The sequence below is a fragment of the Streptomyces sp. NPDC020747 genome, from assembly GCF_044334695.1.
In the GTDB taxonomy this organism is placed as follows: Bacteria; Actinomycetota; Actinomycetes; order Streptomycetales; family Streptomycetaceae; genus Streptomyces.
The window spans coordinates 1-57,671 of sequence record NZ_JBIRTJ010000012.1; the positions used below are offsets into that span (position 1 = coordinate 1).

At 70.2% G+C, this 57,671-nt stretch carries 40 protein-coding genes and 2 pseudogenes; 22 read left to right on the forward strand and 20 right to left on the reverse strand.

The features are described from left to right. Window positions 1-107 precede the first annotated feature (107 nt). From ACH4YP_RS28865 to ACH4YP_RS28875, 3 genes and pseudogenes are all read left to right on the forward strand, one after another. Window positions 108-299: pseudogene (locus ACH4YP_RS28865) on the forward strand (ketoacyl-ACP synthase III); the annotation flags it as partial. Beyond that, window positions 300-770: a 3-oxoacyl-ACP synthase III family protein gene (locus ACH4YP_RS28870; RefSeq protein WP_398493806.1), complete on the forward strand. Its 471-nt coding sequence runs from the start codon at window positions 300-302 to the stop codon at window positions 768-770. 31 nt (window positions 771-801) lie between these two features. Then, window positions 802-1,539 carry an SDR family oxidoreductase gene (locus ACH4YP_RS28875; RefSeq protein WP_398493424.1) on the forward strand — a complete coding sequence of 246 codons (738 nt, stop codon included), beginning with the start codon at window positions 802-804 and terminating at the stop codon, window positions 1,537-1,539. Window positions 1,540-1,589: 50 nt separating this feature from the next. Here the strand turns inward: ACH4YP_RS28875 and ACH4YP_RS28880 are convergent, their stop codons facing one another. Continuing rightward, the gene (locus ACH4YP_RS28880; RefSeq protein ID WP_398493426.1) at window positions 1,590-3,158 is read right to left on the reverse strand and encodes an MFS transporter; all 1,569 of its coding nucleotides are present in this window, start codon (window positions 3,156-3,158) and stop codon (window positions 1,590-1,592) included. A 147-nt stretch (window positions 3,159-3,305) separates the two neighbouring features. Between ACH4YP_RS28880 and ACH4YP_RS28885 the strand changes: the two genes are divergently transcribed. After that, a complete protein-coding gene (locus tag ACH4YP_RS28885; RefSeq protein WP_398493428.1) occupies window positions 3,306-3,752 on the forward strand; it encodes a nuclear transport factor 2 family protein in 447 nt (148 codons plus the stop codon). A 57-nt stretch (window positions 3,753-3,809) separates the two neighbouring features. On the opposite strand, the gene ACH4YP_RS28890 is transcribed toward ACH4YP_RS28885, so the two are convergent. Next, window positions 3,810-4,463: a TetR/AcrR family transcriptional regulator gene (locus ACH4YP_RS28890; RefSeq protein WP_398493429.1), complete on the reverse strand. Its 654-nt coding sequence runs from the start codon at window positions 4,461-4,463 to the stop codon at window positions 3,810-3,812. A gap of 213 nt (window positions 4,464-4,676) precedes the next feature. Here ACH4YP_RS28890 and ACH4YP_RS28895 point away from each other — a divergent pair, with 213 nt between their 5' ends. Next, a complete protein-coding gene (locus ACH4YP_RS28895) occupies window positions 4,677-6,170 on the forward strand; it encodes an MFS transporter (protein WP_398493431.1) in 1,494 nt (497 codons plus the stop codon). A gap of 156 nt (window positions 6,171-6,326) precedes the next feature. Further along, window positions 6,327-7,130 carry a response regulator transcription factor gene (locus ACH4YP_RS28900; protein WP_398493433.1) on the forward strand — a complete coding sequence of 268 codons (804 nt, stop codon included), beginning with the start codon at window positions 6,327-6,329 and terminating at the stop codon, window positions 7,128-7,130. Between the two features lie 39 nt (window positions 7,131-7,169). On the opposite strand, the gene ACH4YP_RS28905 is transcribed toward ACH4YP_RS28900, so the two are convergent. Next, on the reverse strand, window positions 7,170-7,634 hold the full coding sequence (locus ACH4YP_RS28905; protein ID WP_398493435.1) for a serine hydrolase: 465 nt from the start codon (window positions 7,632-7,634) through the stop codon (window positions 7,170-7,172). On the opposite strand from ACH4YP_RS28905, the gene ACH4YP_RS28910 reads away from it, so the two are divergent. Then, window positions 7,564-7,827: a hypothetical protein gene (locus tag ACH4YP_RS28910; RefSeq protein ID WP_398493841.1), complete on the forward strand. Its 264-nt coding sequence runs from the start codon at window positions 7,564-7,566 to the stop codon at window positions 7,825-7,827. The two genes, ACH4YP_RS28905 and ACH4YP_RS28910, sit on opposite strands and share 71 nt — an antisense overlap. Before the next feature lie 247 nt (window positions 7,828-8,074). Further along, window positions 8,075-8,563: a hypothetical protein gene (locus tag ACH4YP_RS28915; protein WP_398493437.1), complete on the forward strand. Its 489-nt coding sequence runs from the start codon at window positions 8,075-8,077 to the stop codon at window positions 8,561-8,563. 163 nt (window positions 8,564-8,726) lie between these two features. Here the strand turns inward: ACH4YP_RS28915 and ACH4YP_RS28920 are convergent, their stop codons facing one another. The 3 genes from ACH4YP_RS28920 to ACH4YP_RS28930 all read right to left on the reverse strand — a co-directional run bounded on the left by ACH4YP_RS28920 (window position 8,727) and on the right by ACH4YP_RS28930 (window position 13,915). Then, a complete protein-coding gene (locus ACH4YP_RS28920) occupies window positions 8,727-10,400 on the reverse strand; it encodes a hypothetical protein (protein ID WP_398493439.1) in 1,674 nt (557 codons plus the stop codon). A 63-nt stretch (window positions 10,401-10,463) separates the two neighbouring features. Next, window positions 10,464-11,404, reverse strand: a protein-coding gene (locus ACH4YP_RS28925) for an IS5 family transposase (protein ID WP_398493807.1) whose coding sequence is annotated in 2 segments (ribosomal slippage) — window positions 10,464-11,011 and window positions 11,011-11,404 — 942 coding nt in all. Because the reading frame shifts where the segments join, the coding sequence is not laid out codon by codon here. Between the two features lie 207 nt (window positions 11,405-11,611). Continuing rightward, window positions 11,612-13,915 (reverse strand): M4 family metallopeptidase, encoded by a 2,304-nt coding sequence (locus ACH4YP_RS28930; protein ID WP_398493809.1) that lies wholly within the window; start codon window positions 13,913-13,915, stop codon window positions 11,612-11,614. Window positions 13,916-14,317: 402 nt separating this feature from the next. On the opposite strand from ACH4YP_RS28930, the gene ACH4YP_RS28935 reads away from it, so the two are divergent. Further along, on the forward strand, window positions 14,318-15,235 hold the full coding sequence (locus ACH4YP_RS28935) for an aromatic amino acid lyase (protein WP_398493811.1): 918 nt from the start codon (window positions 14,318-14,320) through the stop codon (window positions 15,233-15,235). Between the two features lie 42 nt (window positions 15,236-15,277). On the opposite strand, the gene ACH4YP_RS28940 is transcribed toward ACH4YP_RS28935, so the two are convergent. Beyond that, the gene (locus tag ACH4YP_RS28940; RefSeq protein ID WP_398493441.1) at window positions 15,278-15,616 is read right to left on the reverse strand and encodes a winged helix-turn-helix transcriptional regulator; all 339 of its coding nucleotides are present in this window, start codon (window positions 15,614-15,616) and stop codon (window positions 15,278-15,280) included. A gap of 127 nt (window positions 15,617-15,743) precedes the next feature. On the opposite strand from ACH4YP_RS28940, the gene ACH4YP_RS28945 reads away from it, so the two are divergent. Then, the gene (locus ACH4YP_RS28945) at window positions 15,744-16,508 is read left to right on the forward strand and encodes an SDR family oxidoreductase (protein WP_361066373.1); all 765 of its coding nucleotides are present in this window, start codon (window positions 15,744-15,746) and stop codon (window positions 16,506-16,508) included. Window positions 16,509-17,266: 758 nt separating this feature from the next. On the opposite strand, the pseudogene ACH4YP_RS28950 reads toward ACH4YP_RS28945, so the two are convergent. Further along, window positions 17,267-19,050 (reverse strand): annotated as a pseudogene (locus ACH4YP_RS28950) (reverse transcriptase domain-containing protein). Window positions 19,051-19,585: 535 nt separating this feature from the next. Further along, window positions 19,586-20,314, reverse strand: a complete 729-nt coding sequence (locus ACH4YP_RS28955) for an ISL3 family transposase (RefSeq protein ID WP_361066379.1) — start codon at window positions 20,312-20,314, stop codon at window positions 19,586-19,588. Window positions 20,315-21,127: 813 nt separating this feature from the next. Between ACH4YP_RS28955 and ACH4YP_RS28960 the strand changes: the two genes are divergently transcribed. Beyond that, window positions 21,128-33,517, forward strand: a complete 12,390-nt coding sequence (locus ACH4YP_RS28960; RefSeq protein ID WP_398493443.1) for an amino acid adenylation domain-containing protein — start codon at window positions 21,128-21,130, stop codon at window positions 33,515-33,517. A 215-nt stretch (window positions 33,518-33,732) separates the two neighbouring features. Here ACH4YP_RS28960 and ACH4YP_RS28965 read toward each other — a convergent pair whose 3' ends face one another. The 3 genes from ACH4YP_RS28965 to ACH4YP_RS28975 form a co-directional block, all read right to left on the reverse strand. Continuing rightward, window positions 33,733-34,173, reverse strand: coding sequence for a hypothetical protein (locus ACH4YP_RS28965; RefSeq protein ID WP_361069200.1), 441 nt, complete (start codon window positions 34,171-34,173; stop codon window positions 33,733-33,735). A 329-nt stretch (window positions 34,174-34,502) separates the two neighbouring features. Continuing rightward, window positions 34,503-35,240 carry a BBE domain-containing protein gene (locus ACH4YP_RS28970; RefSeq protein WP_398493446.1) on the reverse strand — a complete coding sequence of 246 codons (738 nt, stop codon included), beginning with the start codon at window positions 35,238-35,240 and terminating at the stop codon, window positions 34,503-34,505. A 50-nt stretch (window positions 35,241-35,290) separates the two neighbouring features. Beyond that, on the reverse strand, window positions 35,291-35,950 hold the full coding sequence (locus ACH4YP_RS28975) for an FAD-binding oxidoreductase (protein WP_398493448.1): 660 nt from the start codon (window positions 35,948-35,950) through the stop codon (window positions 35,291-35,293). Between the two features lie 78 nt (window positions 35,951-36,028). On the opposite strand from ACH4YP_RS28975, the gene ACH4YP_RS28980 reads away from it, so the two are divergent. Continuing rightward, window positions 36,029-36,691, forward strand: coding sequence for a TetR/AcrR family transcriptional regulator (locus ACH4YP_RS28980; protein ID WP_398493450.1), 663 nt, complete (start codon window positions 36,029-36,031; stop codon window positions 36,689-36,691). Window positions 36,692-36,724: 33 nt separating this feature from the next. Here ACH4YP_RS28980 and ACH4YP_RS28985 read toward each other — a convergent pair whose 3' ends face one another. Next, window positions 36,725-37,468, reverse strand: coding sequence for an SDR family oxidoreductase (locus ACH4YP_RS28985; protein ID WP_398493452.1), 744 nt, complete (start codon window positions 37,466-37,468; stop codon window positions 36,725-36,727). A gap of 153 nt (window positions 37,469-37,621) precedes the next feature. On the opposite strand from ACH4YP_RS28985, the gene ACH4YP_RS28990 reads away from it, so the two are divergent. Next, on the forward strand, window positions 37,622-38,461 hold the full coding sequence (locus ACH4YP_RS28990; RefSeq protein WP_398493454.1) for a helix-turn-helix transcriptional regulator: 840 nt from the start codon (window positions 37,622-37,624) through the stop codon (window positions 38,459-38,461). A gap of 5 nt (window positions 38,462-38,466) precedes the next feature. On the opposite strand, the gene ACH4YP_RS28995 is transcribed toward ACH4YP_RS28990, so the two are convergent. Together ACH4YP_RS28995 and ACH4YP_RS29000 are read right to left on the reverse strand one after the other, a co-directional pair. Further along, window positions 38,467-39,141: a response regulator transcription factor gene (locus ACH4YP_RS28995; RefSeq protein ID WP_361069213.1), complete on the reverse strand. Its 675-nt coding sequence runs from the start codon at window positions 39,139-39,141 to the stop codon at window positions 38,467-38,469. Beyond that, on the reverse strand, window positions 39,138-40,352 hold the full coding sequence (locus tag ACH4YP_RS29000) for a sensor histidine kinase (RefSeq protein WP_398493457.1): 1,215 nt from the start codon (window positions 40,350-40,352) through the stop codon (window positions 39,138-39,140). The genes ACH4YP_RS28995 and ACH4YP_RS29000 overlap by 4 nt, the downstream gene beginning before the upstream one ends. A gap of 398 nt (window positions 40,353-40,750) precedes the next feature. On the opposite strand from ACH4YP_RS29000, the gene ACH4YP_RS29005 reads away from it, so the two are divergent. Both ACH4YP_RS29005 and ACH4YP_RS29010 read left to right on the forward strand, forming a co-directional pair. Next, window positions 40,751-42,967, forward strand: coding sequence for an MMPL family transporter (locus ACH4YP_RS29005; RefSeq protein ID WP_398493459.1), 2,217 nt, complete (start codon window positions 40,751-40,753; stop codon window positions 42,965-42,967). A gap of 117 nt (window positions 42,968-43,084) precedes the next feature. Next, the gene (locus ACH4YP_RS29010) at window positions 43,085-44,284 is read left to right on the forward strand and encodes an NAD(P)/FAD-dependent oxidoreductase (RefSeq protein WP_398493461.1); all 1,200 of its coding nucleotides are present in this window, start codon (window positions 43,085-43,087) and stop codon (window positions 44,282-44,284) included. Here the strand turns inward: ACH4YP_RS29010 and ACH4YP_RS29015 are convergent. Beyond that, window positions 44,281-44,682, reverse strand: a complete 402-nt coding sequence (locus ACH4YP_RS29015; RefSeq protein ID WP_398493463.1) for a MerR family transcriptional regulator — start codon at window positions 44,680-44,682, stop codon at window positions 44,281-44,283. The genes ACH4YP_RS29010 and ACH4YP_RS29015 overlap by 4 nt on opposite strands. 418 nt (window positions 44,683-45,100) lie before the next feature. Here ACH4YP_RS29015 and ACH4YP_RS29020 point away from each other — a divergent pair, with 418 nt between their 5' ends. Then, a complete protein-coding gene (locus ACH4YP_RS29020; RefSeq protein ID WP_398493465.1) occupies window positions 45,101-46,609 on the forward strand; it encodes a SulP family inorganic anion transporter in 1,509 nt (502 codons plus the stop codon). A gap of 70 nt (window positions 46,610-46,679) precedes the next feature. On the opposite strand, the gene ACH4YP_RS29025 is transcribed toward ACH4YP_RS29020, so the two are convergent. Further along, window positions 46,680-47,348 carry a Type 1 glutamine amidotransferase-like domain-containing protein gene (locus ACH4YP_RS29025; protein WP_361069231.1) on the reverse strand — a complete coding sequence of 223 codons (669 nt, stop codon included), beginning with the start codon at window positions 47,346-47,348 and terminating at the stop codon, window positions 46,680-46,682. 158 nt (window positions 47,349-47,506) lie between these two features. Between ACH4YP_RS29025 and ACH4YP_RS29030 the strand changes: the two genes are divergently transcribed. Next, window positions 47,507-48,508 (forward strand): NAD-dependent epimerase/dehydratase family protein, encoded by a 1,002-nt coding sequence (locus ACH4YP_RS29030; protein ID WP_398493467.1) that lies wholly within the window; start codon window positions 47,507-47,509, stop codon window positions 48,506-48,508. Between the two features lie 29 nt (window positions 48,509-48,537). On the opposite strand, the gene ACH4YP_RS29035 is transcribed toward ACH4YP_RS29030, so the two are convergent. Both ACH4YP_RS29035 and ACH4YP_RS29040 read right to left on the reverse strand, forming a co-directional pair. Continuing rightward, window positions 48,538-49,650 carry a sensor histidine kinase gene (locus tag ACH4YP_RS29035; RefSeq protein ID WP_398493469.1) on the reverse strand — a complete coding sequence of 371 codons (1,113 nt, stop codon included), beginning with the start codon at window positions 49,648-49,650 and terminating at the stop codon, window positions 48,538-48,540. Between the two features lie 2 nt (window positions 49,651-49,652). Beyond that, window positions 49,653-50,405 (reverse strand): response regulator transcription factor, encoded by a 753-nt coding sequence (locus ACH4YP_RS29040; protein WP_398493812.1) that lies wholly within the window; start codon window positions 50,403-50,405, stop codon window positions 49,653-49,655. A 184-nt stretch (window positions 50,406-50,589) separates the two neighbouring features. Between ACH4YP_RS29040 and ACH4YP_RS29045 the strand changes: the two genes are divergently transcribed. From ACH4YP_RS29045 to ACH4YP_RS29055, 3 genes are read left to right on the forward strand one after another with little or no spacing between them, the layout of a single operon-like run. Next, window positions 50,590-51,312, forward strand: a complete 723-nt coding sequence (locus tag ACH4YP_RS29045; RefSeq protein ID WP_398493471.1) for a glycosyltransferase family 2 protein — start codon at window positions 50,590-50,592, stop codon at window positions 51,310-51,312. After that, complete coding sequence (locus tag ACH4YP_RS29050) at window positions 51,309-51,926, forward strand: DUF2064 domain-containing protein (RefSeq protein WP_398493473.1); 618 nt, start codon at window positions 51,309-51,311, stop codon at window positions 51,924-51,926. Before ACH4YP_RS29045 ends, ACH4YP_RS29050 begins: the two co-directional genes overlap by 4 nt. Continuing rightward, complete coding sequence (locus ACH4YP_RS29055; RefSeq protein WP_398493475.1) at window positions 51,923-52,702, forward strand: class I SAM-dependent methyltransferase; 780 nt, start codon at window positions 51,923-51,925, stop codon at window positions 52,700-52,702. Before ACH4YP_RS29050 ends, ACH4YP_RS29055 begins: the two co-directional genes overlap by 4 nt. A 316-nt stretch (window positions 52,703-53,018) precedes the next feature. On the opposite strand, the gene ACH4YP_RS29060 is transcribed toward ACH4YP_RS29055, so the two are convergent. Next, window positions 53,019-54,296 carry a molybdopterin-dependent oxidoreductase gene (locus tag ACH4YP_RS29060; RefSeq protein WP_398493476.1) on the reverse strand — a complete coding sequence of 426 codons (1,278 nt, stop codon included), beginning with the start codon at window positions 54,294-54,296 and terminating at the stop codon, window positions 53,019-53,021. Between the two features lie 113 nt (window positions 54,297-54,409). On the opposite strand from ACH4YP_RS29060, the gene ACH4YP_RS29065 reads away from it, so the two are divergent. Both ACH4YP_RS29065 and ACH4YP_RS29070 read left to right on the forward strand, forming a co-directional pair. Continuing rightward, window positions 54,410-55,891, forward strand: a complete 1,482-nt coding sequence (locus ACH4YP_RS29065) for a hypothetical protein (protein ID WP_398493478.1) — start codon at window positions 54,410-54,412, stop codon at window positions 55,889-55,891. Between the two features lie 187 nt (window positions 55,892-56,078). Then, on the forward strand, window positions 56,079-57,329 hold the full coding sequence (locus ACH4YP_RS29070; protein ID WP_398493814.1) for a lactonase family protein: 1,251 nt from the start codon (window positions 56,079-56,081) through the stop codon (window positions 57,327-57,329). The last annotated feature ends 342 nt before the right edge of the window (window positions 57,330-57,671 follow it).

Consider the following 57,671-nt stretch of genomic DNA (forward strand, 5'->3'; position numbering starts at 1 on the left):
CCTCCGCCACACCGGCCGCGACTACCACCGGCCCCTACGAGCCCTCGGCCTCACCTGACGAACCCAGACAGATCCCGATCATGCAATGACCCTGGTGTCCGGGAGCAGTATTCGCACTCGATGTCGGTGCGAAGTACGTCTCCTCCGGAGACTATCCACGCGTTGCCGTAGTACTCACGGATGTGGGATCGAAGCTCTTCGACCCGGAGGACCGCACGGTCGGTGTCATCTTCGGCGACGCGGCGGCCTGCTACATCCTGGAGCCGACGCTCCCAGGAAAGGGTATAGGAGACGTCCTCCTGCGCAGCGACCCCGATCACTACTCGTCGGTGTACGCAGCTCGCGAGTTACGCGCGGACCGGCACGGGCTGCCTAAGAAGTCCGCGTTCGGGGACAACTTCACGACCATGCGGGGAAACGAGATCAAGGAGTTCGTCCTCGGCGTCATACCTGACTTCATCCGAGAGTTCGTACTGAAGGCCGGTCTGGAACTGGACGACATCGACTTCTTCGCCCTGCACCAAGCCAACCGAAATCTGGTGCACGGAATCGTTGACGCGCTCGGCCAACCGCGCAACAAGACACTGACGAACATCGAGCGCATCGGCAACACCTCCGGTGCGTCCGTTCCTCTCGTCCTGCGGGAGGCGGTCGACTCGGGCCGGCTGCGCCCAGGCCAGCTCGCGCTGCTGACTGCGTTCGGCGGCGGACTCAACTACGGAGCCGCCCTGGTCCGTTGGTGTGGGCCCGAAGACTTCGTCATCCAATGAACGTGATCCTCACCTGGCAAGGAGACAACTCTTGCACGTCACCTATGACTTCACCGGACGGACGGTGGTCATCACCGGCGCCGGCCGTGGCATCGGCCTGGCGGCGGCCAGGTTCTTCCACAGCGCGGGAGCCGTTGTATGGCTCGTCGGCCGTGACGCGGCCCGGCTCAAGGAAGCGGCCGACAGCCTGGACGGTGCCCGTTTCGCGGAAGTCGACGTCACTCGCACACAGGAAGTCGACACTGTCGTGTCGGATGTCATCTCGGACACCGGCCGGATCGACATCCTGATCAACAATGCAGGAATTCTCCGGGACAGGATGATCTGGAACCTTACCGACGAGGACTGGGACTCGGTGCTTGCAGTGCACCTCGGAGGTCCCTTCCGCTTCATTCGTGCCAGCGTTCCGCACTTCCGTCGGCAAGGCTGGGGCCGTGTGGTGAACGTGACGTCGTACGCCGGCATGCACGGCAACGTCGGTCAGACGGCCTACTCCGCCGCGAAGTCGGGGATCATCGGTCTCACCAAGACGGCGGCGAAGGAGCTCGTGCGATTCGGTGTCACCGTCAATGCGATATCCCCCGTGGCCGAAACCCGAATGATCACGGCCCTGCCCGATGAGCAACGCGAACGACTCCAGGACATCATTCCAGCGGGATACTTCGCTCCCGCAGCCGAAATATCCTGGGCCTTGGCGTATCTCGCGTCCGATCAGGCCGGCTACGTGACAGGCACTGTGCTCCCTGTCGACGGCGGGATGTCGATCTGACTCCGGATCCTGGCCGCCGACGGGGTAGGGCCACTATCGAACGCTGTCGGTCAGCCGGGCTGCTTCTCCTGGAGGCGAATACTCTCCGCCCTGCCGGGAGCAAGGAGCAGGACGGCCACCGCACCGACCGCCACGAACGCCGCGGCAACGAGCATCGCCCGATCCAGTCCGTCGGCAAAGGCAAAGCCGGCCGCGTCAGCCACCCGGGCGCCGGCACTTCCGCCGATCCGGTCTGCGATGGCCAGCGCGGCATCAATGGAGTTACGCACCACCGCCAGCGACTCCGGAGGGATCGAGTCGCTGCGTTCACCGACACCGGAACGGTAACCACTGTTGAAAGCACTGCCGAGGATTGCGATGCCCAATGCTCCGCCCACCTCGCGGGTGACATCGTTCACAGCGGACGCCACGCCCTGCTTCGAGGCCGGAAGGGAGGCGACGATCGAGTCGGTGGCCGGGGCCAGACACATGGCGATCCCCGCACCGACGACCGACGTGCCCAACAGCACGGGAAGGTAAGTGGAGTCCTTGTCCAGAGTGGCCAGAACTCCCATACCCCCGGCCATGATCGTCATGGCCACCGTCATCACGACCCGCAGGCCCAAGCGCCGTACGAGAACGGGAGCCGCGGGCGAGACCACAGCGACAGCGACGGTCATGGGCATCAGAGCAAGGCCCGCGACCAGCGGCGAATAGCCCTTGATCCACTGCAGGTACTGCAGCATCACAAAGAAGAGGCCGAAGATCGCCACGCTCGCCATGACGATCACGACCGAACCGGCGGCGAAGGCACCGATACGGAAGAACCGGGGGTCGAGCAACGGATGTTCGACACGCAGCTCCCACAGCACGAAGGCCAACAGAGCCCCCGCACCACCGACTGCCACCACCACGACAGCGAAATCGGTCCAGCCGCGCTCGGGTCCTTCGATGATCGCGTACACGATGGCCACGAGCCCGACGACCGACAGCAGTGCGCCGACCACGTCCACGGGGGTCTCGTCCGGATCCTTCGAGGTCGGAACGACCGCGAGAACGAGCACCCCGGACACGACCGCAAGTCCGGCGCTCACCGCGAACGTCGACCTCCAGGAAAACGCCTCCAGCAAAGCGCCGGAGATCAACAGACCCATCAACGCGCCGCCTGCGGCCACCGCCGACCAGATCGCCACGGCCCCCGCCCGCTCTTCCGACGGAAAGATGGTGGTGACGATCGAGAGCGTCATCGGCATGATCATGGCCGATCCCACACCGGCCACCACCCGTAAGAGGATGAGCACGCTCGGATCGTCCACCCACATCGCCGCCGCCGACGCCGCTCCGAAGACGAGCACACCGGCCAGCAGCATGCCCTTGCGCCCGTATCGGTCACCCAGGGCTCCGGCGGGCAGCAGGAATCCGGCGAAGACGAGACCGTAGGAATTCATGATCCACAGCAGCTCGGCCTGACTGGCTCCGGTGTCTCCGGCAATGCCCGGCAGCGCCACGGTGAGACCGACGACCATGCTGACGATCATCATCAGGGCCACACACATGACGGCCAGAACAAGCCGCCGTCGCGCCAGTCCGGGCGGCGCGCTCGCCACGGGAGACGGAGTCGTCCCCTGCGCTTTCTCCATGTTTCGCTCCTTGCGCGGCCATGCCCGAGTGAGGCGGAGGCCCGCCGATGTAAACGATTGATTCAAACGCTCGCTTGAACTACCGTACGGGAGGCGCCCCGAGCGCCGCAACCAGGTGCACAGCACCAACGACCACGGGAGGTAACCGTGTTGACTCCGCAGGGCAGCACCGAGAAGAACAAGGAAACGGTTCGCGCTTTCATCGACGCGCTCAATCGCCAGGACCTCTCCGGCCTGGATGCGCTCCTCGCGGATGACGCGACATGGACGGTGTGTGCACGCGATATTCCGGGAGCCGGCTCACACGAGAAGAAGGTGGTCCTGGAGCGGATTCTCCCGACAATGCTCGCGATCTTCGAAGCGGGTGAGCCTCGGACAGAGATCACCCGCATGGTCGCCGAAGGCGATGTCGTCTGCGCGGAGGCTGTCAGCCATGGCCGGTTGCTCCACGGCGCGGTCTACAACAACCAGTACTCGCACGTCTACGAGGTCCGGGGGGACCGCATAACGTCCATCAGGGAGTACACGGATACCGACTACGCGGCGAAAATCATGGCCGGAGCAGTCGAAGCAGGCCATTCGCTCGACCTCTGACGAAAATCGGGCGCGGCACGACAGGGCGCGGTGGCAACACGCTGAGCCCGTACCGCTTTACGCGCCCTGGAAGACTGCCAGCACAGCGTCCACGAGTCGCTCCGTTTCCTTGTCCGACTCCGTCGGCTCGGGGGCGGACCTCGCGGCAACACCGTGCGGAGCGAGGTCGGCGAGGGCACCTGCCTGATGCAGGGCGAGGAGGCCGACCATGACGCGGTAGCGGAAGGTCACCTCGTCCGGCGACAACGCGGGCAGGACTCGGATCAACTCCTCCAGATAGCGGCCTTCCACCGTTTCGACTTCCTGGGCGAACAAGTGACGGATCTCCGGGTCCGGTTCCACCATCACCCGGCCGAGGAGGCGTACGACAGCCGGCGTTCCGTCCTTCCGCTGCCGCGTCAGGTTCGCACCCGTACGAACGAAGGCACCGACGAGGTCGGCCACTTCGGGCTTGGCTTCGCCGGCGAGGAAGTCGTCCAGCAGGCGCTGCCGCTCCTCGTTGACCGGCCGCATGGCCCGTCCGACCACCGCACGCAGCAGTCCTTCCTTCGACCCGAAGTGGTAATTGACCGCAGCCACGTTGGCGCCGGCGGCTTCGGTCACCGCGCGAGTCGAGGTCGCCGCGTAACCACGCTCGCCGAACAGCTGCTCGGCGACATCGAGAATCCGGTGTTTGGTACCCGAGGGCGTGGACGCGTCCTTCTCAGCCATGCCCTCAATCTAAAACGATCGCTTGAAACGAGCAAGGCCGACCTCACCCAGGGGGCACAACACCATGCGCAACGGCGAGCGGTCGCGGATGCCGACGAGCAGGACGGCATCAACCCGGTACGACGGCCAGAGAAATCTTTACATCACTGTTCACTTTAGGAGTCGACCTCGCTACGGTAACCCTTACAGCACTGTTAGAGATCAGGAGCACCGGTGACCCAGGAGAGCCCACCCCACGGCCCCGCCCATCCAGGAGCACAGCACCATGAGCACGAAATCCGCCCGCCTGTCCCGCACCGCTGGGCGACGCTGGCGCTGCTGTGCATGGCTCAGTTCCTGCTCATCGTGGACGTCACCGTCATCAACGTCGCCCTGCCCACGGTCGGCGACGAACTCGCCCTGACCGCTGGCCAACTGACCTGGGCGGTGACGGCGTACACCCTGTGCTTCGGCAGTCTGCTGCTGCTCGGCGGCCGCGCCGGTGACACCGTGGGCCGCAAACGGATGTTCCTCGCCGGACTGCTCGTCTTCACCGCTGCGTCCCTGGCGTCCGGTCTGGCCGAGGACGGCGGAACCCTGATCGCCGCCCGCGCCGCTCAGGGTGTGGGCGCAGCCATGCTGTCGCCCGCCGCGATGGCGATCATCACGTCGATGTTCCATGGTGCCGAGCGCAATCGTGCGCTCGGCGTGTGGGCAGCCATCGGAGGCAGCGGTGCCGCATTCGGAGTACTGCTCGGAGGTCTGCTGACCACCAGCCTGGGCTGGGAGTGGGTGTTCTTCATCAACGTCCCGATCGGGGCGGCGGTCTTCGTCTGTGTCGCCATCGTGCTCAAGGAGAACGCGGAGCGCTCCGGGGGCCACCGTCAGGACTCCCCCGGAGGCATCGACCTGGCCGGCGCAGTCACCATGACGGCCGCGCCCGGTCTGCTGATCTATGGACTCGTCCAGGCCCGCGATCACGGCTTCGGCTCGGCCTCAAGCCTGCTGCCCCTGGCGGGCGCGGTGGTCTGTGCGGGGGTGTTCGTAGCGGTGGAGAAGTCGGTCCGCGCACCACTCGTCCGGCTCTCCGTGCTGACGCGCCGCAACCTGGTCGGCGGCAGCGTGGTCATGCTCGCCGCGTCAGGCGTACTGATCTCCATGTTCTTCCTCTGCTCGCTCTACCTGCAGCACGTCCTGAGGCTGAGTGCCCTCAAGACCGGACTGGTCTTCCTTCCGGTAGCGGTCGCCATCACGCTCGCCGCACACCTGAGTTCGCAGGCGATCGGTAGGTTCGGCTGGCGCCCCGTGGCGACCACCGGATTCGTACTCGGCACCGCGGGGAGCCTGCTGCTGTCACGGGTCGAGGAGAGCGGGAGCGCATGGACCCAGGTGCTCCCCGGCTTCCTGCTCGTCGCGATCGGCCTGGGCGCCGGGTTCGTGTCCGCCACCACCAGCGCGATGAGTGACCTGCCGCACGAGGACATGGGGCTCGCCTCGGGCCTGGTGAACACCTGTCACGAGATGGGCGCCGCCCTGGGCGTGGCCGTAGTGGCCGCGGTCGCGGGCGCGAGTCTGGAAACCGGAGGGAATTCGGCCCCGTCGGTGAACGGTTTCGGCAGCGCGTTCCTGGCCTGCGCGGTGATCTCACTGGGCGCCGCTGTCGCCGGCGCGCTGCTACTCCCGCGTGGGCGCCCCGACCCGTCACAAGGACCGGTCTTCGCGCACTGACCCGGGACTGCCTGCCATCTGGCGCTCCAGGTCAAGCGGCGTTCATCAGACGCCCACGCAACGCCCGCCACCCGGCCGTTTCCCCCGAGGCGGCCGGGTGGCGGGTCGCTTCAAACTGCTTGACTATGTAAATACGGCGATCGATAGTACTTTCCGATGACAAGCATTGTTCGTTGTCTATCGGGAGGGGCATCGTCGTGGGGGAAGACCGTTCCTGTTGTCGTCAGGCACAGTGCTTATGACTGCGGCCACGGGGGGGGCCGCAACACAACGTCCGAACAGTACGGCCCACCAGCGAAGAACCGCTCGGACGGCCACATCCTTCTGATCGATCCCGACCCCACCTCCCGGATCCTGATCCGACAGGCCCTGGAGGAATCCAGCCCATCCGCACCAGTGACATCGGTCGCTACCTCGGCGAGCATTCCCGTCGGCGGTCTGGGTGCCCCGCTGACCCTGGTCGTCTCCTCCGAGGTCAACCATCACGATGTAGCGCCCCTCGTGGACTTGCTGACCCGGCATGACACGCATGTCGTCATGATCCTGCGCATGCAGACCCGCGAACGATTCGAGGATCTGCTGGGCTTTCCCCTGGACGCCGTCGTGCACAGCGAGGATCTTCGCGGCCCGGCGGTGGCCGAAGCCCTGGCTCACCGAGCCGACGAGACGGTCGCGGTCTCCCGGCACGCCGTTCGCCAACTGCTCCACCTGGCCGGCAACTCGGCCGCCTCGGAAATCTCCGCGCCTTCGCTCACCGCGCGGGAGGTGGAAACACTGAGCGGCATGGCGGCGGGCATGAGCAACCGTCAGATCGCTCGCGACATGGGCATATCGGAGCACGGGGTCAAACGCCACGTCGCTCACATCTTCGCCAAGCTGAACTGCCGTAACCGCACGACCGCCGTGGCCGTGGCCCTCCGGACAGGTCTGGTGCCGCATCGACCCACACAAAGTCGGTGATGCCCAGGCTGGTCAGGTCTCCGCTCTGCTCGGGGCTGCTCAGTCCTCGCCCACGACGGTCAGGTCGTCGTCCAAGGCCGCGGCGATCTGGGCAGCCCTGGAGTGGTCGTCCAAGCGGCGCGTCAGATAGGCGCAGCCATGTTGGTGTCGGCTCGACCACCAGGCCGCCGAGCCTCCCATCCCGCCCTTGGCGATCTTTCCCTTGTCGCGTACGAAGCCCAGCGTCCAGGTGATCCCAGTGCCGAACACCTCATCGTGATCGGTGACTTGGGAGGTGAGGAGCTCGGTGTGCAGCTGCGGCCCCAGCAGTTCTCGTACGGGTCCGTCCTCGCTGGTGAGTCGGGAGAAGAACGCCGCCATCGCGGTTGCGGTGGTGTGCAGGTTGACTGCTCCGAAGACCGACTGTCGCCAGGCCCGGGAGTTGGCGCGCCCCGTGTCCAGAACACAGCAGGTGCGCTGGCGGCACGCCGCCAGGGACAACCGGCTGCAGGATCTCCGGAACATGTACGCGGACTGCCTCGTTGCCTTTCAAAGGGCGGACGAGGACATGCGGTTGGCCGCCGATGAGGACGATGCGAATCCGCAGGCAAAAGCGGCCAGGATTCGGCAGGTGTTCCGGGAGTCGGGTTGTGATGAAGCACGGGAACGGCTGATCCTCACCGCAACCGACGAGGTGGCATCGGCGATCGACGCGTAGTTCATCTCGCTTCGAAAGATCCGCGAGGTATTCGCCGCCGGCTCCACCGTGCCGTCCCCCGACTACACGGCCGCCAGGCAGGAGCACAAAGTGGCAACCGAAGCGGCTCGCACCGTCCTACGCCATGACCTCAGCGCCCTGGACATCTGACCTGGTGTTTCCGCCTGCGGCTGCGTCCGGTTCCAGGGGTCGGGGCTGGAGGAAAACGGGGTGCGGTGATGCCGGCCCGGCAACTAGCGTGCCTGCCATGCGCATCGTCTTCACCAAGGGCCCAAGTACGAGCTACGGCATCGCGGTGCACCGCGAGACCGGCGCGGCGCTGGCCCCGCGCAACGGCCCCGGCGGACATCCGTACCTGCCGCACGACCTGGTGCACTTCCTGGTCGAGGCGGAGGCGGGGATCAAGCTCGGGGTGTACGGGCGACTGGCCGCCGGTGACAACGGCCTCTTCTGGCCCGCGGACCCCGCCGAAAGGAACAGGGCCTCACGCCGCCGCAAGTCGAAGCCGGTGAAGGCGTCCCCGCAGGCGCGGGCGGACATGGCGCGCTCGGAGGAGTTGGCGGGCATCGCGGTGCCGGTCTGGGAGGTACGCCGCGGCCACGCGAAGTCCCTCCCGGCCTACCTTCGCGCTCACGAGGTCCCCCCGGTCGTCGACCACATCGTGGCCCGCCTCGACGAGTACGCGGACCGCTGGCACGCCCTGCCGGTGGGCGGCTCCCTGGAACTCACCTGGTAGGCCCGGGCCGACCCACGCTGCCGGGCGAGGCACCACAGGGACCTGTCCGGATGTCGAACCGCCTACGGATTCGCGCCGTCCATGCCGTGACACGCACGCGCACACGCCCGTTCGTACGGATGGGCGGCGTGGCCGATTGCCGAGCGTTCGGTTCGGAGGACCCTCAGCAACACCCCTTGTCCGCACCGCCGTTGACCGCGTCGAGGCGGCAGAAGCAGGACGCCTCGACCGGTACGTCCGCGAGCGCCGTGGCGATCTTCAGTTGCTGGGCCACGATCTGGGCCTCCCCCGCCTTGCCGAGGCGGACGAGGCATTCGTGGAAGCCGTGTAGGGCCCAGACGTTGCCGGGGTGTTGCAGGGCGCGCGGGAGCGTGTCGTCCAGGCCCAGGTCGGCCCGGTAGACGGCTTCGGCCTCCGCGACGCGGCCCTGTTCGAGGAGCAGGGCGCCGTACGCGTGGCGGGTGGGCTGCATCCAGCCCCACGGTTCGTCGTAGGGGAGGTTGTCGTCCAGTTCGATGGACCGTTCCAGGGCGGCGAAGGCGGCTTCGTGGTTGCCCTTGCGGTACTCAAGTTCGCCGTCGAGCATCGCCGACGCGATCGCGAGGATGTCGGCGCAGGTGTTGTTGAACAGCATGCGCGTCTCAGGTACCCGGGTGACCGCCGCGCGGAACAGTTCGCGTTCGGTCTCGGCCGCGGTGACCCGGCCGGTGGCGGAGAACGCGACTCCGCGGGCGTAGTGGAGCATCGCGGTCGTCGCGCAGTACAGCTTCGGGTCGGCGGGCAGCGGCAGTTCCACGATGTCGGACCAGCGGCCGAACCGGATCAGCGCATGGACCCGCATGGCGAGGAAGGCTTCCAGCCAGTCCGCCATGGGCGGGCTCTGCACCCGCAGCAGGTCCTCCGGGATGGAGGCTTCGAGCTGGGCGGCGGTCTCCAGGGCGGTCTTCGACTGGCCGAGGAACATCGCGCCGTAGATCTTGAAGTGGTAGTTGTGCGAGCGGTACAGCGTGTAGAAGTTCATCGCTCCGGCCCGCGCGCGGTACTTCTCGTCGGCGGCGATCGCCGTGCTGTTGTCGGACACCACGCGCCGGTAGTCGCCGCAGAGCACGTCCAGGTGTGTGGGCATGTGCTGCAGGTGACCGGCGTCGGGTACCAGGCCGCGCAGCCGGTCCGCGACGGGCAGCGCGGTCTCGGGGGCCGAGGACATCTCCATCAGGTGGATGTACATGTGCAGGATGCCCGGGTGTCGCGCCCCGGCCTCGGTGGCGATCGCCCGTTCCAGGACCGCCTTCGCGTCGAGGGTGCGCGCGCCCTCGGCCGGTTCGCCGGTGCGCAGGTCCCACAGCTGCCACGGGGTGAGGTTCATCAGCGCGTCGGCGTAGAGCGTGGCGATGTCGAGGTCGTCGGGGGCGAGTTCGTACACGGCGCGCATGCTGTCGGCGTAGGGCTCGTTCCACACCGAACAGTCCTCGACCGCCTCCGCCTGCGGATAGCGGGCCCGCAGCGCGCCGATCAGTGCCTGTTCGACGGAGGTGGCGCCGGCTGCCTTCTGCTGTGCGAGCTCGACGGCGGCGTGGGTGCGGTCGACGGTACGGGCCAGATCCTCGCCGTCGAAGAACTCCCAGGGCTTGTTGTAGTTGGGGCCCAGGGCGTAGGCGATGCCCCAGTGGGCCATGGCGCAGTCGGGATCCGCCGCCACGGCCGCCTCGAAGCAGGAGACGGCCTCCTCGTGGTGGAAGGCGTACGACCAGACCAGGCCGCGGTCGAACCACTTCTGGGCCTCGGGGGACGTTGTCGTCACGGGCCGGTTGTGGGTGCCGAGATCGTAGTAGTCCATCGGTCCGCCTTTCCTGTACTGCCTCCGTGGCCGAAGCCGGGAGGGCCATCCCTACCACCGAGGCTAGGTCGTTTCTGATGGCTCTTGGACGGTGTCGCGGAGCCATATGACGATCGCGGTGACGGTGAGGGTGCCGTTGAAGATGTAGTCGCGCTTGTCGTACCGGGTGGCCACCGCGCGGAACTGTTTCCACTTGTTCACGCACCGCTCGACGGCGTTGCGGCGGCTGTACTGGGTTTTGTCGAAGGTCGGGGGTCGGCCGCCCAAGCGTCCGCGGTGCTTGCGGTGGGCGCGCTGGTCGTCGGGCTGCGCGATGGTGGCTTTGATCCCGCGCCGTCGCAGGTAGGCGCGGTTGTCGCGACTGGAGTACGCCTTGTCTCCGCGCACCCGGTCCGGCCGGCTGCGCGGGCGGCCCGGTCCGCGGCGCCGGACGCGTAAGCCGTCCAGCACCGGGGCGAACATCGGACTGTCACCTCGCTGCCCGGGCGACGTCAGCCAGTGCAGCGGGCGGGCCCGGTCGTCGGACAGCAGATGGACCTTGCTGGTCAGCCCGCCCCGCGAGCGCCCCAACGCCTCGCGCCCATCGGCCTCCTCACGCGCCCCGCCCCCTTTTGCGGGTAGTCGGCCGCAGACTTGCGGGGCGCCCCGGCCGCATGCTGATGCGCCCGGCAGGAAGTCGAGTCGATGTTCACGGCCCACTCCTGCCCGGACACCTGGCGGGCAAGCGCCCCGTCCGGGTCACCGGCATCCGCCTCGATCTGCAACTCCTCAAGGACGGCCTCCCAGGTGCCGTCCGCCGACCAGCGGCGATGCCGCTCGTAGACGGTCTGCCAAGGACCGTACCGTTCCGGCAGATCAGGCCAGGGCACCCCGGTCCGGGCCCGAAACAGCACCCCGTTGATCACCCTGCGGTGATCCGCCCACTGCCCACCCGGCCTGCCGTTGCCGGGCAGGAGGGGTTCGATCTTCTGCCACTGCGCGTCCGTGAGCTCGTGTCGCCGCACCATACGAGCGTCCTGCCCGGCAACCGCCGAGATCCACCCAGCCCACCAAGAGCCATCAGAAACGACCTAGAGGCGATCCCGGACCCGCCACAGCGCTACGGGCGACCGGAACGTACGGCTGGACCGGAACGTACGGCTGAGAGGTACGACGCGAACGCCCGCCCGGACCATGGCGCGGTCCGGGCGGGCGTGAGAGCGGGTGGTGGGTCAGGGAGTGATCCTCCACTGCTGGATGTAGCCGACGTCGATCGAGGCCACGTCACGGACCCGCAGCTTCCAGGTGCCGTCGACGGGCTGCGCCGAGGCGTCCACGACGAAGGTCTGGTTCACGTTGTCGGCCGAGCCGCCGCTGCGGTTCAGCAGCGAGTACACGGTCCCGTTGGGTCCGACCAGATCGACCGTCAGGTCACCCCGGTAGGTGTGCACGATGTTGACGTACACCTCCGTGGTCGCCGAGGCGTTGCCCGGGCGGCCCGTGATGGTGATGGGCGACTCGACCGCGGCACCGACGTCGGGGATGTCGACCCGGGTCGAGTTGCCGTAGACGTACGCCACCCGCCACTCGAAGGTGTCCGACACGCTCGCACCCGTGCTGTCGGTCACCGTCACGGTGACGTCATTGGTGCCGGTCGTGGTCGGGACCCCGGAGATCAGCCCGCCCGCGCTCGCGGTCAGGCCGTCGGGCAGCCCGGTGACCTCGTAGGTCAGCGTCGCGTCCGCGTTGGTGGTGTAGGCGTCGATCTGCAGGGACACTTCCTGGCCGACACCGGAGGTCTGGTCGTCGATCGGGGAGACGTTGACGCCCAGTGCTATGCGGTCGCCGACGTTGATGCCCGCCCAGGCGGCGGCGACGGCGAGGTAGGTGTCGCTGTAGGCACCGAAGAGGTCACTCGCGGCTTGCAGGGTCGCGACCCTGGCGCCCGCGTAGTTGGTCGACGACGTCATGTACGTCGTCAGCGCCCGGTACCAGATCCGGGCCGCGTTCTCGACGCCGATGCCCGCGACCGGGACGCCGTCGGCGGTGGGGCTGTCGTAGTTCACGCCGTTGACGGTCTTCGCTCCGCTGCCCTCGGACAGCAGGTAGAAGAAGTGGTTCGCGGGACCGGAGGAGTAGTGGACGTCGATGCTGCCCAGCGAGGCGTCCCAGTTGTCACGGGACGAGCCGTCCTTGGAGGGCTTGTCCATGTACCGCAGCGGGGTGCCGTTGCCGTTGATGTCGATCTTCTCGCCGACCAGGTAGTCGGGGACGTCGGCGGTCAGACCGGCGTTGAACTCCACCGCCGCGGCGAAGATGTCGGAGGTCGCCTCGTTCAGGCCGCCCGACTCCCCCGAGTACGTCAGGTTGGCGGTGGCACTGGTGACTCCGTGGGTCATCTCGTGGGCCGCCACGTCCAGCGAGGTCAGCGGCTTGGCGTTGCCCGATCCGTCGCCGTACGTCATGCAGAAGCATGAGTCCTGCCAGAACGCGTTGACGTAGCTGTTGCCGTAGTGGGCGCGGCTGTAGGCGGCGACACCGTCGTTGCGGATGCCGTTGCGGCCGTAAACGTTCTTGTAGTAGTCCCACGTCGCGGCTGCCCCGAAGGCGACGTCCACACCGGCTGTCTGCCGGTTGCCCGGGGTGCCGTCACCCCAGACATCGTTGTCATCCGTGAAGAGTGTGCCGGTGCCGGAGGTGCCCTGGTTCAGGTCGTACGTGCGCTGCCCCGCGCGATCGCCGTCGACCATCTGGTACGACGAACCGGAGGCCGTGGTGCCGACCTGAACCGAGCCGTTGTACTGGCCCGTGCCCGTGCCGGTGTGCACGCTCTCGTACTTCGAGGCGACCTTGCCGGAGGCCGCGTCGGTGACGACGTGCAGTTCGCTGGGCGTCCCGTCCTCCTGGAACCCCTCGACCACGGATTCCCAGGCCAGGACCGGCTTGGACCCGCCGGCGGCCCAGACGACGAGCCGGGGCTTGCCTTCGACCTCGGACCGTTCCACGTCGGCCGCCTTGCCGATCGCGAGCGCCTTGGTGGCGGCGCCGGCCGCGGAGATCTTCGGCGTGGTGGTGGGCACCGCGATGGTGGCGCGGGTGGCCTTGGACGTGGTGGTCCGGCCGTTCTTCAGGTGCAGCACCAGGTCGCCGCCGAGGACCGGAAGTCCCGCGTAGGTGCGCTCGTAGCGGGTGTGGGTCGTGCCGTCGGCGTCCTTGATGACGTCCTTGACGACGAGCTTCTCCCGCGAGCCGAGGCCGAGTTGCTCGGCCGTGTCACCGGCGGTGGCGTTCGCGCTCTTGAGGAGCGAGGCGCGCTTGGCGGGTGACAGCTCGGTCTGCGCCGCACCGGCACGCGGCGTGGCGGTGATCTTCGCAGAACCGGGATCCGCGGGTGCGGCGGATACGGGTCCGGCCTGCACTCCGAGAACGAGCAGCGAGCTCGCGGTCGTGAGGGCCAGGGCCGCGGCGCGTCTGCGCCGGTGGGTGGAACGGTGATACCCGGACAATGTCTTCTCCTCCTGCGACAGCCGGCCCATGGTGAGGGCCGACGGCGAGCGGACCAGCTGGGTGCAGCCGGTCCGGAATGGGGGGTGGAGCGGGAAGAAGCGCCGCACCAGCCGACACACAGAGACATCCGAGGACGCCGCGGCGTTCGACCTGAGGGTGCGGGGATGTACGAGTGGGGGACGTGGGAGGTGTGAGAGGTGTGACGATGTGAACGAACAGTGAATGTTCCACAGCAGAGTGACACCACTCGCACAGGGTTGTCATGGAAGTGACAAGACAACGGCTTGAATTGACCATTGCTTGCTGTGAGTTCATCACCGCCGACGAACACTTTCAGCCGCCGCGTGCAGGCTGATCCGTTCGGCGCTGGGCGATCGCCGGCTCGACATTCGGCGCCGAAGCGTGTTCTCGGTCCTGATCTCGGTTTCGTGATGGGGCCCGCGTCAGTAGGTGGCCCGGCAGCAGACCGGTTGGCGCGCGCTGGAGGCGATGATCGCCGAAACCGGGCGTGTGGGAGCGGGTACGGCATCAATCTGAACAGTTCCGACATCGCGGCCCTCGCATACGGGGAGGTTCCTGTCCGGCTCGCCGACGAGGCGCGATCACGGGCCGCGCGATCCTTCGCACACGCGGTGCAGATCAGCGCCGAACGCATGGTGTGCGGCAGATCGACAGGTGTGGGCGCCAATCGCGACATCGCCATCGACGATGCGAACGCACATGCCCTGGCCCTCCTGCGCAGCCACGCCACATCCGCGGGACCGCTCCGGAGCCCGGAACGCATACGCGCGATGCTGGCCGTACGCCTCGATCAGCTCGCCGCCGGCGTCAGCGGGGCGGCGCCTGACCTCCTCGACGGGTTGGTGGTCATGCTCTCGGCCAACGCACTGCCGCCCGTACGCGAGGTGGGCAGCATCGGCACCGGTGGCCTTCCGGCGCTCGCGGTCACCGTCCTCGCGCTGCTCGGAGAGGTCCCCGCGTCAACGGCACTCTTGGCACCGGTCGCGTGCGGCCAGAAGGACGCCATGCCGGTCATCAACAGCAACGCCGCCGCGATCGGAGATGCTGCACTCGCCCATGTCTCGCTCGCTTCGCTGTCACGGTCCGCGATCACGCTGGCAGCGCTGACCTTCGCGGCGGTGGACGACAATCCCGAGGCGTTCGCCGAGGTCGTCGAGCGGGCGACGCCGTTCAGCGGGGCACGCGAGATGTATGGCCGACCACGATCTCACCGCCGACATCGCTTCGGCGGCACACCTGCTACCAAAGCTCGGCTCTGGCACAGATCTTGGGGAGTACCTGCGGAGAGTCACCGCAGTGTTCGATTGTGGACGTCCGGATTCGCGTGAGACCGCGTACCTCTTTCTCCTCGACGGCGTTCGACGGCGCGGTCACTTCTCGTGGCGGCCCGTGATCTCCGCTGCGTTGGCGCGGATCCATTGCAGCAGCGGGTCCAGCGCCGCCGCCGCGCTGCGGCCCAGGCTGGTGACCGAATACGTCACCGATGGCGGCTGTTCCGTGCCGACCTGGCGGTGTACCAGGCCGTCCTGCTGGAGCAAGCGGAGCGTGGCTGCGAGGCTCTTGTCGCTGATTCCCGCGACCACCGTGCGTAGCTCGTGATAGCGGAGCGGTTCGGCCAGCAGTGCCGTGAGGATCAGGATCGTCCACCGACCGGCGAGGTGCCCCAACACCTCGCGCGCCGGGCAGTCCTTGTGGAACACGTCACCCATCACACCTCTCCCGGGCTCCTGGACTGCGCGCTCACCGCCGGGTGAGCACCGCACCACGTGGTGAGCGCCTTCCGCCGCACCTGCGCTCTCCCTAGGTTAGCGACCTGCTCACGACCAAGGAGAAAGCATGCCACCGACCACACTCGTCACCGGCGCCGCCCGTGGCCTGGGGGCGGCCATCGCGCGGCAACTCGGAACGCGCGGCCACCACGTGATCGTCAACTACCGCACCGGTGCCGCCGACGCGGCCGAAATCGTGCGTGACATCGAGGCCACTGGCGGCAGCGCGTCGAGCGCCAGGGCCGACGTCACCGACCCGCCCGCCGTCGATGAGCTGGTGACCTGGATCCTCGCCACCCATGGGCGGATCGACACAGTCGTCGTCAACGCCAATACCGCTCCGCCGCCGTTCGCTGCGCTGACCGAGCTATCGTGGGCGGCCTTCGCGGCCAAGGTCACCGGCGAGCTTGCCGGTGCCTTCCACATCACCAAGCGCGTCCTCGCGCCGATGCGGGCGCAGGGAGCGGGTCGGATCATCTACATCGGCAGCACCGCTGCGGACTACGTCGGCGAAGGCCGGCTCGCGCATGGCACAGCGAAATCCGCGCTGGCCACCTTCGCCCGCCACGTCGCTGCAGAGAACGCACGCGACGGCGTCAGCGTGCTCGTCGTCGCCCCCGGGGCAGTCCGGACGCCGGCCACCGCAGAAGTCCTCACCAGCGAGCGCGGCGCCGTCCTGGCCCGCGAGTCCGTCCTGGGCCGGGTGCTTGAGCCCGAAGATGTCGCCGCCGCGGTGGCACTGGCTGCCGACCCCGCACTCAGCGCGGCGACCGGCACGACTCTGCGGGTCGACGGCGGCTGGTCGGTCCTCGTCGGCGGCCCGGCCAGCTGAGCTCTCACGCCTGGATCGAACGGCCCGGGTCCGTCGGCGATGTCGTTCACTGCACTCACCGCAGTTCCGGCCGCAGCTGATCCTCGGCATCACCGCACCAAAGCGCCCGACTCCGCCCCACCTCGCAAGACACGGACCAAGACAACTGGCTTTGTTCACGAGATCGAGGCCTTGGCACAAATCTTGAGGAGTAGCTGCGGAGAGTCACTGGAGCAGGATCATCTTGCGGAGCAGTTCGAATCCGGCCCGTCTGTAGAGCTGCCTCTTGATCTTCTTGATGCGGTTCACGGCGCCCTCGACGCTGCCGGAGCTCCAGTGGAGGGTGAGGCCCGGCGGTCACAGCGTCGAGGTCTCGGAGCAGGTGGAGCGCGAAGTTGGTGAGGCCGGGCAGTTGGCTGACGTCGACGGCGTCGATCCAGGCGGGGAGCGTGTGGCCGAGGCGGCTGGTGAGGATCTCGCCGAAGTCGCGGACATGCCCGGCCGCGGCATCCAGTTCGGGGCATCGGGCCAGGACGGACTTCAGCGCGGCTCGCTCTTCCTCGCTCAGGGTCGCGGGGTGACGGGTGAGCCAGCCGGTGACCTGCCGCACCGTCGGCGGCGCAGGAGGCGCTGTTGCCGCTGCGGCGCGCAGGGTGGCCGACGCCCTGCCACAAGGTACTGGTGGGCCGTCGGCGAGGTGCCTGCTGAGCAGGTCCTTTTCCAACGGCCCCCAGCCCAAACGACGCATGCGACTTTCACCGCACGTCGCTTTCCAGTGACTACTCCGTGAGTGCCGGGACGGGCTTCTTGCCGTGGATGTCCGCATGACAAGTTCCGCAGACCACAAGGGTTTTGCGGTGTCGTGCGGCCATGAGATCTGCCCACGGCGGCCGGTTGCCCGATCGTCCGAGGCCGGCGAGTTTGGCGACGTGGTGGACTTCCACCTCGTCGATCCGCCCGCAGGACTCGCACCGTCCGGCGAGGAGCCGGGTGACCAGTTCCTTGCGCTTGGTGTTGACCGGGGCCAGCCGACGGTCATTGATGACCGTCTTTTTGTCTCGTCGCAGCGGGATCCCACCGAACCGTCCGACCAGCGGCTTCCTGCCGGTGCGTTCGACGCGCGCCTCGAAGCACTTGCGTAGTCCGTGCGGGGTCTCGATGGTGGCCGCGTACTTGCGGGCCATCTTCGACACCGACGAGCGGTGCTTGTTGGCGAGCGTCATCAGCATCGAGGTCTCCATGACCCATTGAAGCCGGGCGAGTCGGAAGACGTCGCCGGCCAGCAGGTAGTACTGGACGATGCCGCGGTACTCCGACCCGAAGGTGCTGAGGATGATGTGGTCGTCCTGGTTCAGCAGTTCGGGCCGTCGCGCGGGTTTGCCGCGCTTCATGTACTGGGCTTGCTTGGCAGATACCACCGAACGAGGGACGCGCAATCTGATGACCCCATTGACGGAACGCCGTCCGCCGGTGATCTTGCGGTCGTTGTGGTGCACGGTGATCTCGTAGCCGAGGAACCTCGCCGCCTGGGTGCGGGCGTGCGTGATGAGGGTCTTCTCCGGCGACAGTTCCAACTTGAGTTCGTCACGCAGGAATTGCGCCAGTCGCTGTTTGATTTCCTCGGCCTCTGCCTTCGGTCCGGCGAACCCGAGCAGGGTGTCATCGCAATAGCGCACATACCGCAGCCGCCGGTAGCCAGGATCCTGAGTATCCATGCTGGGCATACTGCGGAGTTGCCTGCGCAGCTCCCGCACCTCGGTGTGGTTGCCGCGCTTGCGTGCGCGACCTACGGCCGCCCATACCCGATGAAAGGCGCGGTTCGGCTGTCTGACTCTTCCCCGGGTGTATTCCGGAATGAGAACTTTCTCAACGTACTCATCCATCTTGTGCAGGTAAATATTTGAGAGGATGGGTGAAACAACTCCGCCTAGCGGGCTTCCGCTGTGCGTGGCGTTCCAGATCCAGTCCTCCATGTATCCGGCTCTGAGCATGTTGCGCATCAGCCGCAGGAACCGATTGTCTTGGATCTTTTCACCCAGGATCCGGAGCATGACCGAATGGTCAAGGCGGTCGAAGCACTGGGCGATGTCGCCTTCGACAAACCAGACTGTTCCCGTCCAGGCATTGGTCACATCACGTAATGCGGTGTGGCAGCCCGGCGGGGACGGAAACCGTGTGTGGAGTTAGAAAACGTCGGCTCGTAATACGCCTCAAGCAGCAGGCGGATCACCTCGCCGACGAGTTTGTCACTCCAGGGAGGCAGGCCGAGCGGACGCAGCTTCGTGCTGCTCCGCCCCTTCGGGATGTAAACCCTGCGAGCTGGGCTCCACCGGTAGCGTTCGTGGCGCAGCGCGTCGATGACGTGCTCGATCTTGCCCAGCGACATGCCGTCCACGGTCTCCCCGTTGACCCCGGGCGTCATTGCTCCCTTGTTGGAGTACAGACGTCCGTAGGCCAGCAGATACAACTGCGGATTGAAGAGCTGTCGATACAGTTCATTGCACGGCAGGCCACGCCTGCCGCGTTCACGGAGGACACCCAGCACCGTTTCGGCGCTCTGCATTACGCATACCTCCCGAGTCTTGAGTGTCCGATCACCTGGCCCCCTTCGCCCTGTGCGGACGGCTTTCCCGTTCTCCTTGGCCGGTCGTGACTCCGGCGACTACTACGGGGCCTCCGTCGCCATAGGAAGATCTCCTCCCGTAGGCGATCCCATGTTCGTCCTTGTCGTACGTCCTAGCGTGATGTAGGTGCCCAACTCATCCCCTTGAATGCCCTCGTTGGGCATCGCTCCGCACTCCGGAGGTTGCATCGACCATTTCACAAAGCCGTCGCAGAGCGCGGCGCCGGTTACAGGTATCTTTCCGGCGGACTCGACCTTCAGTCTCCTGGAGATTTGGGTTCAGGCAATTCAGCTTTCACCATGTCACGCGGGTCCCTCGATACCCCGTCCCTGATACCTGAGCCCGGTCATCGATTTCCTGGAATGCTCTGGTCCCCATCACCGTTTCCAGATTGGGTAAGCCATCAGACCCGAGAATCTCCCTCCAAATTCCCCCCGACTGAGTCGGGGATACGACAAGGCGCCTCATGGCGCACTAAAACCTGTCGGCGACCTGGAGCGCGGCGGGAGCACCGAGCCGGGCGCCCTCGGCATAGGCGCCTGCCCGGTCTCGGCAGATGATCTCCACGTCCGGGTGGGCGGCTAGCCAACCGGCCAGCGGCCCGGAATCGCGGGTCGGGAGCACGTCGACCACACGATGGGTTTCTCCGCAGGTCAAGACGGTGGAGTAGGTCTGCCCCCGGCGGGTCGCGAAGTCGTCCACGCCCAGCACGCGAGGCGTGCTGGACTGCGGGTCGGGCAGTGCCATGACCCTGCGCAGTAAGGTCATCCGTCCCACACCGAAGCCCAGTTGGTCAGCCAGCCGGGCGCCGGCCCGTCCGGCGAGGGCGAACCCAACGCGTTCCAGGACGTGGCCAAGCCGCGAGGTGAAGCGTGCGTACGGGGTGGTCAGCCGGGCGAACGGTTCGGCGAACGTGCGGCGCGGGCAGTTGGCCGTCCCGCAGATGAAACGACGGACCGTCAGACGGATCACGACGCTCTGCCCAGCGAGGAGCAGATCCTTGAGTCTGCGCTGGTAGGAGTCGTGCACTCGCCCCGAGAAACGGCTGCAGTCGGGACATGCCGCGCCGGCTACCCGGCCCCTCGCCAAGATGTCGACCGTGCCGAAGGCGGCTGCCGCCGCTTCGACGTCCACGTCGTCGATCCCGTCGAACACCAGCGAGTCCCAGAACGTTGTGTCGGCCTGTATGACCAACACCGTCACCGGCCACGGCCAACTCCGGCGGGTGCAGTCACAAACCTGACGGAGCGTCACAATCGTCCGCCGGGCGGCGGAGCGTACGCGGTCTCACACGAATCCGGACGTCCGCAATCGAACACTGCGGTGACTCTCCGCAGCTACTCCCCAAGATCTGTGCCAGAGCCCAAAGCTCGCCGACATCCCGCAGGGGACGAGAATCGCTTGATGACGGTCTTGGCACGCGCACACAGGAACGCCATGTCGATACGGGTGGCTGCTCCGTCGGTCCGCTGCGGTGTTCCATTGGGCGCGTGCCGAGCCGGTTGAGATCCTCAGGTGAGGCTGCGGAGCGAGAGGTCAACAGGCTCAGTTCCTCGCTCTCGCCCAGGTCCGTGTTCTGCGGATCACGAGGCCGGAGCCTGTCCTCGATGCCGGAGCGCGCGGCGTCGGAGACGCTGCGGACGAAAGTGCCGGGAACGGTGATGACGTACGTGGTCACTGGAACTCATTACGAGGACGCCCGGTCCGTCGGGGGCTTCACGAGCCGGACGGCCGGACGGCATGGCGCGTCCGCCCGGCTCGCGTGCAGTGCTCCCGACTCCCATGTACTCCACGTTCCCCGCCTTCGGCCGGGAATGCGAACCGCCGGCCAGGCCGACGCTCCGGACAGTGGTTCGATACGGAACGCCGTTTGAGTATGCGTACTCATGAAACGGGACACGGGCTCCGGCAGGCTCCCGAATGAACGACTCGGCAAGATCGCCAGGCCTCGCCTCACCACCCTGCTTGCCTCCTGCTGTACCGGCTCGATTCACCCACGCACGAACGAACGGACCCATGAAGACTGCATCGCTGTTCGACGTACTGCTGGACGCAGCCCACCAGGCCCCTGAACAGGTCGTCGTACATGTCCGTGGGGACGGCAGTGAACTGACGGTCACGTTCCGGGAGTTGCTCGACGAGTCCCTGCGTGTCGCGGGTGGGTACCGCGGCGCGGGCGTCGAGCCCGGCACCTGCGTGCCGCTGCTCGCGGACCGCAGCGAGGACTTCCAGCCGATGTTCTGGGGCACGCTCGCCGCCGGGCTGGTACCGGTGCCGCTCGCGCCCGACGCGCGACGGGTCGCCCCGGTGTGGGAGCACCTCGGACGGCCGCCCGTCGTGGTGGACGCGGCCTGTGCGGGGGTGGCTGCCGAACTGCCCGACGGCGTACGGGTGTTGCGGCTGGAGACGCTGCGGGAGTGCGCCGAACCGCTCTCGCCCGTCATGCCGGGCCCGGACGATCTGGCCTTCCTGCAGTTCTCCTCCGGAAGTACCGGGTCCCCCAAGGGGGTTGAGCTGACGCACGCGGCGGTCCTGGCCAACCTGCGGCAGATGGCCGCCGCCTCGGGACTCAACGAGCAGGACGTCGTGGTCAGTTGGATGCCCTACTTCCACGACATGGGCCTCATCGGCACCCATCTGGCGCCGCTGGCCGTGCGGGCGAAGCAGGTGAAGATCGGTCCCCTGTCGTTCGCGAAGTCGCCGCGCCTGTGGTTCGACGTGGCCGCCGCGCACCGGGCGACGGTGTTGTCGGCCGCCAACTTCGCGCTCGCCCTGACCGTGCGCCGGGTCCCCGACGAAGTACTCGCCACCGTGGACCTGAGCCCGGTACGGCTGATGCTGGTGGGGGCCGAGCCGATCTCGGCGACGGTGTGGCGGGACTTCACGGCCAAGATGCGGCCGACCGGACTGGACCCCCGGGCGGCCACGCCCGTCTACGGGCTCGCCGAGGCGACACTGGCCGTCACTTTCCCGCCGCTCGGTGAAGTGGCGGCGCCCGTGGTGCTGGACCGGGCCGCTCTCAGCCGTGGCCGGGCGGTGGAACGGGAGCCCGGCGGCGACGCCGAGGAAGCAGCCGTGGAAGTGATGGACGTCGGCGTACCGGTGCCCGGTTGCTCGGTGCGGATCACCGACGACGCCGGACGGCCGTTGGGTGACCGGCGGGTGGGTCACATCGAGGTCGGCGGCCCGCAGATCGCGCGCGGCTACCACGCCCGCCCCGAGACGACAGCACAGACCTTCGCGGACGGCTGGCTGCGCACCGGAGATCTCGGCTTCCTGCGGAACGGCCGACTGTGTGTCACCGGCCGCCACAAGGACGTCCTCTTCCTCAACGGCCGCACCTTCCACGCCCCGGACATGGAGGAGGTGGCCGCCGCGACGCCCGGGCTGCCTGCGGGCATCACCGCTGTGGTCGGCTCGACCGACCCGGTGACCGGGAGCGAGCGCGTGGTGGTCCTCGTGTCGTGGAGCCGTCCGCCGCGCACCGCGACGGAGGTACTGGACCAGGTCGCGCGGCGGGTCCGTGGAGCACTGGGCCACGACGACGTGCGCGTCCTCGCTCTCCCGCCGTCGGCCTTCCCCCGCACCACGAGCGGCAAGCTGCAGCGGCAGCGGATGCGGGCCCGTTTCGAGGCGGGGGCGTACCGGCCCGCGGCCTCGTCCAGCCCCATGCCCGTCCCCTCGGCCCTCTCGACCTGCGTCCCGTCCGTCTCTTCGGACGCCGCCTCGGTGCCTGCCGCCTCGGACGCCGCGGCGGGCGAACCAGGGCGACGTGACGACGTACGGCGATCGGCGTCGCCCCGCTCGCGCCGTGACGTACAGCAGCTCGTACGTGACATCTGGGCGCGCGTACTGGCGCGACCGCAGGCGTCGTTCACGGACCGGGACCGGTTCACCGATCTGGGCGGTACCTCGCTCAAGGCCATGGAAGTGCTCGCCGAACTGGAGCGCGCCCTCGATGTCACCCTCGCTCCGGCCGTGATGCGCGACGACACCGTCACCGCGCTCGCCGACCAGCTGCTGGCTGCAGTTGACGCCAAGGAAGGCCGGCAGTCGTACGCTCCCGACGGGCGGGACACGGTGCCCGCCCGAGCCGGCACGCCCGGAACGGCGATCGTCGCGATGGCCTGCCGGTTCCCCGGCGCGGACACGCCGGAGGAGTTCTGGGACCTGCTGGCCGCCGGGCGGGACGCCGTCACCACCGTGCCGTCGGGCCGCTGGGACGGCGCAACACCCTCGGCACAGGCAGACGGGCAGACGTCCAACCGGTCCGGCGGACGCTGGGGGTCCTTCCTCGACGACCCGGCCGCCTTCGACGCCGGGCACTTCGGCATCGGCGACGAGGAGGCCCGCACGCTCGACCCGCAGGCGCGGATCTTCCTCGAACTCGCCCACGAGGCACTGGAACGGGCCGGTTACGCCGGAACTCGCCGCCGCGGCCTGCGCGTCGGTGTGTTCGCCGCCGTCGGAGACAGCGGTTATCGGCAGGTCCTCGCCGACGCGGCCCCGGCCGGTACGCCACCCGCGGCCACAGCCCTGACCGGGAACCTGCCCAACCTGGTCGCCGCCCGTGTCGCACACTGCCTCGACCTCGACGGGCCGGCGCTCGCCGTGGACACCGCGTGTTCCTCGGGTCTGGTGGCGCTGCACCTGGCCCGGCGCAGCCTCGCGGACGGGGAGTGCGACATCGCCGTGGTCGGCGGCGTCAACCTCCACCTCACGCCCGACGGGTACCAGGCACTGGAGGCGGCGCAGGCCCTGTCACCCACCGGCCGCAGCCGCGCCTTCAGCACCGCGGCCGACGGGTTCGTACCCGGCGAGGGCGGAGCGGCCCTCGTCCTGCGGCCGCTTGAGGAGGCCGGCCGCGACAACGACGAGATCCTGGCCGTCGTACGCGGCACCGCCGTCAACAACGACGGCACCTCCCTGAGCCTGATGGCACCCAATCCGCTGCGACAGCACGAGGTGATCGGCCGGGCGTACGCGATCTGCGGCGTCGATCCCCAGTCGGTCACGTATGTCGAGGCCCACGGGACGGGTACGGCTGTCGGTGACCCGATCGAACTGCGGTCCCTGGCACAGGCTTTCCCGGCCCGTCCGGACGGGCGACCGCGGCTGCTCGGCTCGGTGAAGACGAACGTCGGGCACCTGCTGAACTCGGCCGCCCTGCCCTCGCTGGTCAAGGTGGTGCTGGCTCTCGGGCGCGGCCGGCTGCCGGCCTCCCTGCACCACGCGTCGCCCTCCCCCGCGGTCGAGCGGTCCGGGTTCGCCCTGGTCACCGAGCTGACCGACTGGGAGTCGCAGGGTCCGCGGAGGGCGGGCGTCAACGCCTTCGGGTTCGGCGGCACGAACGCGCACGCGGTCCTGGAACAGGCGCCGCCGACGTCGGCTTCCGCCTCTGCGCCGCGCGCGGGAGGCGGTCCGCACCTCCTGGCCCTTTCGGCGCGCAGTGCGGACGGTCTGGCCGCCTGGACGTCCCGTCTCGCGGACCAGCTGCGCGACCGCCCGGAGCTCGACGAGGGCGACTTCTGTCTGACGGCGGCCACGGCACGGGACGAGGGACCGCACCGCCTCGCCGTGGTGGCAGACGGGGACCTCCGGGAACGGCTCGCCGAGGCGACCGCCGTGGGTGACGGCCGAGCGCCGGGAGTGGTCACCGGGACGGTGGCGAACCGGCCGCGGACCGTCTTCGTCTTCCCCGGCCAGGGCGCACTGCGGCCGGGCCAGGGCCGTGCGTTGTACGCGACGGCACCTGTGTACCGCGACACGCTGGACGAGGCGTCGGCCCGGGTCGGCACCGTGCACGGACGGCAGTTGACGTCGTGGTGCGTGGACGCGGAGGTGGATCCGCAGGCGCAGGCCGCCACCGAGGTGGCGCAGCCGCTCCTGGTCGCCCACGGGGTGGCTCTCGCCCGGCAGTTGATGGCCTGGGGCGTACGGCCCGACGCGCTCGTCGGACACAGCGTCGGCGAGCTGGCGGCCGCCTGCGTCGGCGGTGCGCTGTCGCTCGCCGACGCGGTGGGGTTCGCGACGGAACGCGGGCGGCTCATGGGCACGTTGACAGCTCCGGGCGCGATGCTGGCGGTCCGGGGAGCCGACGAACAGGACGTGGCGGCCCTGGTGGCAGCGACACCCCGCGAGCTCGCGGTGGCCGCCTACAACGGCCCCGGCCGGCTGGTGATCTCCGGCAGCCCCGACGCGGTCGAGGGGGCTGCGGAGAAGCTCGCCGGGCTGGGAGCGGCGGTGCGCCCGCTGCGGGTGTCGCACGCTTTTCACTCACCGTTGATGGAGCCGGTCGCGCAGGCCCTGGCCGACGCCGCGCACGCTCTGGACGTCACGGCTGCCGACCTGCCCGTGATGAGTACGCTCACCGCCGAGTGGCAGCCGCGCATGGACCCGGTCCACCTTCGCGAACACGCCCTGCGGCCGGTGCTGTTCGGCCGGGCCGTGGCCCGCCTGCTCGACGAGGGCTACGACACGTTCGTCGAACTCGGACCGGACGAGAACCTCGCGGGCCCGATCCGGGCGGCGGCAGTCCATCACCGGGCCACCGACGCGGACGGTACGACTGCCGGTGCCCCGCGTCCGGCAAACAGCACCGACATCGAGACCGGCACCGACACGGACATCGGCTCCGGCTCCGGCTCCGACAGTCGTGTGCTCGTCGTGTCCGCGCCCGGGGAGTTGGGCCGTGCCAGGGCCGCCACGACCAGTTCCCCGGGCGGGGCGCGGGAGTTGCTGGCAATGATGGGGCGCCTGTGGGTGCGGGGCGTGACGCTGGACCGTACGGCGCTCGACGCGGGCCGTCGGCGCGTGCCGCTGCCGCCCTATCCCTATCAGCGGCGCCGGTACTGGCCCGACACCGCGGCGCACGGGCTCCTGCACCGTGTCATGTGGCAGGCGGAGCCCCTGGCCGACGACGCTCCCGCCGGACCCGTACTGGTGACGGGCGTGGACGCGACTGCGGTGCGCGAGGTCGCGGAACGGTTCGCGGGGCGGGGCGTGGAGGCGACCACGGACACCGGAGCCGTTGCGGCGCAGACGGTGATTCTGCTCGCCGGGCCGGCCAAGCACCGCACGGCAGCCGAGTTCGAGCGGCTGCAGCGTCGGTGGGTCACGGCGTTCCGGGAGGCGCTGGCGCTGTTCGACCGGGCCGGGGCCCGACGTCTGCTGGTCGTGACCGAGGACGTGCACGTCACCGGACACGGCTCCGAGCGTCCGGACCCGGCACAGGCCGTGCTCGGCGCCCTCGCTCTGGCCGTGCCCGAGGAGTTCCCGGGAGTGGTGGCGAACTGGGTCGACCTCGCGTCCCTCGACGACGCCGGGCAACAGCTACGGGCCGTCCTCGCCGAGGCGGCGGCGCCCCAGGCGGCCGGAGTGGTCGCCTGGCGGGACGGGCGGCGACTGGTACGGACCGTCGTCCCTCAGCCGACCGAGACACCCCACGGGAGTGGGCGGCTGCCCGCCGACGGCAACTTCCTGATCACGGGCGGCTGCGGGGGCATCGGTTCCGCTCTGGCCCGGGACCTCGCCGGGCGTGGGCGGCCGACGGTCATCCTCACGGGCCGTTCTCCGCAGCCGCCCGAGGGTCTGCTGGAGGAACTCGCGGCGCTCGGCGCCGACGCCCGCTACCACCGGGCCGATCTCGCGGCGCAGGACGATGTCGACAAGCTCGTCGCCGAACTGCCCCCGCTGGACGGCGTCTTCCACGCGGCCGGAGTGGTGCGCCCCGGGAGCCTGCGCTCAACGGACGTGCGGGAAGCGGTGGATGCGCTTCAGGCGAAGACGCTCGGCACGATGCTGCTGTCGGAGGCCCTGCACCGGCACGGGCACCGTCCCGGAGTGTGTGTCGCGTTCTCCTCCGTGTCCTCGGTGCTGCCAGGGCTGGCCGGGGCGCTCGGCGTCTACGCGGCCGCGAACGCGTTCCTCGACTCCTTCGCCGCCGCCGAACGGTGGGCCGGACGGCCGTGGCTGTCGGTGAACCTCGGGCCGTTCGCCGAGACGGGACTCGCCTCCTCGCACGCCACCTCGTTCGCCACCTCCCTCGGCGCCGGCGCCCTCGCGCGCACCGGAAGCCGCCCGCTGGCGACCGCGCCCGCGCTGGCCGCGCTGCGTTCGGCGTGCGACACGGACGCGGCACAACTGGTACTCGCCGATCTGACGTCCGTCCCGACCTCCGTGCGGGGACCGGCCCTCGCCGACTCGCTGCGGCGGCCTGCGCCAATGCCGCGACCTCAACCGGCATCACCGGCGGCACGTCATCCCTCCGGCTCGGACGGGGCGGTGTCCGTCTCCGGCGCCGCCGTGCTCCGGGAACTGCTTGCGCAGTCACTGGGCGTGCCGGCTTCGGCCGTCGACGACGACGCACCGTTCCTGTCGCTCGGGCTGGACTCGCTGGGCGCCGTCGACCTCGTCAAACGGCTGGAACGCAGGACGGGACGGCCGTGGCCCACCACGCTCTTCTTCGAGTACCGGACCGTGCGCGAGCTGGCCGCCCACCTCGACGCGGAGACAGCGGCCGGAGCCGACGCCGATGCTGATGCCGCCGAGCCGGGGCCGGATGCTCACCGTGCCCTGCTTCCGCCCGCGGCCGACGACGGCACGCCCTTCGCCCTCACCCCCGTACAACTGGCCCTGTTCACCAGCAGTCGGCTGCACCCGGACGTCCCGGCCCGCGGCCATCTGCGCCTGACGATCCGCGGCCCGCTGGACACCCATGTCCTCGGCCGGGCGTTGACGGCGCTGGCCGAGCGGCACGGCATGCTGCGGCTGCGTATCGACGACGCGGGCGGCACGCCGATGCAGCGGCTGGCGCCGACCATGCCCCTGCAGACCTGGTACGAGGTGCACGAGGGGACTGCCCAGAGCGTGGCCGACGTCGAATCGGCCCTGTGCAACCGGCCCTTCGACCTGGCCGTCGAACCACCGGTGCGGGCCGTCGTACTCCGACAGGAACCGAGCCTCGCGCACCTGCTGCTGATGGTCCATCACGCGGCGGCGGACGGATACAGCCTCAACGTCCTGGCCGAGGATCTGTGGGCCCTCTACACCTCGCTCTGGCGTGGAGAACGCCCCCAACTGATCCCGCCGGCACTGGACTTCGCGACCTACGCGGCAGCCCGCGTCCCCTCCCCCGGCTCCAACAGCCCGGAGGACACGCGGCGTTACTGGGCGGAGCGCCTGGCCGAACGCGGCGAACCACTGCGGCTGCCGTACGACGGTGATCCCGACGCTCCTCCGTCCGGCCCGCTCGTGCAACACCACGGCGAACTCGACGAGGTCCTCACCGCCGGCCTGGAACGGCTGGCCGCCGCGCATGACGTATCGCTGTTCCACCTGCTGCTCGCCGCCTACGTGCGCTGCCTGGTGCGGTGGACGGGCCGCCGGGACATCGCCGTGAACGTGGCCCGGGCGCGGCGCGAGGACCGGTTCGACGGGGTGGACCGGCTCGTCGGACCGCTCGCCGACACGCTTCCGCTGCTGTGCGAGGCGGACCCGGAGGAGCCCCTCATGGCTCTGGCGGCGCGGCTGCGCCAGGCATGGCTGGAGAGCGAGCAACACGCCGACCTGAGCAGCCTTGACCTGGCCGGGCTGCTGTCCGGTGCCGACAGCGGCCCGCGCACGGCGAGCCCGGCGGGCTTCAGTTTCGCCCGCTTCCCGGCCCGCCTGGCGGCCGACTGTCCGGTGGAAGTACGGGCGACCGCGGCCGGCACCGGCTCGGCCGCGACCCGGCTGAGCCTGCTGTGCTGGGCGGACGGCCCTGTGCTGCGTATGTCGTGGAACTTCCCGCTGCCGCTCTTCGAGCGGCGGACGGTGGCGCGTCTGGACCGGGAGTACCGCAAGGAACTGGAGGAACTGGCCGCGCCGGGTGCGCTGGGTGCGCTTCCCGCACCGCCTGCGCTTGTTGCGGCCGTCTCCCCCACTTGCCCGGCTTCCACCGCGGCGTCCGAAACGCTCGCCGGGTCCATCGGTGGCCCGCGCCTCGTCGCCCGGCTGCTGGACCGATTCCGTGCCATGCCCACGGCAACCGCGGTCGACGCCGGATCGACCACGCTCACCTACGCCGCCCTCGACCGCGCATCGGGGCTGCTCGCCGCGCGACTGCGGTCCCTCGGCGTGCGTCGGGGCGACCTCGTCGGACTCCTCACCGAGCCGGGTCCGGACACCGTGATCGGCGTGGTGGCCATCCTGCGGGCCGGTGCCGGCTGGGTTCCGCTGGACGCGGGCCACCCCACGGCACGGCTGGCGGATCAAGTGGCCCGCACGGGCACCACGGTCGTGGTGTGCCATGCGCCGACCTTGTCAACCGCCAACGCCCTCCAGGGAGTTCGGGCCGTGGCCGCCGACGATCCGCCGGCCTCACCGGCTTCGATGGGTGACGACGCCGTACCGACGACCGTCCACGTGTCCCCGGCTGAGGCTGAGGCCGACGCGATCGCGTACGTCATCTTCACCTCCGGATCCACCGGGCGCCCCAAGGCGGTACCCATCACCCACCGGGCGATGGAGAACTACCTCGACTGGGCCGTCACCACCTTCGGCTACGGCCCCCAGGACCGCCTGGCCCAGACGGCCTCGCCGTGCTTCGACGCCTCCGTACGCCAGTTGCTCGCACCCCTCCTGGTCGGCGCCACCGTGGTAACCGTGCCGCAGGACCTTCGGCGCGACCCTGAACTGCTGCTCGCGTACGTGGAGCAGGCGCGGATCACCGTATGGAGCTCCGTCCCGACGCTGTGGGAGCAACTCCTGTCCGCCGCCGAGGAGCAGGTGCGACGCGGGGCGGGCCGACCGGACCTGTCGGCACTTCGATGGGTGCACGTCGGAGGCGAGGCACTGCCCGCCGCGCACGTACGCCGGTGGTTCGACCTGTTCGGAACCGGCACACGGATCGCCAACCTGTACGGGCCCACCGAGGCGACCATCAACGCGACCTGCCATGTCATCGACGTCCGCCCCGCCGACGACGTACGGCTGCTGCCGATCGGACGGCCCGTCGCCGGTACCGAGTTGGCGGTGGTCGGCCCCGACGGCACGCCGTGCGGACCGGGCGAGTTCGGTGAACTCCTCATCGCGGGAGTCGGGTTGACACCCGGTTACCTGGGCGAGCCGGACCTGACGGCCCGCGCGTTCGCAGTACGCGACGGCCGTCGCTGGTATCGCAGTGGGGACCGCGTACGCCGTGGCGAGGGCGGCACGCTGGAGTTCCTTGGCCGTGTCGACGACCAGGTGAAGATCCGTGGGAACCGGGTGGAACCGGGAGAGGTCGAGGCGGCCCTCCAGACGTACCCCGGCATCGCACAGGCCGCGGTGACCGCGCGCGATGGACGCCTGCTGGCGTTCGTGACCGTCCGGACCGGTTCCGGCCGACCGGACACCCGCGACGTGCGCCGACACCTGTCGGACATCGTGCCGCCGTACATGATCCCGGCGCACATCACGGTCGCCGACGCGCTGCCGCTGACCGGGACCGGCAAGGTCGACCGCCGCGCTCTGTCCGAGCGGGCAACGGCCCCGGTGGCCCGTGCGGGCACGGTATCGGCCGTGCTGTCGACGACCGCCGGCCGTCGTACTCCCCCGGCGACGCCGACCGAACGGCGGCTGGCCGCGATCTGGTCGGACCTCCTGGGCGCCGACCCGGTCTGCCGGGAGGACGACTTCTTCGACCTCGGCGGGGACTCGATGCTCGTGCTCCAGGTGTTCGCCCGGCTCGGGGAGCAGGAGGGGCCGTTGCCCAGACCGACCGCGGTCTACCGCCACCGCACTCTCGCCGCGCTCGCGGCGGCGGTGGACGAGGCGATGGACACGGCGGTGGATGCCGCCGTCGAGCAACCGTGCGGGACGGAGAAGGTCACGGCCGCGGGCTCTCGCCCGACAGGAACAGGAGGGGACCACACGGCCCCCTTCCCCCTCACGCCGGGCCAGCGCGGATTCCTCCTCGCCGAGGAGCTCTCACCGGGCGGTGGTGCCTGGTTGGCGCGGCTGCGGTTGTCCGGCCCACTGGACCAGGAGGTCTTCCAGGCCGCGGTGGACCTGTTGGTGGAAAGCCACGCGATGCTGCGTACCGTCTTCCCCTCCGGAGCGCGGCCGCCCGTCCAGCAGGAACTGCCGCGCTCGCTGCGGCTGCCGGTCGTCTTCGAGACGCTCCGCGACCGCGGTGACGTGGACGGGCGGGCCGCCGCCGAGGCCGGTCGACGCTTTGAGCCGTGGACCTGGCCCCTGCTGCGACTTCGCGTGCTCACCCTGGCTCCGCACGAGCACGTCCTCCTCGTACACGCACACCACCTCATCGGCGACGGGTACAGCGCCGCACTGCTCATGCGGGAACTGACGGACGCGTACGACCGGTTGGCCGCCGACCGCACAGCCGAACTGTCCACACCGCGCGCCACCTTCCGCGACCACTGCCTGCTGCTGGCCGAGACCGGCATCGAAGCCGGAGCGGAAGCGGGACCCCGCTCAGCGCCGGATGCCACGGAACGCCGAGCCCGGCTGAGTGCCCCGTACCGGCCCCCGGTGCTGCGCGCCCCCGACGGCGGCAGCGGCAGCGGCAGCGGCAGCGGCAGCGGCAGCGGCAGCGGCAGCGGCAGCGGCAGCGGCAGTACGACCATGGGCGGCAGCGCCACCCACGCATTCCATTCGGCGGAGTTCGTGCTCGACGCGAGCCGTACGGCAGCGCTGCGCGCGCTCGCGGCAGGGGCGGGCGCGACTCTGTACGCGCCACTACTGACCGCCTATTACCAGGAGTTGGCGGAGACGACCGGCCGAGCGGACCTGATCCTCGGGCTGGCGGTGAGCGGGCGGGACCGTCCACTGCCGGACGTGCACCGGATCTTCGGCCCGTTCGCTGCGGCCGTACCGGTGCGGCCGGGCGCCGCGTCGGGTCAGGAGTCAGCGGAAGGGCACATCGGCGATGCTCTGCGCCGGATCGTGGCCGAGGCCGAGGAGGCGCGGACCCACGAGGACGTCCTGCCGCGGCACGCCAACGGGCTGCCGCTGACGTCGCAGTTCTTCTTCACCTTCCTGGACTTCTCCGCACTCGCCGCCCCCAACGGCAGCACGCTGACGGTGTCGTGGGAGGACGCGGACAGCGCGTTCGCTCCGCCGTCGACGGCGACGGACGTGTTCATGGCGGTGCGGCCGGACAGGGACGGGCTGCGCGTGACGCTCCGAGGGTCCGCGAGGGCCTTCTCGCCACCCGCGCTGGACGGATTCGCGCACTCGATCCGCGCCCGGCTCACGCGGGCGTCAAGCCCTGAGCCAGCGGTTCGACGGCCGAGGCCTCGGGAAACGATGGACGCGGCGCTCGTCGGATACCTGCCCTCCCCCGGCCATCTGGCGCGGCTGGCGGGTCTGCCCGACGGGGCGCTGCCGCGCGCCGAGCTGCGCACGATGCTGTTCCCCGACGGCACGCCGCGCCTGCTGGAGACGGTGGAGACGCCACTGGGCCGGTCGGGCTTCGTATGCGTGCCGCTCTTCGCCGACGAACTCGGCCGGGATCCCGAACTCGTGCGGCACGCCGGCCGCGCGGTGTCGCTGGCGTCTTCGCTCGGCGCGCGCTGCGTCTCACTTGCGGGGATGATCCCGTCGCTGACCGGTTACGGCTTCGACGTGCTGTCCTCCGTCGAGGGGGCGGCCGCCGTGACGACTGGCCATGCGGCGACCGTCGTATCGGTGGTCAAGACGGTGCGGGCGGCCCTCGACGCCACCGGCCAGAGTCTCGCGGACCTCGATGTCGCGTTCGTGGGGCTGGGTTCGATCGGCTCCTCCTCGCTGGAACTGCTCCTCTCAGGTGCCACCCGTCCGCCACGTCGGCTCCTGCTGTGCGACGTGCGCGGCAGCGGACCGCGGCTGACGGAACTGGCCCGGAAGCTGCGTGAGCGGGGGCTGGCCGACGAGGTCGAGGTGGTGGAGTCCCGGCAGGCACTACCCGACGCGGTGTACGGAGCCGATCTCCTGGTGACGGCGATCAGCGGCAGCGCCGCGGTCCTGGACGTGGACCGGCTGAGGCCCGGCACCACGGTGATCGACGACTCGTTCCCCCACTGCTTCGACACCGCCCGAGCACTCTCCCGCATGCGGGAGCAACAGGACGTACTCGTCCTGGGCGGCGGGCTGCTCCACATCGGCCGCACCCGCCGTGAGCCCGCCGAGGGACTGCCCGCCGCGGCGGCGGCCGGCTACCTCGCCCAGCCCTGGATCGAGGACACCCTCGCCTCCTGCCGTACGGAGTCCCTGTTGCACGCCGCGCTGCCGGAACTGCCGCTGGTACACGGCTTGGTGGACCAGGAGGTGGCTCACGCCTACGCCCGGGCCGTGGACCGGGCCGGAGTGACGGCTGCCCCGCTCCATCTGCTCGGGCATGTCGTCGGCGCCGACATGGCCGCTCGTGTGCTGGGGAAACGCTGACCGGCGCGGGGTGACGGACACGGTCGGGCGTCGGCCTCCGGTTCCCGTACGAGCCGGTCGAGCCGCCAGTCCCGTACGAGCCGGTCACGCTGTCCGGTCCGGTACGAATCGGTCCGGCTACCGATCCCGTACCCGCTGGTCGAACGGCCGGGCCCGCCAGAGCGGAAAGCTCTCGCGGGCCCGTGCCGAGGAGCGCCTCGGTGACGTTGTGCTGATCAGAGACGGCCGCCGCTGAGCCGGGACAGCGGTCCACGCCGACGCAGACCGGCACGGCGGCCCAGCGTGTAGGAGCAGAGGACCACGGTGGCGGTGCCCGCTCCGGCGGCGACCGCCAGGACCTTCCTGGCCTTCAGGAGGGTCCATGCCATGCCGGCCTTCCCGATCGTCTGCTGGGCGGCCGAGGAGACGGTGCCCTGCACGGTCCTGGCCGCTTCCCTGGCCTTCTCCGAAGCCGCTCCGCCGAGACTCACCACGGCTTCCTTGCCGCCGTGGCCCACGGCGGCGGCCGCTTCTCCGGCACTCTCCGCCGCCTGGGCGGCAGCCCGCTGCGACTCCTTCGCCGGCGCCGCGGCGCCTTCGGTCACGGTCTTCTTCGCCGCTCGCGCACTCGCGGTCGGCGACTGTCCGTTCGTCGTCCTGTTGTTTGCTCCAGCCATGCGCGTCGGGTATCCAGCCGCACAGTCGGCAAACAGCGACCCTCGTCGCACGGACGGCGACCCGCGTACGGAACTGCGAAATCACGTCCAACCCCGTGTTTCACCCGGCGGATCGTGCCTACCGGTACTACATGGTCCGGGGAACGCGCCTCGGTCCCCGCGCCGCGCGAGCGCATCCGTCGTTGACGGACGCGGACACCGTGCCTGCTCGCCGTGCGCGACCGAGCTTGTGCGGCCCGGCCGCGCACACGTCTCGCTCCACTCAAGACATGACCGTCACGCTCTTCCACGGTTGCGGCGGTTGCTCGGACACAGGTGAAAGTGCGAGATCAGCGTCGTGGGCCGTCGTTGGTCGCCGGAGCGGCGACAGCCTCGGGGGCGATGTTCTTGTTGTGGCGGAGCAGGTTGTGCGGGTCCCAGGTGGTCTTGACCGTGCGCAGCCGCTGGTGCTTGGCCTCGCTGCCGTGCACGCCGCGGCGCCACGCCTCGCCCAGGTCGTCGGTGAGGTTGGTGTAGCCGTTGGTCAGCGAATGGGGCCGCATCACCTCGCTGACGTTCGTCGCCCACTGCTCGTACCGCATGTCGTGGTCGGGTACGTCCCACATGTTGACGGCCTCCCACAGCCAGGCGGCGCCCTCGCGGGAGAAGGCCGTGGCGTCCTCGGCGACGTCCTCGGAGATCGCGCCGCCCATGCACCAGAGGTTGAAGGAGCTGGCGGCACCGGGGTGCGACGGTGCGGTGACGGCCTGGCGCAGCAGGGTGTCGATGACGTCGGCGGACAGGGCGGGGAGGTAGCCACCGCGCAGATTCATGCGCTTGCCGTACGGCGCTGCGGCGTCGAGCATGCTGTTCGCCCGCAGCCACGGCGTCCTGGCGACCATGTTGACCAGCGGCTCACCGAGTGCGACGAGCGGCTCGATGACCTCATCCGCTGTCGTGAGGTCCCCGGTGTAGACGGGGACGAGGACCAGGACCGGCTCGCCGTGTGCCTCCGGCGGCAGCATCGGCAGCGCTGGGGCAGGGGCGAGCACGGCCAGCAGGCCCAGCTCTCGTGGGGCGGTGGCCATGTGCGCCGGGAGCTTGCCAAGGATGTCGGCGACCTGGTCGAGCGGGAAGATCAGCTGCCCGGCGACGACGTCGGGGCCGACCGGGTGCGCGCGGTACTCGAAGGCGGTGACGACCCCGAAGTTGCCGCCCCCCCACGCAGCGCCCAGAACAGCTCCGGGTTCTCGGCCTCGTCGGCGCGGACCTTGCGGCCGTCCACGGTGACCATCTCGCAGGCGAGCAGGTTGTCGACGGTGGCGCCGAAGCGACGCATCAGGTGCCCGATCCCGCCGCCCAGGGTCAGCCCGGCGACGCCGGTGCTGCTGACCGTCCCGGCCGGTACGGCGAGACCGTGCTGCTGGGCAGCGGCGTCCAACTCGCCGAGCAGGACACCCGGTTGGGCCCGCACCACGCGCGTCCGGGGGTCGACGGTCACCTCTTTCATCGCCGAGAGGTCGACGACCAGGGCGCCTCCTGGCATCGCGTACCCGTCGGAGCCGTGGCCCCCGCCACGGACGGCCACCGGGATGCCGTGGACGGAGGCATGGCGCAGGGCGGTCGCGACGTCGTCCTCGTCGGCGCACCGCGCGATCAGCGCGGGGCCTTCATCGGCGGCACGGCCCTGGTAGAGGGTTCGGGCCGCGTCGTACCGGTCGTCGCCGGGCCGCAGCACGACGCCACGGAAGCCGGAAGGGAAGTCGGCGTGGGTGTGGGGGTCTGCCGGCACGGTCATGGGGGCCTCCTCAGGAATGCACAGCCAAACGGAAACCCAATTTCCGTTTATCTCGGTGGAGGCTAACATCGTGAACAAATGAGCCCGTCAACAGCCCCCGACGAACGTCCGCTACGAGCCGACGCCCGCCAGAACGTCGAGCAGATCCTCCAGGTCGCCCAGGAGGTGTTCGCCGACCTGGGCTATCAGGCGTCGATCGCGGAGGTCGCCCGCCGGTCCGGTCTGGGTATGGGCACCATCTACCGGCACTTCCCGAACAAGACCGTCCTGGTGGAACGCATCGCGATCAAGGTGATGCAGGAGAGCCTGGCCGAGGTGCGGCTCGCCCTGGCCGAGGAACCGGCCGCGTGGCACCCGTTCACCCGGGTGGTGCGCCACATGATGCGGCTGCGCAGCGGACAGCTCTTCCCCGTGTCCCGGGGGCGCGCCAAGGAACCGGGACCCGAGCTCGCCGGCGTCCGCACCGAACTCCTCACCGCCCTGGAGGATCTGGTGGTCCGGACCCAGCGCGCGGGAGCCCTGCGTGACGACGTGAACGCCTTCGACGTCGTCCTGATGCTCAACTCGATTCCGCCACGCCTGCCCGACGACGAGAACGGCAGCGCCACAGCGGACCTGGCCGATCGCCACATCGGCGTGCTGCTCGACGGGCTGCGCGCCCCCGGCTCCGAGACACTGGCCCAACCGGCGCCCGGCCGCCGGGAGATCGACCAGTTCTTCGGAACCGTCCACGGCCTGTGAACGACCCGGTATCCCTGTGCGTCACAAGGGAGTTCAGACGCCCGCGAGCATGGTCAGGACCTCGTCGTACGTGCCGTTGGCCTCGGCGTGGCGCACGAACTTGGCGCGCTCCACGACGATTTCCTTGGCGTCGGGCCGCTCACGCAGGAGGGTGAGTGCCTCGTCGAGGAATTCGTCCAGGGGCATGGCGTTCTCGTCGTCCTGCTGGCCCAGCAGGGTGGTCCGCACGCCCGGCGGAGCCACCTCGATCACCTGGACGTCGCTGTCTGCGAGCTGCACGCGCAGGCTCTCGGAGAAGGAGTGCAGCGCGGCCTTCGTCGCGTTGTAGGTCGGAGTGATCGGCAGCGGCACGAACGCCAGCGCGGAGGTGACGTTCATGACGACCGCGTCCTTCTTGTCCTCCAGCAGGGGCAGGAAGGCGTACGTCATCCGGATCGTGCCGAGCAGGTTGACCGTGACGTGGTCCTCGGCGACCGGGAGGCAGGCGGGGTCGAGGAGGTTCTCCGGCAGCATGATGCCCGCGTTGTTGACCAGGACGTTCAGCTGCGGATGGCTCGTCGCCACTGTTTCGGCGGCGCGAGCGATGGAGGCGGGGTCGGCGACGTCGAGGACCAGCGCCTCGACGCCCGGGTGCTCGCTCGTGATCCGGTCGAGCAGTTCCTTGCGCCGCCCCGCGACGATCACCTTGTTGCCGGCCTCGTGCAGGCGCAGGGCCAGGCCGAGCCCGATACCCGAGGTGCCGCCGGTGATCAGGATCGTGTTGCCGGTCATCTTCATGGGGGGGGTGTCCTCTTCCTTCGCTGACACGGGCCGGTGATCGCCCCGTGGCTCCCGACCGTAGGAGCGTCTTCGCGGCGGCGGGAGAGGACGGTCTACCCATGGATCGGCGATCCCTGGCTGGGCGAACGGACAGTGGTCATGATGGACGGCATGGACAAGAAGGAGCTGGCGGAATTCCTGCGTCGGCGGCGTGAGACGCTGCGCCCCCGTGACGTCGGGCTGGTCGAGGGCCCGCGCAGGCGTACCCGGGGGCTGCGCCGCGAGGAGGTCGCCCAGCTCGCGGGCATGTCCACCGACTACTACGCCCGCCTGGAGCAGCGGCGTGCCCCGCAGCCCTCCATCCAGATCACCACGGCCCTCGCCCGGGCGCTGCGGCTGACCCCGGACGAGCGCGACCACCTCTTCGTCCTCATCGGCCACAACGCCCCGGCCCGTCTCCAGCGCTCCGAGCACGTCAGCCCGACCCTGATGCGGGTCCTTGACCGCCTCGACGACTCCCCGGCCCTGGTACTGACCGACATGGCAGACACTCTCGCGATGAACCCACTGGCCATCGCCCTGCTCGGCGACCAGACGTGCCACACCGGACTGGCCCGCAGCGCCTACTACCGCTGGTTCATGGACCCCGCCGAACGCCTGGTCTACCCCGAGGAGGACCACGCACACCACAGCCGCACCCAGGCAGCCCGTCTGCGCGTCGCGCTGACAGCCGGCAGCGACACGCCCCGGGCCGCTCGCATCCTCGCCGAACTCCACGAACACAGCCCCGAGTTCGTCCGCGCGTGGGAACTGCAGGAGGTCGCCCAGCGCTACGACGAGAGCAAGACCATCGTCCATCCCGAACTCGGCCGCATCGAGGTCGACGGCCAGGTCCTCTTCACCGACAACCGGGCCCAGACCCTCGTGGTGCTGACCACCCGCCCCGGCACGGAGAGCCACAGCAAGCTCGAACTGCTCTCCGTCATAGGGCACCAGCAGCTCACCTCCTGACGCCGTCAGTGGCCGACGTCGTGGTCGCCCGCTTCCACCAGGCCGCTCTCGTAGGCGAAGATCACGATCTGGATCCGGTCGCGCAGGCCGAGCTTGGTGAGGATGCTCGACACATGTGACTTGACGGTGGCCGCGCCGATGGACAGCTGCCCGGCGATCTCCGCGTTGCTCGCGCCCCGGGCCACGGCGGTCATGATCTCGCCCTCGCGGCCGGTGAGCCGTTCCAGGCGGGCCGCGGCGACGGTGTTGACGCGGCGCTGCGTGAACCGGTCGATGAAGCGCCGGGTGATGGACGGGGCCAGCAGTGTGCCGCCCTCGGCCACGGTGCGTACGGCGGTGGCCAGTTGTTCGGGGGGAATGTCCTTGAGCACGAAGGCACTGGCGCCGGAGCGCAGCGCCTCGTAGACGTACTCGTCCGGGTCGAAGGTGGTCAGGATCAGCACCCTGGTCTCCCAGTCCGCCTCCCGAAGTATCCGGGAGGTCGCTTCGAGGCCGTCCATCTCGGGCATGCGGATGTCCATGAGGATCACGTCCGGGCGATGCCGGCGTACGGCCTCGATCGCCTCGATGCCGGTCCCCGCCTCGGCCACGACCTCGATGTCGTGGTGGACCCGGAGAATCATGGCGAAGCCGCGGCGTACCAGCGCCTGGTCGTCGGCGACGACGACGCGGATGCTCACGTGGGCTCCCCCTTGGTGGGCAGGTGTGCGGTGAGCCGGAAGCCGCCGCCGGGACGCGGCTTGGCGTCGAGGCTTCCGCCGAGCAGCAGGGCTCGTTCCCGCATGCCGACGATGCCGTGGCCGGGCAGGCCCTCGTGCGCGGCCGACACGGAGCGGACGGCGGTCCCGCGGCCGTCGTCGAGGACCTCGACGGTGATGCCGTCGCCTTCGGCACGCAGGCGCACCTCGGTGCGGGTCTGCGGTCCGCTGTGCTTGAGCACGTTGGTCAGTGCCTCCTGGACTATGCGGTACGCCGAGAGATCCACGCGGGCCGGGAGGGGATCCCGGATGCCGCCCGCGATCGAGACGTCCAGGCCCGCCTCCCGGACCTCGGCCACCAGGCGGGGCAGGTCGGCCAGGCCCGGCTGAGGGCCCAGGCCGTCGCGCTCGGCGTTCGGCCGCAACACTCCCAGCAGGTGCCGCAGTTCGTCCAGCGCCTGGCGTCCCGCTTCCTCCACGGCCGCCATCGCCTCCAGGGCGCCCTGCGGATCCTCGGCGGCCACCATCCGGGCCGCACCGGCCTGGACCGTCATCATGCTCACCCGGTGGGCGACCACGTCGTGCAGTTCACGGGCGATGTGGGTGCGTTCCTCGGCCACGATCCGCCGTGCCTCGGCGGCCTGTTCCTGGCGCAGCCGGGCAGCACGCCCGGCTCGGAGCCGGAGGCGTCGGCCGAGGTACCAGGCCCCGAACATGACGACGTAGCCGAAGCCGATGTCCTCCCAGGGGGTGGAGAGGAGGAGGCCGTCGATCGTGAGCGTGGCGACAGCGGCGCCGACGCCGAGTGGACCCCACCGGTTGTCGTCGTCGTGCCGCCCGACGCTGTAGAGCGCGACGATCACGACCCCGCCCAGCACGGAGTAGCTGCTTCCCAGCGTCGGGAGCCACGCGACGAGTGCCACGCACAGGACCGCGACCGGCCTGCGCCGACGCAGGTAGAGCGCGGCGCCGGCCAGGATGATGAGCAGGAGGGCGGGCTGGAGGACGCTGGTGACAGGGCGGACGACGAGGGAATCCCCCGGACCCTCTTCCAGGAGCGCGGTCAGCAGGAACACGACGGTCGCGAGTACGGCGTCCGCGCCCCGCGGCCAGCGCGTGAACGGGCCGCGGAAGCTGCCCGGCGCCCTGCGGCCGGGGCCGGGCGTCTCGGCATGCGGAGCCGTACGGATCATCGTCGCTCCATCGAGAGGCGGCCGGTGCCTTGGCCGGGAAGCGTCCCGTGGCCTGGCGCAGGCACCGCGACGCGCCGGGCAAGCCATCGTAAGTCCAGCTCCGAGGCACCGTCACCCGCCTGCGGGCGGATGCGGCCCTCCGTCCGCGGACGGAGAGGTGGGCCCCTACTCCCCGTCGTGCGTGGGGGCGCCCGACCCCTCTGACGGCGGGAGACGGCACCGGCGTCGGCGCCCACGATGGAACCGCTCGAACCTCCTGCCGCCGCGCACCGACCGGTGCCGCCGGTCGGCAGCCGTCTCGCACGAACCCAGCCGACAAGTCCAACGGTCGGCAGCTCCCGCACGAGCCCATCCAACAACTGCCGCCGGTCGGCAGCCGTCTCCCAGGAGTTGCAGCCATGAATCGACTCACGCGCCGTATCGGCGACGCGAGCGCCCGCCGGCCGTGGGTGACCATCGGCGCCTGGGTGACCGCCCTGGCGCTCGTACTGCCTCTTGCCGGCCTGGTCGGCGGCTCGTTCGTCGACGACCTCGTCGCTCCGGGCAGCCAGAGCGAGAAGGCGATGGAACTGCTTGAGGACCGCTTCCCCGAGGCGTCCGGCGGCAGCGCCGTCGCCGTCTTCGCCGTGCCGGAAGGGGAACGGATCGACCGTCACCGGCCTGCCGTCGAGGCGGCCGTCGACCGCATCGCCGACGTGGAACACGTCGCCACGGTCACCGACCCCTTCACCGGGGGCACGATCTCGCCCGACGGACGGATCGGCTACGTCCAAGTCGCCTTCGACGTACCGCCGATGAAAGTGGATCCCAGGCAGATCGATGCCCTGAGCGACGCGATCGAGCCCGTACGCGGCGACGGTGTCGTCGCCGAACTCGGGGGCGACGCCGTGTTCATCAACGCCGAGACGCCGACGTCGGGCGCGGAGGCGGCGGGCCTACTCTCCGCCCTGGTCATCCTGGTGGTGGCGTTCGGCACGATCGTCGCCGCGCTGGTCCCGGTCGCGCTCGCCCTGGTCGCCGTGGCGGCCGGCCTGGGCAGCATCGCGCTGCTGGCCCATGCGACGGAGGTGTCCACCGCCGCGCCCACGATCGGCGCGATGATCGGCCTGGGTGTCGGTATCGACTACGCCCTGTTCATCGTGGCGCGCTGCCGGGAGAACCGAGCGGCCGGCCAGGACAACTCCACCGCGCTGTCGAACGCCATGAGTTCGTCGGGCGCGGCCGTTCTGTTCGCGGGCGGCACCGTGGTCGTCGCCATGAGCGCGCTCGCGCTGACCGGCCTGGGCTTTCTGACCTCGATCGGCCTGAGCACCTCGCTGGTCGTGCTGTTCGCCGTGGCGACCGCCCTGACGCTGCTGCCCGCCCTGTTGTCGCTGTTGGGCGACCGCATCCACAGGGGGCGGCGGCGGTTCCGGGGCTCGCGCATGCGCCGTTTCAGGAAGTCCGAGAGCCCCGAGAGCCCCGAGAGCCCGGAGCAGACGGCATGGTGGCGGTTCGCGCACCGCGTCTCCGGTCGGCCGTGGCCTTACCTGCTGGCCGGGTCCGCGGTGCTGCTGGCCCTGGCGATCCCGGCGCTGCGCATGGAGACGGGTTTCCCCGACGCGGGCAACGACGCGACCAGCACCACCCACCGCCGCGCCTACGACCTGTTGGCGGAGGGCTTCGGCCCCGGCTTCAACGCGCCGCTGCTCATCGTCGCCGACCTGAACAGCCCCGGTGTGGACGCCGAGGGCATCCCCGAGTTGTCGCGGCGCATCGCGGACGACCCCGGCATCGCGTCCCTCGGCGAGCCCCGGTTCTCCGCCGCGGGTGACACGGTCGTGCTGCCCGTGCTGCCGACCACAGCGCCCGCGGACGCCGCGACCTCCGACACCCTCGAACGCGTCCGCGGCATCATCCCCGACAATGTCGCCGTGTCGGGCCTGACCGCCATGACCGACGATCTCACCCGTCAACTCGCCGACACCCTGCCGGTGTTCATCGCCGCGATCATCGTGGTGTCGTTCCTGCTCCTGATGCTGGTGTTCCGCTCCGTCGCGGTGCCGCTGAAGGCCGCCGTGATGAATCTGCTGTCCATCGGCGGCGCGTACGGCGTCGTGGTGGCCGTCTTCCAGTGGGGCTGGCTGGGAGGACTGTTCAACCTGCACGAGACCATGCTGATCGCCTCGCCCCTGCCGACGATCTTCTTCGCGGTCCTCTTCGGCCTGTCCATGGACTACGAGGTGTTCCTGCTCTCGCGAGTCCGTGAGGAGTACGACGCCACGGGCGACCCCACCGAGTCGGTGGCCCGCGGTATGGCGGTCACGGGCCGCGTGATCACCTCCGCCGCGCTGATCATGACGGTGGTCTTCCTCAGCTTCGTCGCCAACCCCTCGCCACTCGTCAAGATGATGGGCCTGGGGCTGGCCACGGCCATCGTGCTCGACGCCACGATCGTCCGCATGGTGCTGGTGCCCGCGGCCATGGCGCTGCTGGGGCGCGCGGCATGGTGGCTGCCCCGTCCACTCGACCGGCGGCTGCCCCGTATCGCCGCGGAGAGCGCGGAGGACATGGAGGGCGACGACGTCGCGCCTCCGCCCGAGCCCACGCCGGCCCCCACTGTCCGGATCAGCTGAAGCCACGGGCGCCCACGCCGCGCTCCACGTCTGCCAAGTGGTCTGCCTCACAACCTGTCACAAGGTCCGGCCGGGCGGAGTCTTGAGGCCGAACCCACTGCGGATGAGGGAGACACCATGGCTGAGAACACGGACGTGATCGTGATCGGCGGCGGATACGCCGGCGTCATGGCGGCCAATCGCCTGACACAGCGCGGCGACGTGACAGTGACTCTGATCAACCCGCGCCCGGTCTTCGTTCATCGGATCCGCCTGCACCAAGTGGTGGGCGGGTCCCAGGACATGGTCGTCGACTACCGGGAGGTGCTGGCCGACGGCGTCCGGCTGGTGGTCGACACCGTGGCACGGATCGACGCGGCCGAGCACAGCGTGGCGTTGGCGGCCGGCGGCGTGATCGGCTACGACTACCTGATGTACGCGGTGGGCAGTGGCAGCGCCGACCCTGGCGTGCCCGGGGCTGCCGAGTTTGCCTACCCGATCGCCAGTCTGGAGGAGGCACAGCGGCTGCGGTCGGTCCTCGACGCCGCGCCCGCGACGGCTGCGGTGACGGTTGTCGGAGCCGGTGCGCTCGGCATCGAGGCCGCCGCCGAACTGGCGGAGGCGGGCCGCCCCGTGACCCTGGTGTGCGGCGCGGTGCTCGGCCCGTATCTGCATCCTCGGGTCCGACGCACGGTCGCCAAGCGGCTGGCCGAGCTCGGTGTGGCCGTGCTCGAAGGCCCCGACGCGAAGGTGGCGGCCGTGGCGCGCGATGCCGTGCAGCTCGGTGACGGCCGTGAACTGCCGAGCAAGGTGACCGTGTGGACCGCCGGATTCGGCGTGCCGGACCTGGCCGCGCGCAGCGGGCTGAGCACCGACGCCCTGGGCCGCCTGCTCACGGACGAGACGTTGACCAGCGTGGACGACGTGCGGATCGTCGCGGCCGGGGATTCGGCGGCGCCGTCGGACCTGCCGCTGCGGATGAGCTGCCAGGCCGCGGGCCCGCTGGGCGCGCACGCCGCCGACACGGTGCTCAGCCGGATCGCGGGTGAGCAACCCGCGTCCATCGACGTGGGGTTCTTCGGCCTGTGCGTCAGCCTTGGGCGTCGCGCCGCCACCGTGCAGCTCGCCTCCAAGGACGACACCGCGAACAGGTTCTCCATCAGTGGCCGCCTGGCCGTGAAGATCAAGGAGAGCAGTTACAAGGGCCTGCTCAAGCATCTGGCGGACGAGGCGCGCAAGCCCGGTTCGCACACGTGGCCCTTCAAGGACGGCAAGCGCCGGCAACTGCTCCAGGCGCAGCGCGGCGAGGCGACGGCCGTCGCTGAAAGGGCTGTCTAGCCGAGCACCCGTGTCAGACGCTCCCCCAGTGTGGCCGCGAACTCCTCAGCCCTGGCCAGTTGGGTGCGCAGATCCTCGACTCGCTTGTGTGCGGCCTGTTCAAACCGTCGAATCCGGTGCAGCAGTTCCTCGCGTTCCTCGGGCGGCAGTTCCTCGCCGGAGTCGAGGCGGTCGGTGGCGTCGAGCAGGTCGCGCATCTCGTCGAGGGTGAAGCCGAGCGGCTTCATGCGACGGATGACCATCAGGCGGGCGACGTCGGCCTCGGTGTAGAGGCGGAAGCCGCCCTGGGAGCGGGCGGAGGGGATGACGAGGCCGGTCTCCTCGTAGTGCCGGATGGTGCGCAGCGACAGCTCGGTCCGTGTGGCGACCTCGCCGATCTGCATGTGCTCGCTGCTCACGCGGGGTGCCTTCCTCGTCTTCCGCCGACCGCGGCCAAAGGCAGCCGACACCGATCTCTACTCTAACGTTAGGGTAGAGTTGCGCCGTTGTCGGGGCGGTCGCCTGCCGTGCCCGCTCATGGCACGGGATGCCGTCCCGTGACCGTCAGCCGTGTCGGGGCCGACGAAGCCCCCGGCGAAGACCGTCGTCCGCAGGAGAGGCGTGCGCATGTCCGTGATGCCCGGCGCCGCCGTCTGCCCGCCGTGATCCTTCGACCGCAGGCAGGGCCCGCTTCCCGCACCGGTCGCGTCGCCGCTGCCCGCTGACCTCGGTCCGCACCGCTCGCGGACCTCGTGGCGGACCGCCCCGGCCCTTCACACCTACTCGCGCGCCCGCCGTGATGCCGGGTGTGCCCGAGCACGACAGGTTCCTCTCGTCTTGTCCTCTCCCACACTGTCCCCGGTCGCGCGGCTGCGCGGCGCCCGACGTCCGTCATGGCTGTCCGATCCGAAGGTGCTGCGCACCGAGGTGCTGGCCGGTCTCGTGGTTGCCCTGGCACTGATCCCGGAGGCGATCTCGTTCTCGATCATCGCCGGGGTCGAGCCGGCGATCGGCCTGTTCGCCTCGTTCACGATGGCCGTGACCATCGCGATCGTCGGCGGCCGGCCGGCCATGATCTCCGCCGCCACCGGCGCCGTCGCCCTGGTCATCGCCCCGCTCAACCGCGAACACGGCTTCGGCTACCTGGTCGCGGCGGTCGTACTCGCCGGTGTCTTCCAGATCGTCCTCGGCGCGCTCGGGGTGGCCAGGCTGATGCGGTTCGTGCCGCGCAGCGTGATGGTCGGCTTCGTCAACTCCCTCGCCGTTCTCATCTTCATGGCGCAGGTGCCGGAGATGACGAACGTGCCCTGGCCCGTCTATCCGCTGCTCGCCGCCGGGCTGGCGCTGATGGTGTTCTTCCCGAGGGTCACCGCGGTGATCCCGGCGCCGCTCGTCTCCATCGTCATCCTCACGGTCATCACGCTCGCGGCCGGGATCGCGGTGCCGACCGTGGGCGACAAGGGCGACCTGCCGTCCGCGCTGCCGGTCCCCGGGCTGCCGGACGTGCCGTTCACCCTGGACACCCTCACCACGGTCGCTCCGTACGCGCTCGCGATGGCCCTGGTCGGTCTGATGGAGTCGCTGATGACCGCGAAGCTGGTCGACGACATCACCGACACCCACTCCTCCAAGACCCGCGAGTCCATCGGGCAGGGCGTCGCCAACATCGTGACCGGCTTCTTCGGCGGCATGGGCGGCTGCGCGATGATCGGCCAGACGATGATCAACGTACGGGTCTCCGGCGCCCGCACCCGCCTGTCGACGTTCCTTGCCGGTGCCTTCCTGATGGTGCTGTGCATCGTCTTCGGGCCGGTCGTCTCCGACATCCCCATGGCGGCGCTCGTCGCGGTGATGGTCATGGTGTCGTTCGCGACCTTCGACTGGCACTCCATCGCCCCGAAGACACTCAGGCGAATGCCGGCCGGGGAGATCACCGTGATGGTGGTCACCGTCGCCTGCGTCGTCGCCACCCACAACCTCGCCATCGGCGTCGTCGCCGGATCCGTCACGGCGATGGTCATCTTCGCCAAGCGCGTCGCCCGCCTCGCCGAGGTCACCGCCGTCACCGACACCGACCACGCCAGCGTCGTCTACCGGGTCACGGGCGAGCTGTTCTTCGCCTCCTCCAACGACCTGGTCGGCCGGTTCGACTACGCGGGCGACCCGGACAACGTCGTCATCGACCTGTCCGCCGCCCACATCTGGGACGCCTCCTCCGTCGCCGCCCTGGACGCCATCGAGACCAAGTACGCCCAGCGCGGCAAGACCGTCGAGATCATCGGGCTGAACGAGCCCAGCGCCCACCTCCACAAGACACTCAGCGGCGAACTCGCCGGCAGCAACTGACTCCCGAGCAGCCGCGGCTCGTACACCTCACACACGAGGTGTACGCGTTTCACCAACGGGCAGCTCTGAGTCACGGATGGAATCGCCAGCGGCCTTCAGAAACGACATCCACCTTGCCGTCCCTGACGCGAACGGCTGTCTCGTCGTCGATGAAGTAGATCGGGAAGTCCGCCCGCGCGGCGATGCGGTCAGCCCAGGCGTCGTCCCGCTCGGGGAAATCCGGCGAGTACAGGTGGGGCTTGAGATACCAGTCGAAGAGGCCGAACGGCGGCTCCACGGTCGTCGCGCCGAGCACGTGGAGGTCCGGGGTGTCCCCGATGACGTCGGCGGAGTGTCCGGTGAGATTGCGGCTGAAGATCATTGATCCGGCGCTGACCCCCACATAGACCCGGCTCTCCAGCGCCTGAAGGAAGCCGTCGGCCAGGCCGTTGCCGGTGATGCTGCGCGCGAGGTGGTAGTGGCTGCCGCCCTCGGCATAGATGACGTCGGCGTTGAGCAGCCGGTCGAGCACCAGTTGCCGGGGCAGGCCGTTCAGCTCCAGGACGTCGAACTGCCGCCAGCCGAGGCCGTGCAGCCGGTTCATGTCCGCGAGGAACCACCCGTGGTCCCCGGGCTCGGCGACCGATGCCGTGGGAACGAACACGATGTTCGCCGATCCGAACGGCTTACCCAGCATGTCCCTCAGCGCATCCCGCAGCGTCTCGTTCCGCAGGCCACTCGCCGTCAACAGAAAGTTCATCGGGCGAGCCAAGCACGGCTGACGGGACGCACGCAACGAACACCAGGATCCACCGATACCGTCACGCCTTGGCCGCATCAGGAAGAGGTGCTTACGGACTCGTGACGTGGTGCGCGCGGCCCGGGGATGCGGCGGGTGTGCCGCCCTAACGTGGGCGCATGCGAGTACTGGTCACCGGCGGTGCCGGGTTCATCGGGTCCCATGTCGTCGAGGCGCTCCGGGCGCGCGGGCACGAGCCCGTCGTGTTCGACGTACGTGATGATCCTGACGCGGACGTCCGGAACCCGGAGGCCGTTGCCCGCGCCCTGACCGGTGTCGACGCCGTGTGCCATCAGGCGGCGATGGTCGGCCTGGGTACCGGGTTCGCCGACGCGGCGGAGTACGTGTCCCGCAACGACCTCGGCACCGCCGTACTGCTCACGGCCATGGCCGAGATGGGCGTACGCCGGCTGGTGCTGGCCGGGTCGATGGTGGTCTACGGGGAGGGCAGGTACACATGCGCGCGGCACGGGGGCGTACGGCCCGGGCCCCGGGGCGCAGCCGATCTCGCGGCCGGGCGTTTCGAGCCTCGGTGCCCGGTGTGCGGGGAGGAGTTGGCACCGGGGCTGGTCGGGGAGGACGCGCCGGCGGACCCGCGCAACGTGTACGCCACCACCAAGCTCGCCCAGGAACATCTGGCCGCCGTGTGGGCGCGCTCGACGGGCGGGACGGCGGTGTCGTTGCGCTACCACAACGTGTACGGGCCGCGGATGCCCCGGGACACGCCGTACGCCGGGGTCGCCTCCTTCTTCCGTTCGGCGCTCGCCCGGGGCGAGGCCCCGCGTGTGTACGAGGACGGTCGGCAGCGGCGGGACTTCGTGCACGTACGGGACGTGGCGACGGCCAACGCGATGGCGCTGGAGGCGGATTCGGCCGTAGGAGCGCTCACCGCCTACAACACCGGCAGCGGTGAGCCGCACACCGTCGGAGAGATGGCGACGGCGCTGGCCGCGGCGGACGGCGGGCCCGAGCCGGTCGTGACCGGCGAGTACCGGCTGGGGGACGTGCGGCACATCACGGCGGACTCGTCCCGGCTGCGGGCCGAGCTGGGATGGAAGCCGGAGGTCGGCTTCGCGGAGGGCATGCGCGAGTTCGCGCGGGCCGGGATGCGCGGCGCGTAGGGCCCCTTGGACCGGTGGTGCTGCCCGCCTCAGGAAGCGGCCGCGGGCAGCACCACCTCGAAGCGGCAGCCACCGGGGATGTTGCGTACGGTGGCCCGGCCCTGGTGGGCCTCCACGATGCCGCGGACGATGGCCAGGCCGAGTCCGGCGCCCGCCGGCGGCGTGCGGGCGTGGGTGCCGCGCCAGCCGGTGTCGAAGACGCGGGGCAGGTCCTCCTCGGGGATGCCGCCGCAGCCGTCCGTCACGGACAACACCACGCCGTCGGGCAGGCGTTCGGCGGCCACCATGACGGTGCCGTCCGCGGGGGTGCGCCGGATCGCGTTGACCAGGAGGTTGCCCAGCACACGGCTCATCTCCTTGCCGTCCACCTCCACCGGCAGGCGCTCGACGCGGTCCCCGACCAGGCGCACCCCGTGTTCGCGGGCCAGCGGATACACCCCGGCGAGGGCGTCGCCGACCAGGTCGTAGACGGACATCCGGGAGAGCGACAGAGCAAGGCTGCCGGCGTGTATACGCGAGAGTTCGAAGAGGTCGCCGACCATGTCGTTGAGGCGTTCGACCTCGGTGCGGATCTGCTTCAGATAGCGGTCCGGGTCGGCGGCGACACCGTCCTCCAGCGCCTCGGCCATCGCGCGCAGGCCCGCGAGCGGTGTGCGCAGATCGTGCGAGATCCACGCGACGAGTTCACGGCGGGAGGTCTCCAGGGCGCGCTCGCGCTGCCTGGACTCGGCGAGCTTCGCGCTGGTGGTCTGCAACTCGCGGCTGAGCGCGGCCAGTTCGGCGGTGGCCGCACCGTGCGGTGCCGTGAAGTCGCCGTCGTCTCCGAAGGAGCGGGCGGCGAGGGCGAGTTCACGGCTGCGGGCGACCACCCAGCGGCCCAGCAGCAGGGCGGCGGCCAGGGAGACGACGGCCGCCATCGCGACCACCGTCGTCACCACGGACAGGTCGTGCGCGGACAGGAACATCGCCTGCGCCACGGCCAGGGTGCCCGCGAGCATCGCGGTCACGGCGACGGCGGCCACCACGGTGAGGGAGGTGGTCAGTGAGCGGCGGCGCAGCATCCACAGCGTTCCCGCGCCGAGCAGCCCGGCCGCGGCGGCGCCGAGGAAGGCGTACAGAGCGATGAGGAGGGTGTCGCGCATGATCACTCCTCGTCCCGGCCGGAAGGGCCGGGAGGATCGGACGGGTCGGATGGATCGGAAGGACCAGAGGGTTCAGACGGGTCGGAGGCATCGAATCGGTAGCCCACGCCCCACACCGTCTGGATCAGGCGGGGCCTGGCGGGGTCGTCCTCGACCTTGTTGCGCAGTCGTCGGACGTGGACAGTGACGGTCGAGAGGTCGCCGAAGTCCCAGCCCCACACCTCCCGCATCAGGTCCTCGCGGCTGTACGCCCGGCCCGGATGCCGTAGGAAGAAGGCGAGCAGGTCGAACTCGCGCAGGGTGAGGGCGAGTTCGCCGCCGTGCTTGGTGGCGCGGCGCGCGGCCGGGTCGACGGTGAGTCCGGCCGCGCTGTGGGACGACGCGCCCGCGCGGGGCCGCGAGCGGCGCAGGACCGACTCCACCCGCAGCACCAGTTCCCGAGGGCTGAACGGCTTGGTCACGTAGTCGTCGGCCCCCACCTCAAGACCGAGGATGCGGTCGTCCTCGTCGCCGCGGGCGGTGAGCATGATGACCGGCACGGGCCCGCGGTCGCGCAGCCGGCGGCACACCTCCAGCCCGTCCATGCCGGGCAGCATCAGATCGAGTACCACCAGGTCCGGCCAGTGCGCGGCGGCGCCGACGAGGGCGGTCGGCCCGTCCTCGGCCCGGTCCACCAGGTAGCCGGCGCGATCCAGGTAGCCCGAGACGACCTCGGCGACCGTGGGGTCGTCGTCGACCACGAGGACGCGTGCCATCCCGGTCCTCCTGCCGGCGGAGGCGTCCGCCACCGACTCGTACGGTTGCTGTTCCATACGGCCAGCCTCGCACCGCGGGCCCCTGGCCGTCGCTCTCCGGATGGCGCACCGGCCCTGACGTCCGTGTTTCGTAAGGAGCCGAAGCCCGATATGTGCGTTTCGCGTTCGTAAGGTGAGAGCCGTGATGACCTCTTCCACACCCGAGGACGTCGATGTCGTCCTCCCCTGTCTGAACGAAGCCGAGGCACTGCCCTGGGTACTCGCCCGCGTCCCTTCCGGCTGGCGTGCCCTCGTCGTGGACAACGGCTCCACCGACGGCTCGGCGGACCTCGCCCGGGCTCTGGGCGCCACCGTCGTCCACGAACCGCGCCGCGGCTTCGGCGCCGCCTGCCATGCGGGACTGACCGCGGCCACGGCCGACATCGTGTGTTTCTGCGACTGCGATGCCTCACTCGATCCCGCCCTGCTCGTGCCGTTCGTGGGCGAAGTGCGTGGTGGAGAGGCCGACTTGGTGCTCGGGCGGCGCCGGCCGCGGGGCCGGGGTGCCTGGCCCGTGCACGCACGCGCGGGCAACCTCGCACTCGCGCTGATGCTGCGCCGCCGCACCGGTCTGCGCCTGCACGACCTCGGTCCGCTGCGTGCCGCCCGCCGCGAGGCGCTGCTCGCCCTCGACCTCACCGACCGGCGCAGCGGCTACCCGCTGGAAACGGTCGTGCGGGCCGCCGACGCGGGCTGGCACGTCACCGAGCACGACGTCCCGTATCTGCCTCGGTCCGGTGCCTCGAAGGTGACCGGGACCTGGCGCGGCACCTGGCAGGCGGTACGGGACATGAGCCGCGTCCTGGCCGAGCGGCCCGCCGTACCCGCGGCGGCCACAGCACAGGCCCGAGGAGGACCCCGCCGGTGACCACCCTGCTCGTCATCGCCAAGGAACCGCGGCCGGGCCGGGTGAAGACCCGGCTCACGCCGCCGTTCACACCCGAGGAGGCGGCGGCGCTCGCCGAGGCGGCCCTCGCCGACACCCTGCGTACGGTGGCCGCGGCACCCGCCCGACGCCGGGTCCTGGTCCTCGACGGGAAGCCCGGGACCTGGCTGCCGCCCGGCTTCGACGTCGTACCGCAGTGTGCGGGCGGCCTCGACGAGCGGCTGGCGGCTGCCTTCGCCGGCTGCGACGGTCCGGCCCTGCTGATCGGGATGGACACACCGCAGGTCACCCCCGGCCTGCTCACTGCGGACTTCGACGGGTACGACGCCTGCTTCGGCCCGGCCGAGGACGGCGGCTTCTGGGCGCTCGGGCTGGCGGAACCGGACCCGGAGCTGCTGCGCGGGGTTCCGATGTCGACGCCGGCCACCGGCGCTGTGCAGCGCGCCCGGCTCGTCGCCGCCGGTCTGCGGGTGCGCGACCTGCCGTGTCTGCGGGACGTGGACACGTCCGCCGACGCCGAAGCGGTCGCCGCCCTGGCACCGCACGGCCGCTTCGCCGCGGAACTGGCCCGGCTGCGGACGGAAGGCCGCCGATGAGCACGGCACATGAGGTGATGGCCCGGGACCCCGCCGGGAACAGCTGGTCCGCCGACCCCTACGCCGACGCCCTCCGGGCCGGACGCGGACCCCTCTTCCTGCGCCGTGGCGACGGCTGGCTGCTGCCGCTCGACGTCGAGCGGTGGTGTGCGCGGGCCGACGCCGTGGACCGGGAGGTCCTGGACCGGTGCGAGGGTGCCGTCCTCGACGTCGGGTGCGGGCCCGGAAGGCTGGTCACGGAACTCGCCGCCCGGGGCCGCACCGCGCTCGGTATCGACGTCAGCGAGGCCGCCGTCGCCCACACCCTGGGTCTCGGCGGGCCCGCCCTGGGGCGCTCGGTCTTCGAACCACTGCCGGGCGAGGGCCGTTGGAACACCGCCCTGCTCCTGGACGACAACCTCGGTATCGGCGGCGACCCGCGCGCGCTGCTCCGCAGAGTGGCCCAACTACTGCTGCCCGGCGGCCTGTTGATCGCAGAGACGGCCCCGGTGGACGTGGACGAGCGCGCCGACGTCCGCATCGTGCGCGGCACCGACGCCGCGGGAGCCACCGGCGCCACGTTCCCCTGGGCCAGGCTCGGCACCCGGGCACTGCTGCGGTACGCCCGCCCGCTGGGCTGGCGCACCGTGGATCAGTGGTCGACCGGTGGCCGCTGCTTCGTCTCCCTGCGCAGCCGCAGCACCAGCAGCAGGGCCGAACCGCCGAACAGTACGGCGGTGATCAGGAGCCAGCGGGCGAGGAAGCCGTCCGCGGACAGGCCGGTGGCGGACTCGTAGCCCTCCGCGACCCGGCCGCTGATCAACGGGAACCACACCAGCAGCAGAAGCCCGGAAAAGGCCGCCGGCACCCGGACGTACAGGGTCCAGGTCCGGCGGCCGACGGCACCGAGCGCTCCGGTGACGGCCCGGTCCACGGTCGCGTACAGCGGCAGGAACACCAGGTCGTGCAGCACGGCCGCGCCCACGAACCACAGCGTCACGCCGAGCCGGTCGTCGGACAGCAGACGCACACCCGCGTATCCGGCGAGGGCGAACGAGCTGGCCAGGAGCAGCAGTTGCAGCGGGCTGCCCGGCGGAGGGAACGCTCTGCGCATCACAAATCTCCGAACGTCATCCGGGCCACCCACTTGGTGTTGAGCACACCGGGCGCCGCGGGCACGATGATCCGGGCCGGGTAGCCGTGGTCGGGGGTGAGCGGCTCGCCGTTGACGTCCAGCGCGAGCAGGGAACGCGGGTCGCGCACCTGGTTGGACCGCAGGGCGGCCCTGCGGAAGGCGCCGTGTCGCTGGAGGGACTCCACCATGACGTCGGGAGCCGCGTCCGCGTCGTAACCGACGAGAGCGGCGAGTTCCCGCAGCCGTACGCCCCGCCACCACTGGTCACCGGTCGACCAGCCCTCCACACAGGCGATGGGCAACGCCGAGCTGTACAGCGGCAGTTCGAGCAGTTCGGCGCGGCTCAGCCGGACGGTCCCGGAGGGCCCGGTGAGGACCAGCCGCCACACGTCCTCGCGCGTTTCGGCGGCGCTGATCCCCCGGGACGCGGCCGTCTTGTTGATCTGGAAGCCACCGGGACCGCTGCCCGGATCGGCACCGCCGTGCGGCGCCAGGAGAGCGGTGCGCCGCAGCGGACCGTCGAAGCTCTGGCCGGCGGTGGTCCCGAACAACAGCAGCGAACCACCACCGACGAACCACAGCGCGCCACGCCGGGACACGGTGGGCTCGGCCGGCCGCGGGGAGACCAGCGGGAAGTCCGGCTCCCCGCCCGCCTCCTCCTCAGGGCCCTCCCCCGCCCGCATGCGCCGCAGATTGCGTACGGCGGCGGGGGCCCGGAGCGCCACGTGCACCATGAACGCGGCGATGAACACCCAGGCTCCGTAGAAGTGCAGCGGATAGAAGGAGCCGGGGAAGAGGTAGTCCAGCTGGACGTTGAGCACACCCGTCACGAACTCGAACAGCACACCGCCGACGAGCAACAGCAGGGAGATCCGCTCCAGGGCATGCGCGAGCGACCGGGCCGGCGGCAGCGCGAACAGTTTCGGCACCACCGACCACAGCTTGGCCAGCAGGACGGGGACGAGCGTGATGCCGAGCGTGACATGGACGCCCTGGGTGAGCCGGTACAGCCAGTGCGGATGTGTCGGCCAGGCGAAGAGGTAGAAGCCGAGCAGTCCCTTGTCAGGAGTCTTGTCGTTCACCGGCGAGAGGTCCGGGTTGTACGCGGCGTACGACAGCAGCCCCGTCACGAACAGCGCGGTGATCCCGCCGAGCAGCACGACACCGAGCACCGAGGTGAACCAAGGACCGCGTACGGGACTGCGCCAGAAACCGGGGGACGTGGGCGAGGCGGGCGGGGCGTGCAACCGTGACATGCGCCGACCGTAGGCCGCCGCAACTGCGGAAAGGGGCCTTCGACACATGACGAAACACTGACGTCCGCACGCGCTTCGGCCTCGGCGCGGTCCCCGCGGCCTAGCGTTCCCCCGTGACCCGTGATCTTCTCCGAGACCTGTACGCGACCCTGGCCGCCGCGCTGCTCGTCGTGGCGGCCGCGCTGGTCGGCACCGCGATCGAGCGGGAGCACGGCACCCTGCACGTGGGTTGGCCTCCCCTGTACGCCAATTGGGGGCCCCACGTCGGCCCGGGCACCCCTGCGGCGCTCGTCGTCGCGGTCGGCGTCGTGGCGTACGGCCCCCGAGTGGCCGCCCGGCTGCCGTGGCGCGTGCTGCTGGGCGCCGCCTGGGGCACGGCCATGGCCTGGACGTGGTCACTGGCGCTGATCGACGGCTGGGGGCGCGGGGTCGCGGTCCGGCTCACGACGAAGTACGAGTATCTGCAGGTCATCGACCACTTCCAGGACATCCCAGCGACGCTGCGCGACTTCACAGGACACATCCTGCTCCACTCCCCCGACCACTGGCCCGCGCATGTGGCGGGCCATCCTCCGGCGTCGACGGTCACGTTCGTCCTGCTCGACCGGGCCGGACTCGGTGGCGGAGGCTGGGCCGGGGCCTTCTGCGTCACCGTCGGTGCGTCGGCGTGCGTGGCGGTACTGGTCGCCGTGCGGGCGCTCGCGGACGAGACGCTCGCGCGCCGGGCGGCGCCCTTCCTGGTGCTGGCGCCGGCCGCGGTATGGATGGGGACGTCCGCGGACGGCTACTTCGCGGCGGTCGCCGCCTGGACGATCGCGTGCCTGGCCCTCGCGGTCACCGGACACCGGCCGCGGCTCACCGGTTTCGCCACCGGCCTGCTCTTCGGCCTCACCTGCTATCTCTCGTACGGGCTCACCCTCTTCGCCGTGATCGCGGGAGCCGTCCTGCTGCTCGGCCCGCAACGAATCCGGCCGCTGCCCTACGCCCTCGCCGGAGTAACCGTCGTCCCCGCCCTGTTCACCCTCGCGGGCTTCAACTGGTGGGAGGCGTATCGGCTGCTCGTCGAGCGCTACTACGAAGGAGCCGGCGGTGTCCGGCCCTACGGCTACTGGGTGTGGGCCAACCTCGCCTGCACGGTCCTGGTCGTGGGCCCGGCGACGGTGGCGGGCCTGCGACGCACCGGCGCCGCGCTCTTCCAGCTCCCGGCATGGCTCAGGGGACGTCCGCCCCTCGACGCTCCTCTCCCCGGGCGGACCTCCGAGCGCCACGGCGCTTCCGCACGGGCCGGCTCGGCCCTGCGCCGAAGGCTCCTGCCCTGGGCGGGCACGTCCGGCACGTTCGGTACATCCGGCAGGTCCGGTACATCCGGCACGTCCGCCGAACTGCGCCTCGCCGTGATGGTCGCCGCCGCGTTCGCCGCTCTGCTGATCGCCGACCTGTCCGGGATGAGCAAAGCGGAGACCGAGCGCATCTGGCTGCCGTTCGCCATGTGGCTCCTGGCCTCGTGCGCGTTCCTGACCCGGCCTCGCACCTGGCTCGCGGCGCAGGCCGTACTCGCCCTGCTTCTCAACCACCTGCTGCTGACGGGGTGGTGACCGACGGTGCCACGCCCGGATCGCAGGCCGCCCGGGCCCGCGGCCAGGTCACTCTGCCGCCTGGGCTCTCTTACGAGAGTCTGACGCGGCCACCGTTCCGCATCGGCACACCTCTCCCACTGTCCACTCTGGTGCCGTCCACAGTCGTGGACCGCGCCGCGCAGAAACCGAGGAACGGGACGTGAGCATGCACAGCAGCCGCAAAACCCACCGACGCACGAGCCGGGCCGCCGACGTACACGGCGGTCACCGGGTGAAGTCCAGGACACGGCGCATCATGATCGGCGGCGGGGCCCTGGCCATCGTCGGGGCGGCCACGGTGGCTGTGTCCCTGGCCTCGGCCGGCCAGTACTCCGGGAACGTCGCCGGGGCCGACCACGCGGTCTTCGTCCAGGGCAACGAGCTGGACGGCAACACCATCCATGTGTTCGCGCGGGACGACGAGGGCAGGCTGAGCCCCTCGGGGACCTACGGGACCGGCGGCCAGGGCGGTGACCAGGTCGACGCGCCCACCGACTCGCTCGCCTCCCAGGGCTCCCTCGTCCACGACGACGCCTCGGGCATGCTGCTGGCAGTCAACGCGGGCAGCGGCACGGTGACCTCCTTCCGCGTCGAAGGACAACAGCTCAGGGACCGGCGCGTCGTGGACTCCGGCGGCGAGTTCCCGGCCAGTGTCGCGGTGCACGGCGGAATCGCGTACGTCATGAACGCGGGCGGCGAGGGCAGCGTCCAGGGCTTCAGGATCACCGGCAAGGGGCTCGAACCGCTGAAAGGGTCCCATCGTTCCCTGGGCCTGAGCAACGAGGACATACCGCGCTTCGACACCTCGCCGGGCGAGGTCGAGTTCACCCCGGACGGACGCAATCTGATCGTCACCACCAAGGCCAACAACACCGTCGAGGTCTTCCCCATGAAGCGCGACGGCCTGCCGGCCGTCGCCGAACCGGTCGTCAACAAGTCGGCCGGCGGCGTGCCGTTCGCGATCAGCTTCGACAGGACCGGGAAGCGGATGCTGGTCGCCGAGGCCGAGAAGTCCACCGTCTCCACGTACGCGGTGAGGCGCGACGGCACACTGAAGGTCCTTCAGCGGCCCCTGGCCAACGGCCAGGAGACCCTGTGCTGGCTGGAGCGCGCGGGCAAGTTCTTCTACGGCGGCAACACCGGAAACTCCACCGTCACCGGATACCGCATGGACAGGCGAGGCGAGCTGTCCCTGACCGACGACGTGGGCATCGCCACCCCGCCCTCTGCCGACTCGCAGGGTGTGATCGATCTCGCCGTGACCGGGGACGAGAAGTTCGTCTACGTCCAGAACGCCGTCTCCGGCACCGTCGACGGCTTCCGCGTCGAGACCGACGGCGCCCTCACCAAAGTCACGACGGCCGAAGGTCTGCCCGCCTTCGGCGAGTCAGGCATGGAGGGCATCGCCGCCGTCTGACACGGGGACACACGAGCGTCACGGAGAGCCCTCCGGCCGGGCTGCAGCCGGTTGTGGTGCGGCCGTACCGTCCTGCGACGGTGGGCGACCACCGCTTCGGCGCGGTGCCCGCACCGCGCTCGACACAGCCCGGGCCATGGCTCGCCCGCCGCACTCGTTGAGGGCATCGGGGCCGCAGGAAGCAGGGGCTCGGTCCAGCGCACGTCCTCGTACGCGCCGGCGTCGTGGCCGACGGAGGGCGTGCAGGTGTCGACGTACCCGGCTCCGGCGGCGCCTTCGCCCTGTGCGGGCTCCCAGGCACCAGCCGACGTCGAGTGGCACTGCAGGGGCTCCGCCGGTCGG

Coding starts and splice junctions, on each gene's coding strand:
- ACH4YP_RS28880 (WP_398493426.1), bottom strand. CDS start 3,158: ATGGAGAAAGCGCAGGGGACGACTCCGTCTCCCGTGGCGAGCGCGCCG.
- ACH4YP_RS28890 (WP_398493429.1), bottom strand. CDS start 4,463: ATGGCTGAGAAGGACGCGTCCACGCCCTCGGGTACCAAACACCGGATT.
- ACH4YP_RS28900 (WP_398493433.1), top strand. CDS start 6,327: ATGACAAGCATTGTTCGTTGTCTATCGGGAGGGGCATCGTCGTGGGGG.
- ACH4YP_RS28905 (WP_398493435.1), bottom strand. CDS start 7,634: ATGTTCCGGAGATCCTGCAGCCGGTTGTCCCTGGCGGCGTGCCGCCAG.
- ACH4YP_RS28915 (WP_398493437.1), top strand. CDS start 8,075: ATGCGCATCGTCTTCACCAAGGGCCCAAGTACGAGCTACGGCATCGCG.
- ACH4YP_RS28920 (WP_398493439.1), bottom strand. CDS start 10,400: ATGGACTACTACGATCTCGGCACCCACAACCGGCCCGTGACGACAACG.
- ACH4YP_RS28930 (WP_398493809.1), bottom strand. CDS start 13,915: ATGGGCCGGCTGTCGCAGGAGGAGAAGACATTGTCCGGGTATCACCGT.
- ACH4YP_RS28935 (WP_398493811.1), top strand. CDS start 14,318: ATGGGGCCCGCGTCAGTAGGTGGCCCGGCAGCAGACCGGTTGGCGCGC.
- ACH4YP_RS28940 (WP_398493441.1), bottom strand. CDS start 15,616: ATGGGTGACGTGTTCCACAAGGACTGCCCGGCGCGCGAGGTGTTGGGG.
- ACH4YP_RS28945 (WP_361066373.1), top strand. CDS start 15,744: ATGCCACCGACCACACTCGTCACCGGCGCCGCCCGTGGCCTGGGGGCG.
- ACH4YP_RS28960 (WP_398493443.1), top strand. CDS start 21,128: ATGAAGACTGCATCGCTGTTCGACGTACTGCTGGACGCAGCCCACCAG.
- ACH4YP_RS28965 (WP_361069200.1), bottom strand. CDS start 34,173: ATGGCTGGAGCAAACAACAGGACGACGAACGGACAGTCGCCGACCGCG.
- ACH4YP_RS28970 (WP_398493446.1), bottom strand. CDS start 35,240: ATGGCCACCGCCCCACGAGAGCTGGGCCTGCTGGCCGTGCTCGCCCCT.
- ACH4YP_RS28975 (WP_398493448.1), bottom strand. CDS start 35,950: ATGACCGTGCCGGCAGACCCCCACACCCACGCCGACTTCCCTTCCGGC.
- ACH4YP_RS28980 (WP_398493450.1), top strand. CDS start 36,029: ATGAGCCCGTCAACAGCCCCCGACGAACGTCCGCTACGAGCCGACGCC.
- ACH4YP_RS28985 (WP_398493452.1), bottom strand. CDS start 37,468: ATGAAGATGACCGGCAACACGATCCTGATCACCGGCGGCACCTCGGGT.
- ACH4YP_RS28990 (WP_398493454.1), top strand. CDS start 37,622: ATGGACAAGAAGGAGCTGGCGGAATTCCTGCGTCGGCGGCGTGAGACG.
- ACH4YP_RS29000 (WP_398493457.1), bottom strand. CDS start 40,352: ATGATCCGTACGGCTCCGCATGCCGAGACGCCCGGCCCCGGCCGCAGG.
- ACH4YP_RS29005 (WP_398493459.1), top strand. CDS start 40,751: ATGAATCGACTCACGCGCCGTATCGGCGACGCGAGCGCCCGCCGGCCG.
- ACH4YP_RS29010 (WP_398493461.1), top strand. CDS start 43,085: ATGGCTGAGAACACGGACGTGATCGTGATCGGCGGCGGATACGCCGGC.
- ACH4YP_RS29025 (WP_361069231.1), bottom strand. CDS start 47,348: ATGAACTTTCTGTTGACGGCGAGTGGCCTGCGGAACGAGACGCTGCGG.
- ACH4YP_RS29030 (WP_398493467.1), top strand. CDS start 47,507: ATGCGAGTACTGGTCACCGGCGGTGCCGGGTTCATCGGGTCCCATGTC.
- ACH4YP_RS29035 (WP_398493469.1), bottom strand. CDS start 49,650: ATGCGCGACACCCTCCTCATCGCTCTGTACGCCTTCCTCGGCGCCGCC.
- ACH4YP_RS29040 (WP_398493812.1), bottom strand. CDS start 50,405: ATGGCACGCGTCCTCGTGGTCGACGACGACCCCACGGTCGCCGAGGTC.
- ACH4YP_RS29045 (WP_398493471.1), top strand. CDS start 50,590: ATGACCTCTTCCACACCCGAGGACGTCGATGTCGTCCTCCCCTGTCTG.
- ACH4YP_RS29055 (WP_398493475.1), top strand. CDS start 51,923: ATGAGCACGGCACATGAGGTGATGGCCCGGGACCCCGCCGGGAACAGC.
- ACH4YP_RS29060 (WP_398493476.1), bottom strand. CDS start 54,296: ATGTCACGGTTGCACGCCCCGCCCGCCTCGCCCACGTCCCCCGGTTTC.
- ACH4YP_RS29070 (WP_398493814.1), top strand. CDS start 56,079: ATGCACAGCAGCCGCAAAACCCACCGACGCACGAGCCGGGCCGCCGAC.